General features: G+C 60.7%; 55 protein-coding genes (1 of these 55 running past the window's edge). 32 read left to right on the forward strand and 23 right to left on the reverse strand.

The features are described 5' to 3' along the window. Positions 1–65: 65 nt before the first annotated feature. Positions 66–641 (reverse strand): GDP-mannose pyrophosphatase NudK, encoded by a 576-nt coding sequence (nudK, locus tag HMPREF3138_RS02610; protein WP_038873628.1) that lies wholly within the window; start codon positions 639–641, stop codon positions 66–68. Between the two features lie 385 nt (positions 642–1,026). Between nudK and narQ the strand changes: the two genes are divergently transcribed. Both narQ and HMPREF3138_RS02620 read left to right on the forward strand, forming a co-directional pair. Beyond that, positions 1,027–2,703: a nitrate/nitrite two-component system sensor histidine kinase NarQ gene (narQ, locus tag HMPREF3138_RS02615; protein WP_038873631.1), complete on the forward strand. Its 1,677-nt coding sequence runs from the start codon at positions 1,027–1,029 to the stop codon at positions 2,701–2,703. 161 nt (positions 2,704–2,864) lie between these two features. Continuing rightward, a complete protein-coding gene (locus tag HMPREF3138_RS02620) occupies positions 2,865–3,497 on the forward strand; it encodes a response regulator (RefSeq protein ID WP_038873634.1) in 633 nt (210 codons plus the stop codon). Positions 3,498–3,529: 32 nt separating this feature from the next. Here HMPREF3138_RS02620 and HMPREF3138_RS02625 read toward each other — a convergent pair whose 3' ends face one another. Then, the gene (locus HMPREF3138_RS02625) at positions 3,530–3,808 is read right to left on the reverse strand and encodes a winged helix-turn-helix domain-containing protein (RefSeq protein ID WP_004941750.1); all 279 of its coding nucleotides are present in this window, start codon (positions 3,806–3,808) and stop codon (positions 3,530–3,532) included. A 293-nt stretch (positions 3,809–4,101) separates the two neighbouring features. Here HMPREF3138_RS02625 and acrD point away from each other — a divergent pair, with 293 nt between their 5' ends. Beyond that, positions 4,102–7,239, forward strand: coding sequence for a multidrug efflux RND transporter permease AcrD (gene acrD, locus HMPREF3138_RS02630; RefSeq protein ID WP_038873638.1), 3,138 nt, complete (start codon positions 4,102–4,104; stop codon positions 7,237–7,239). Between the two features lie 127 nt (positions 7,240–7,366). Here acrD and ypfM read toward each other — a convergent pair whose 3' ends face one another. Beyond that, positions 7,367–7,426 (reverse strand): protein YpfM, encoded by a 60-nt coding sequence (gene ypfM, locus HMPREF3138_RS27360; RefSeq protein ID WP_100396732.1) that lies wholly within the window; start codon positions 7,424–7,426, stop codon positions 7,367–7,369. 216 nt (positions 7,427–7,642) lie between these two features. Here ypfM and HMPREF3138_RS02635 point away from each other — a divergent pair, with 216 nt between their 5' ends. Next, the gene (locus tag HMPREF3138_RS02635) at positions 7,643–8,122 is read left to right on the forward strand and encodes a tetratricopeptide repeat protein (protein WP_038873642.1); all 480 of its coding nucleotides are present in this window, start codon (positions 7,643–7,645) and stop codon (positions 8,120–8,122) included. A gap of 57 nt (positions 8,123–8,179) precedes the next feature. Continuing rightward, complete coding sequence (locus HMPREF3138_RS02640; protein WP_223294946.1) at positions 8,180–8,563, forward strand: GNAT family N-acetyltransferase; 384 nt, start codon at positions 8,180–8,182, stop codon at positions 8,561–8,563. A gap of 7 nt (positions 8,564–8,570) precedes the next feature. Here the strand turns inward: HMPREF3138_RS02640 and HMPREF3138_RS02645 are convergent, their stop codons facing one another. Then, complete coding sequence (locus HMPREF3138_RS02645) at positions 8,571–8,996, reverse strand: GNAT family N-acetyltransferase (protein ID WP_038873645.1); 426 nt, start codon at positions 8,994–8,996, stop codon at positions 8,571–8,573. Between the two features lie 81 nt (positions 8,997–9,077). After that, positions 9,078–9,254 (reverse strand): hypothetical protein, encoded by a 177-nt coding sequence (locus tag HMPREF3138_RS26625; RefSeq protein ID WP_154292206.1) that lies wholly within the window; start codon positions 9,252–9,254, stop codon positions 9,078–9,080. 270 nt (positions 9,255–9,524) lie between these two features. Here HMPREF3138_RS26625 and HMPREF3138_RS02650 point away from each other — a divergent pair, with 270 nt between their 5' ends. From HMPREF3138_RS02650 to HMPREF3138_RS02670, 5 genes are all read left to right on the forward strand, one after another. Next, positions 9,525–10,076: a helix-turn-helix transcriptional regulator gene (locus HMPREF3138_RS02650; RefSeq protein ID WP_038873648.1), complete on the forward strand. Its 552-nt coding sequence runs from the start codon at positions 9,525–9,527 to the stop codon at positions 10,074–10,076. Positions 10,077–10,331: 255 nt separating this feature from the next. Then, positions 10,332–10,718 (forward strand): ArsC family reductase, encoded by a 387-nt coding sequence (locus HMPREF3138_RS02655; RefSeq protein ID WP_038873652.1) that lies wholly within the window; start codon positions 10,332–10,334, stop codon positions 10,716–10,718. Continuing rightward, positions 10,715–11,842 (forward strand): succinyl-diaminopimelate desuccinylase, encoded by a 1,128-nt coding sequence (gene dapE / locus HMPREF3138_RS02660; protein WP_038873655.1) that lies wholly within the window; start codon positions 10,715–10,717, stop codon positions 11,840–11,842. The genes HMPREF3138_RS02655 and dapE overlap by 4 nt, the downstream gene beginning before the upstream one ends. Continuing rightward, positions 11,839–12,513, forward strand: coding sequence for a M15 family metallopeptidase (locus HMPREF3138_RS02665; RefSeq protein ID WP_038873658.1), 675 nt, complete (start codon positions 11,839–11,841; stop codon positions 12,511–12,513). Before dapE ends, HMPREF3138_RS02665 begins: the two co-directional genes overlap by 4 nt. A gap of 2 nt (positions 12,514–12,515) precedes the next feature. Continuing rightward, entirely contained in the window at positions 12,516–12,701 is a 186-nt protein-coding gene (locus HMPREF3138_RS02670; protein ID WP_004941720.1) for a YpfN family protein, read from the forward strand. Positions 12,702–12,731: 30 nt separating this feature from the next. Here the strand turns inward: HMPREF3138_RS02670 and ypfH are convergent, their stop codons facing one another. The 6 genes from ypfH to dapA form a co-directional block, all read right to left on the reverse strand. Beyond that, the gene (gene ypfH / locus HMPREF3138_RS02675; RefSeq protein WP_038873661.1) at positions 12,732–13,421 is read right to left on the reverse strand and encodes an esterase; all 690 of its coding nucleotides are present in this window, start codon (positions 13,419–13,421) and stop codon (positions 12,732–12,734) included. Between the two features lie 120 nt (positions 13,422–13,541). Then, entirely contained in the window at positions 13,542–15,554 is a 2,013-nt protein-coding gene (locus HMPREF3138_RS02680; protein WP_038873664.1) for a tRNA(Met) cytidine acetyltransferase TmcA, read from the reverse strand. Positions 15,555–15,610: 56 nt separating this feature from the next. After that, positions 15,611–16,480: a KPN_02809 family neutral zinc metallopeptidase gene (locus HMPREF3138_RS02685; RefSeq protein WP_038873666.1), complete on the reverse strand. Its 870-nt coding sequence runs from the start codon at positions 16,478–16,480 to the stop codon at positions 15,611–15,613. Positions 16,481–16,689: 209 nt separating this feature from the next. Beyond that, a complete protein-coding gene (gene purC, locus HMPREF3138_RS02690; protein WP_038873669.1) occupies positions 16,690–17,403 on the reverse strand; it encodes a phosphoribosylaminoimidazolesuccinocarboxamide synthase in 714 nt (237 codons plus the stop codon). A 170-nt stretch (positions 17,404–17,573) separates the two neighbouring features. After that, positions 17,574–18,626: an outer membrane protein assembly factor BamC gene (bamC, locus tag HMPREF3138_RS02695; RefSeq protein WP_019453890.1), complete on the reverse strand. Its 1,053-nt coding sequence runs from the start codon at positions 18,624–18,626 to the stop codon at positions 17,574–17,576. A gap of 16 nt (positions 18,627–18,642) precedes the next feature. Then, positions 18,643–19,524, reverse strand: coding sequence for a 4-hydroxy-tetrahydrodipicolinate synthase (gene dapA / locus HMPREF3138_RS02700; protein WP_004941701.1), 882 nt, complete (start codon positions 19,522–19,524; stop codon positions 18,643–18,645). 110 nt (positions 19,525–19,634) lie between these two features. Between dapA and HMPREF3138_RS02705 the strand changes: the two genes are divergently transcribed. Both HMPREF3138_RS02705 and bcp read left to right on the forward strand, forming a co-directional pair. Next, positions 19,635–20,240, forward strand: coding sequence for a glycine cleavage system transcriptional repressor (locus HMPREF3138_RS02705; protein WP_371326901.1), 606 nt, complete (start codon positions 19,635–19,637; stop codon positions 20,238–20,240). 2 nt (positions 20,241–20,242) lie between these two features. Continuing rightward, positions 20,243–20,707, forward strand: a complete 465-nt coding sequence (gene bcp, locus HMPREF3138_RS02710) for a thioredoxin-dependent thiol peroxidase (RefSeq protein ID WP_038873672.1) — start codon at positions 20,243–20,245, stop codon at positions 20,705–20,707. 44 nt (positions 20,708–20,751) lie between these two features. Here bcp and HMPREF3138_RS02715 read toward each other — a convergent pair whose 3' ends face one another. After that, positions 20,752–21,828, reverse strand: coding sequence for an AI-2E family transporter (locus HMPREF3138_RS02715; protein WP_070558779.1), 1,077 nt, complete (start codon positions 21,826–21,828; stop codon positions 20,752–20,754). Between the two features lie 854 nt (positions 21,829–22,682). Here HMPREF3138_RS02715 and HMPREF3138_RS02720 point away from each other — a divergent pair. Beyond that, a complete protein-coding gene (locus HMPREF3138_RS02720) occupies positions 22,683–22,898 on the forward strand; it encodes a hypothetical protein (RefSeq protein WP_038873678.1) in 216 nt (71 codons plus the stop codon). A 6-nt stretch (positions 22,899–22,904) separates the two neighbouring features. On the opposite strand, the gene HMPREF3138_RS02725 is transcribed toward HMPREF3138_RS02720, so the two are convergent. Further along, positions 22,905–23,597, reverse strand: a complete 693-nt coding sequence (locus HMPREF3138_RS02725) for a B3/B4 domain-containing protein (protein WP_038873680.1) — start codon at positions 23,595–23,597, stop codon at positions 22,905–22,907. 43 nt (positions 23,598–23,640) lie between these two features. On the opposite strand from HMPREF3138_RS02725, the gene HMPREF3138_RS02730 reads away from it, so the two are divergent. The 3 genes from HMPREF3138_RS02730 to HMPREF3138_RS02740 all read left to right on the forward strand — a co-directional run bounded on the left by HMPREF3138_RS02730 (position 23,641) and on the right by HMPREF3138_RS02740 (position 25,281). Next, positions 23,641–24,243 (forward strand): XRE family transcriptional regulator, encoded by a 603-nt coding sequence (locus HMPREF3138_RS02730; protein ID WP_038873684.1) that lies wholly within the window; start codon positions 23,641–23,643, stop codon positions 24,241–24,243. A 43-nt stretch (positions 24,244–24,286) separates the two neighbouring features. Beyond that, positions 24,287–24,739 carry a GNAT family N-acetyltransferase gene (locus tag HMPREF3138_RS02735; RefSeq protein WP_038873686.1) on the forward strand — a complete coding sequence of 151 codons (453 nt, stop codon included), beginning with the start codon at positions 24,287–24,289 and terminating at the stop codon, positions 24,737–24,739. Positions 24,740–24,852: 113 nt separating this feature from the next. Then, a complete protein-coding gene (locus HMPREF3138_RS02740; RefSeq protein ID WP_038873689.1) occupies positions 24,853–25,281 on the forward strand; it encodes a TOBE domain-containing protein in 429 nt (142 codons plus the stop codon). Positions 25,282–25,317: 36 nt separating this feature from the next. Here the strand turns inward: HMPREF3138_RS02740 and HMPREF3138_RS02745 are convergent, their stop codons facing one another. After that, positions 25,318–25,935 carry a LysE family translocator gene (locus HMPREF3138_RS02745; RefSeq protein ID WP_004941674.1) on the reverse strand — a complete coding sequence of 206 codons (618 nt, stop codon included), beginning with the start codon at positions 25,933–25,935 and terminating at the stop codon, positions 25,318–25,320. Between the two features lie 194 nt (positions 25,936–26,129). Between HMPREF3138_RS02745 and HMPREF3138_RS02750 the strand changes: the two genes are divergently transcribed. Continuing rightward, on the forward strand, positions 26,130–26,591 hold the full coding sequence (locus HMPREF3138_RS02750; RefSeq protein WP_033635506.1) for an Lrp/AsnC family transcriptional regulator: 462 nt from the start codon (positions 26,130–26,132) through the stop codon (positions 26,589–26,591). Positions 26,592–26,625: 34 nt separating this feature from the next. Here the strand turns inward: HMPREF3138_RS02750 and HMPREF3138_RS02755 are convergent, their stop codons facing one another. Both HMPREF3138_RS02755 and HMPREF3138_RS02760 read right to left on the reverse strand, forming a co-directional pair. Then, positions 26,626–27,834 carry an NAD(P)/FAD-dependent oxidoreductase gene (locus HMPREF3138_RS02755; RefSeq protein ID WP_038873695.1) on the reverse strand — a complete coding sequence of 403 codons (1,209 nt, stop codon included), beginning with the start codon at positions 27,832–27,834 and terminating at the stop codon, positions 26,626–26,628. A 160-nt stretch (positions 27,835–27,994) separates the two neighbouring features. Next, on the reverse strand, positions 27,995–28,534 hold the full coding sequence (locus HMPREF3138_RS02760; protein ID WP_038873797.1) for an RrF2 family transcriptional regulator: 540 nt from the start codon (positions 28,532–28,534) through the stop codon (positions 27,995–27,997). A gap of 340 nt (positions 28,535–28,874) precedes the next feature. Here HMPREF3138_RS02760 and HMPREF3138_RS02765 point away from each other — a divergent pair, with 340 nt between their 5' ends. Then, complete coding sequence (locus HMPREF3138_RS02765) at positions 28,875–30,344, forward strand: beta-barrel assembly-enhancing protease (RefSeq protein WP_038873698.1); 1,470 nt, start codon at positions 28,875–28,877, stop codon at positions 30,342–30,344. 20 nt (positions 30,345–30,364) lie between these two features. Then, a complete protein-coding gene (gene arsC, locus HMPREF3138_RS02770; protein WP_033648817.1) occupies positions 30,365–30,718 on the forward strand; it encodes an arsenate reductase (glutaredoxin) in 354 nt (117 codons plus the stop codon). A gap of 48 nt (positions 30,719–30,766) precedes the next feature. On the opposite strand, the gene hda is transcribed toward arsC, so the two are convergent. Further along, positions 30,767–31,468 carry a DnaA inactivator Hda gene (gene hda / locus HMPREF3138_RS02775; protein WP_025159568.1) on the reverse strand — a complete coding sequence of 234 codons (702 nt, stop codon included), beginning with the start codon at positions 31,466–31,468 and terminating at the stop codon, positions 30,767–30,769. 272 nt (positions 31,469–31,740) lie between these two features. Here hda and HMPREF3138_RS02780 point away from each other — a divergent pair, with 272 nt between their 5' ends. Further along, positions 31,741–32,256 (forward strand): hypothetical protein, encoded by a 516-nt coding sequence (locus HMPREF3138_RS02780; RefSeq protein WP_038873702.1) that lies wholly within the window; start codon positions 31,741–31,743, stop codon positions 32,254–32,256. A 33-nt stretch (positions 32,257–32,289) separates the two neighbouring features. Beyond that, a complete protein-coding gene (locus HMPREF3138_RS02785; RefSeq protein WP_016926728.1) occupies positions 32,290–32,538 on the forward strand; it encodes a GlsB/YeaQ/YmgE family stress response membrane protein in 249 nt (82 codons plus the stop codon). Between the two features lie 47 nt (positions 32,539–32,585). On the opposite strand, the gene uraA is transcribed toward HMPREF3138_RS02785, so the two are convergent. Both uraA and upp read right to left on the reverse strand, forming a co-directional pair. After that, complete coding sequence (uraA, locus tag HMPREF3138_RS02790; protein ID WP_021504398.1) at positions 32,586–33,875, reverse strand: uracil permease; 1,290 nt, start codon at positions 33,873–33,875, stop codon at positions 32,586–32,588. Between the two features lie 207 nt (positions 33,876–34,082). After that, a complete protein-coding gene (gene upp, locus HMPREF3138_RS02795) occupies positions 34,083–34,709 on the reverse strand; it encodes a uracil phosphoribosyltransferase (protein WP_038873707.1) in 627 nt (208 codons plus the stop codon). 255 nt (positions 34,710–34,964) lie between these two features. On the opposite strand from upp, the gene purM reads away from it, so the two are divergent. The 4 genes from purM to HMPREF3138_RS02815 all read left to right on the forward strand — a co-directional run bounded on the left by purM (position 34,965) and on the right by HMPREF3138_RS02815 (position 37,730). Continuing rightward, entirely contained in the window at positions 34,965–36,002 is a 1,038-nt protein-coding gene (gene purM / locus HMPREF3138_RS02800) for a phosphoribosylformylglycinamidine cyclo-ligase (protein ID WP_025303843.1), read from the forward strand. Then, positions 36,002–36,640, forward strand: coding sequence for a phosphoribosylglycinamide formyltransferase (gene purN, locus HMPREF3138_RS02805; protein WP_038873710.1), 639 nt, complete (start codon positions 36,002–36,004; stop codon positions 36,638–36,640). Before purM ends, purN begins: the two co-directional genes overlap by 1 nt. A gap of 113 nt (positions 36,641–36,753) precedes the next feature. Further along, positions 36,754–37,305, forward strand: a complete 552-nt coding sequence (gene speG / locus HMPREF3138_RS02810) for a spermidine N1-acetyltransferase (RefSeq protein WP_004941631.1) — start codon at positions 36,754–36,756, stop codon at positions 37,303–37,305. A 203-nt stretch (positions 37,306–37,508) separates the two neighbouring features. Then, entirely contained in the window at positions 37,509–37,730 is a 222-nt protein-coding gene (locus HMPREF3138_RS02815; RefSeq protein ID WP_033644041.1) for a hypothetical protein, read from the forward strand. A gap of 280 nt (positions 37,731–38,010) precedes the next feature. Here HMPREF3138_RS02815 and pstB read toward each other — a convergent pair whose 3' ends face one another. The 3 genes from pstB to HMPREF3138_RS02830 are packed head-to-tail and all read right to left on the reverse strand — an operon-like array spanning position 38,011 to position 42,669. Next, positions 38,011–38,823 carry a phosphate ABC transporter ATP-binding protein PstB gene (pstB, locus tag HMPREF3138_RS02820; protein WP_004941613.1) on the reverse strand — a complete coding sequence of 271 codons (813 nt, stop codon included), beginning with the start codon at positions 38,821–38,823 and terminating at the stop codon, positions 38,011–38,013. Positions 38,824–38,851: 28 nt separating this feature from the next. After that, entirely contained in the window at positions 38,852–40,501 is a 1,650-nt protein-coding gene (pstA, locus tag HMPREF3138_RS02825; RefSeq protein ID WP_038873714.1) for a phosphate ABC transporter permease PstA, read from the reverse strand. Then, positions 40,498–42,669, reverse strand: a complete 2,172-nt coding sequence (locus HMPREF3138_RS02830; protein WP_038873717.1) for an ABC transporter permease subunit — start codon at positions 42,667–42,669, stop codon at positions 40,498–40,500. Before HMPREF3138_RS02830 ends, pstA begins: the two co-directional genes overlap by 4 nt. A 396-nt stretch (positions 42,670–43,065) precedes the next feature. Between HMPREF3138_RS02830 and ppk1 the strand changes: the two genes are divergently transcribed. The 6 genes from ppk1 (at position 43,066) to HMPREF3138_RS02860 (ending at position 52,650) form a co-directional block, all read left to right on the forward strand. Continuing rightward, positions 43,066–45,129 carry a polyphosphate kinase 1 gene (ppk1, locus tag HMPREF3138_RS02835; RefSeq protein WP_038873720.1) on the forward strand — a complete coding sequence of 688 codons (2,064 nt, stop codon included), beginning with the start codon at positions 43,066–43,068 and terminating at the stop codon, positions 45,127–45,129. Positions 45,130–45,139: 10 nt separating this feature from the next. Then, positions 45,140–46,690: an exopolyphosphatase gene (gene ppx / locus HMPREF3138_RS02840; RefSeq protein WP_038873722.1), complete on the forward strand. Its 1,551-nt coding sequence runs from the start codon at positions 45,140–45,142 to the stop codon at positions 46,688–46,690. 182 nt (positions 46,691–46,872) lie between these two features. Next, positions 46,873–47,055: a YfgG family protein gene (locus HMPREF3138_RS02845; protein ID WP_004941600.1), complete on the forward strand. Its 183-nt coding sequence runs from the start codon at positions 46,873–46,875 to the stop codon at positions 47,053–47,055. A 103-nt stretch (positions 47,056–47,158) separates the two neighbouring features. Continuing rightward, positions 47,159–48,592: a magnesium transporter gene (gene mgtE, locus HMPREF3138_RS02850; protein WP_015378729.1), complete on the forward strand. Its 1,434-nt coding sequence runs from the start codon at positions 47,159–47,161 to the stop codon at positions 48,590–48,592. A gap of 186 nt (positions 48,593–48,778) precedes the next feature. Continuing rightward, complete coding sequence (locus HMPREF3138_RS02855) at positions 48,779–52,105, forward strand: diguanylate cyclase (protein WP_038873724.1); 3,327 nt, start codon at positions 48,779–48,781, stop codon at positions 52,103–52,105. 191 nt (positions 52,106–52,296) lie between these two features. Beyond that, positions 52,297–52,650, forward strand: a complete 354-nt coding sequence (locus tag HMPREF3138_RS02860; RefSeq protein ID WP_038873726.1) for a DNA-binding protein — start codon at positions 52,297–52,299, stop codon at positions 52,648–52,650. Between the two features lie 12 nt (positions 52,651–52,662). Here the strand turns inward: HMPREF3138_RS02860 and alkA are convergent, their stop codons facing one another. Continuing rightward, on the reverse strand, positions 52,663–54,153 hold the full coding sequence (alkA, locus tag HMPREF3138_RS02865) for a DNA-3-methyladenine glycosylase 2 (protein ID WP_038873729.1): 1,491 nt from the start codon (positions 54,151–54,153) through the stop codon (positions 52,663–52,665). A 164-nt stretch (positions 54,154–54,317) separates the two neighbouring features. On the opposite strand from alkA, the gene yegD reads away from it, so the two are divergent. After that, a protein-coding gene (gene yegD / locus HMPREF3138_RS02870) for a molecular chaperone (RefSeq protein WP_038873731.1) crosses the window boundary here: on the forward strand, positions 54,318–55,601 show its 5' portion. It continues 69 nt past the right edge of the window; only the first 1,284 of its 1,353 coding nucleotides appear in the window; its start codon is at positions 54,318–54,320; its stop codon lies beyond the right edge, outside the window.

The following is a 55,601-nucleotide window of genomic DNA, read 5'->3' on the forward strand; positions in this document are numbered from 1 at the left end:
GAGGCTGGATAAAAAATGCCACTCAGGCTTAACTGAGCCGCCTTGGTCATCATGACCGGCTTTTTTTATTCCATCACCCGATGAATCTGCAAATATTGCAGCAGCATGATGGTCTTGCCGTCTTTAATGCGGCCGTCGGCGATCATCGCCACCGCTTCGCTGAACGGCAGTTCGATCACTTCGATATCTTCATCTTCAATGCCGCCGCCGGCCGCGCGCCGCTCATCGTCATGGTATTCGGCGATAAAGAAGTGCACGATCTCGGTCACGCCGCCCGGCGACATGTAGGCTTCGAAGATTTTCTTGACCTCGCTCACCTGGAAGCCGGTTTCCTCCACCGCTTCGCGGCGCGCGCACTGCTCCGGCGAATCGGCGTCCAGCAGGCCGGCGCAGGCCTCGAGCAGCATGCCGCTTTCGTTGCCGTTGACATAGGTCGGCATGCGGAACTGGTTGGTCAGCACCACCGTGCCCTTGGCGCGGTTGTACAGCAAAATGGTGGCGCCGTTGCCGCGATCGTAGACCTCGCGCATCTGTTGCACCGAACCGCCGTTTTTGCGTTTCAGATCGAACGTGTACTTGTGCAGCACATACCAGTTGTCCGACAGCAGCTCTTTCTTCACATTCTCAATTTTCGACGACATGCCCTTTTCCCTTGAGTAGTAACCTGAAGATCATACCGCGATTAGGCCGCGCCGCGGCAGACGATTTGCAACAAAAATCACACCGCGCCCGTCGGACAAGCCGGGACTTAACATTGCTTAAAATAATGAAAAATAAGTCGCGCTCAGGCGCATGACATTGCATAAAACCCAGTGCGATTCGCCCCCCAAAGACAAATCGCCGGAGGAAATCAGCCCGCCGCTGAACATCGACGAGCGTTTCGCTATTCATTTGATTACACAACCACAATTGTTCCCGTTTTGTTGACAACTTGATACAAATCGCGGTGCATTTTAGTTGCAAAAGTTATAGTTTTGCTTTCGAATGAAACTGGCGACGCGCCCTACCTGAGAGAAGGATCCTTGATTGCTTGTTAAACGTTCCGTGACCGGCAGCCTGGCCAAAGCGCTGTTCGGCATCGTGATACTGTCGGTGCTCGCCACCGGGTTGGCGTTGACCACCGTCGCCGGCAGCCAGAGCGACGCCGAAGCGATCAATATCGCCGGTTCGCTGCGCATGCAAAGCTACCGGCTGGCCTTCGATCTCGACCAGCAGAGCCCGGAGCTGGAGCTGCACCTGCAGCAGTACCGGCAATCTTTACAGGCGCCGGCGCTGCAAAAGCTGGCGCGGTTTTACGTACCGGCCGAGGTGCGGAATCACTATCTGGCGCTGCAACGGGCATGGCAAACAATGGAGCGCCAGATCCGCGGCGGGCAGGCGGCCGCCTACCGGGCGGAGGTCGCCGGCTACGTCAACCGCGTCGATCATTTCGTTTCTGCCCTGCAGCGCTATTCCGAGCTGAAACTCACCCTGGTGGCCGCCGTCAGCGTGATCGGTTACGCCGCCATCATCGGCCTGGTGCTGTTCTGCATTCGCTTTATGCGCCGCCAGGTGGTCACGCCGCTGCAGCATCTGGTCGACGCCAGCCAGCGCGTGCAGCAGCGCGACTTCAGCCACCCGCAGCTGGACGTGGCGCTGCCGAACGAGCTCGGCGTGCTGTCGCAAACCTTCAGCGCCATGTCGGACGAGCTGGCCCGGCTCTATCAGTCGCTGGAGCTGAAAGTACAGGAAAAGACCCGGCGCCTGCAGCAGGCCAACGAAACGCTGGAGGTGCTGTATCGCTGTTCGCAGGCGCTGAGCGTGCGCCAGATCGATCAGCAGGCGTTCGAGAATGTGCTGCGCATCGTGCGCCAAAGCGAACGGCTGCGCTGCATCCGGCTGAACGTGGCGGACGACCACGGCCAGTGGCAACTGAATGAAGGGGAACCGGCGCCGACGCAAGCCTGGAACACGCTGCCGATCACCCAGAGCGACAAACCGCTTGGCGAGCTGCGTTGGCAGCCCGAGGCGCACCCGCCGCATCCTCATCTGATGCAGAGCCTGGCCAATATGCTGGGCCGCGGCGTCTACTTCAACCGGGCGCAAAAGCAGCACCAATATTTGCTGTTGATGGAAGAGCGCGCGACCATCGCCCGCGAGCTGCACGATTCGCTGGCGCAGACGCTGTCGTTCCTGCGCATTCAGCTTACGCTGCTCAGGCGCGCCGCCGATACGCCGGCGGCAAAGGCGATTATCGACGATTTCGATCGCACGCTGGCCGATGCCTATCGCCAACTGAGAGAATTACTGGCCACCTTCCGTCTCAATATTCAGGAGGCGGACCTGAACGCCGCGCTGGAGCAGCTGTTGCAGCCATTAAAAGCGCTAACCCCCGCGCGGATTCAGTTACACTGTCGGCTGTCTTCGCAGGCGCTCAACGCCCAGCAGCAGGTGCACGCACTGCAGATCGTGCGCGAGGCGGTGCTCAATGCCGTCAAGCACGCCGGGGCGAACGAGATTACGGTGTGTTGCGAGGTCAACGCCGCAGGCGACAACGTTTTCAGCATTATCGACGACGGTTGCGGCATCGCCAGTCTGGAGGAACCGGAAGGGCATTATGGTTTGACCATCATGAGCGAACGCGCGGCGCGATTGGGAGGAACGCTGCACATTCAGCACAGAAGCGGCGGCGGCACGGCGGTTTGCCTGACATTCTCGCCCTGACCTTGCGGCTGTTCATTCTGCGTTACGGTTGCCGCCGGGCGGAAGGCCGTCCGGGGAGGTTTACGGCGCTGATTGCCGCTATTTTTGAAGAGACAGTCCCACTGTGAAGCACGCCGCAGGGCGCGTTTGAGTGGCTTTACTTGCTACAGGGAGCATATTTCATGGTGATGAAGCAATACCGAGTCATGATCGTTGACGATCATCCGTTGATGCGGCGCGGCATCAAACAACTGCTGGGACTGGATGCGCGATTTAGCGTGGTGGCGGAGGCCGGCAACGGCAGCGAGGCGGTGGCGCTGGCACTGCAGCACACGCCGGACGTGATCTTGTTGGATCTGAACATGAAAGGCATGTCCGGGCTGGACACGCTGCGGGCCCTGCGCGACGAAGGCGTGGATGCGCGCATCATCGTGCTGACGGTTTCCGACGCGCGCAGCGATCTGTATGCGCTGATCGACACCGGCGCCGACGGCTACCTGCTGAAGGACAGCGAGCCGGAACAGCTGCTGGAACACATCAGCGCCGCCGCCGAAGGGCAGAACGTGATCAGCGACGCCATGGCCGACTATTTGCTGGCGCGCGGCGAGCAACGCGATCCCTTCGCCGCCTTGACCGAACGCGAGCTGGACGTCTTGCAAGAGGTGGCGCGCGGCCTGTCCAACAAGCAGGTGGCGGCGCAGTTGCATATCTCTGAAGAAACCGTGAAGGTGCACATCCGCAACATACTGCGCAAGCTGGACGTGCGTTCTCGCGTGGCGGCGACGGTGATGTACCTGGAGCACAAAAGTCAATGATCGCCCCGCCCCGGCCAATGCGCCGGGGCAGCTTACTCGATGGCGCTGAGCAGCGCCTGATGATGCTGGTGCACCCAGCTCTTGTTGAACGGCCCCCAGCTTTCCAACTGATAAAAACCGTCGTTGTTACGCACGCCCTGCTGCACGAACTGCAGCTCGACGCCCATGCCGGGCAGCGCCTTCAGCACATCCTGCAACGTGCGGCGCGGCCAGCCGGTCAGCGCCATCAACCGCGGCACATTGGGCCGCTCACTGTGGCTGATCAGCCAGCACAAATAAAGCCGACGGGCAAATACCGGGTTAATTCCCATGCCAAGCTCCTGCTGTAAGGTAAGTCCAGTTTTTACTTTCCGGTTCCCTGCGGCGAAGAGATGCGCAAGGCCTTTGATAGTAATAAAAATGTCTTAATAGCGTACAATTACCGCCGTCAGTGCACCCACGCCGTTTTCCGCTACCGTTATTTACACTATCTCCTTTTTTTCTCCACGCTTTCCTCGGCTATCCCGAGTACAGTGCAATAGCGCCGGGATCCCTCCCTGCCGCTGAAATGCATAATTCTGATGCGTTTTAAAGATAGAACAAGTCATAACGAGGTTCGCGCTGCATGGCCAATTTTTTTATTGATCGCCCGATTTTCGCCTGGGTGCTGGCAATTATTCTTTGCCTGACCGGGGCGTTGGCGATTTCTTCCCTACCGGTAGAACAATACCCGAATTTGGCGCCGCCGAACGTGCGCATCAGCGCAACTTACCCAGGTGCTTCGGCGCAAACGCTGGAAAACACCGTTACCCAAATCATTGAACAGAATATGACCGGCCTCGACAACATGATGTATATGTCGTCGCAGAGCACCAATACCGGCCAGGCCACCGTCACGCTGACGTTCGAAGCCGGCACCGATCCCAACGAGGCGATGCAGCAGGTGCAAAACCAGCTGCAGGCGGCGATCAAACGTCTGCCGCAGGCGGTGCAGAATCAGGGGGTCACGGTGTCGAAATCCGGCGACACCACGCTGATGATGGTGGCGTTCGTCTCCACCGACAACAGCATGGACAAGCAGGACATTGCCGATTACATCGTCTCCAACCTGCAGGATCCGCTCAGCCGTATCAACGGCGTCGGCAGCATGGACGTGTACGGCTCGCAATACGCCATGCGCATCTGGCTCGATCCCAACAAGCTCAACAGCTACCAGCTCACGACCCAGGACGTGGTCAAGGCCATTCAGTCGCAGAACGCCCAAGTGGCGGTCGGCCAGCTGGGCGGCACGCCGTCGGTCGATAAACAGGCGCTGAACGCCACCATCAACGCCCAGTCGCAGCTCCAGACGCCGGAACAGTTCCGCCAGATCACCCTGCGGGTCAATCAGGACGGTTCGCTGGTGACGCTGGGCAACGTCGCCACCGTTGAGTTGGGCGGCGAGAACTACAACTACCTCAGCCGCTACAACGGCATGCAGGCCGCAGGCATGAACATCAAGCTGGCCTCCGGCGCCAACGAACTGCAGACCGATCAGCTGGTGAAAGACAAGATCGCCGAGCTGTCGCAGTACTTCCCACACGGGCTGGAGGCCAAGGTGGCCTATGAAACCACCCCGTTCGTCAAAGCCTCGATCAAGGACGTGGTGAAAACGCTGCTGGAAGCCATCCTGCTGGTGTTCCTGGTGATGTACCTGTTCCTGCAGAACTTCCGCGCCACGCTGATCCCCACCATCGCCGTGCCGGTCGTGCTGATGGGCACCTTCGCCATCCTTTCCGCCTGCGGCTTCAGTATCAATACCCTCACCATGTTCGCCATGGTGCTGGCGATCGGCCTGCTGGTGGACGACGCCATCGTGGTGGTGGAAAACGTCGAACGCGTGATGAGCGAGGAAGGCCTGCCGCCGCGTGAGGCCACGCGCAAATCCATGGGGCAAATCCAGAGCGCGCTGGTCGGCATCGCGCTGGTGCTGTCGGCGGTGTTTGTGCCGATGGCGTTCTTCGGTGGCACCACCGGCGCCATCTATCGCCAGTTCTCCATTACCATCGTCTCCGCCATGGTGCTGTCGGTACTGGTGGCGATGATCCTGACCCCGGCCCTGTGCGCCACGCTGCTCAAACCGATCGCCAAGGGGCACCATCACGGCAAGCGCGGCTTCTTCGGCTGGTTCAACCGCATGTTCAACCGCAACGCCGAACGCTATGAGCGCGGCGTGGGGCGGATCCTGCACGCCAGCGGCCGCTACATGGTGATTTATCTGCTGTTGCTCGGCGGCATGGCGCTGCTGTTCATCAAGCTGCCAACCTCGTTCCTGCCGCAGGAAGACCGCGGTATCTTCACCGTACAGGTGCAGCTGCCGGCGGGCTCCACCCTGCAGCAAACCTCTAAGGTGGTGGAAAAGGTCGAGCAGTATTTCCTGACCGAAGAGAAACAGGATGTGGTGTCGGTGTTCGCCATCATCGGCTCCGGCCCCGGCGGCAACGGCCAGAACGTGGCGCGCCTGTTCGTGCGATTGAAAGACTGGGATCTGCGCACCTCGGGCGCCAACAGTTCGTTCGACATCATCGATCGCGCCACGCTGGCATTCAACAAGATTAACGAAGCGCGGGTGATCGCCAGCAGCCCGCCGGCGATCACCGGCCTCGGCAACTCCTCCGGCTTCGATATGGAGTTGGAAGACCACGCCGGGCTCGGCCACGCCAAGCTGATGGCGGCGCGCGATCAGCTGCTGCAGCTGGCCGGGCAAAACCCGCTGCTGTCGCGCGTGCGCCACAACGGCCTGGACGACAGCCCGCAGCTGCAAATCGATATCGATCAGCGCAAGGCCCAGGCGCTGGGCGTGTCTATCGACGACATCAACAATACCCTCTCCACCGCCTGGGGCTCGACCTACGTCAACGACTTCGTCGACCGCGGCCGGGTGAAAAAAGTCTACGTACAGGCCGCGGCGCCGTTCCGCATGCTGCCGGATGACATTAACAAATGGTATGTACGCAACAGCGCGGGCGGCATGGTGCCGTTCTCGGCCTTCGCCAGCTCGCACTGGGAGTACGGCTCGCCGCGGCTGGAGCGCTATAACGGCAGCTCGGCGCTGGAGATCGTCGGCGAGGCGGCCAACGGCGTCAGCACCGGCACCGCCATGGCGGAAATGGAGAAGCTGGTCAGCCAGCTGCCGACCGGCTTCGGCCTGGAATGGACCGCGATGTCCTATCAGGAACGGCTGTCCGGCTCGCAGGCGCCGGCGCTGTACGCCATCTCGCTGCTGGTGGTGTTCCTGTGCCTGGCGGCGCTGTATGAGAGCTGGTCGATCCCGTTCTCGGTGATGCTGGTGGTGCCGCTGGGGGTGATCGGCGCGGTCGCCGCCACCTGGCTGCGCGGCCTGGAGAACGACGTTTATTTCCAGGTTGGCCTGCTGACCATCATTGGGCTGTCGGCGAAAAACGCCATTCTGATCGTCGAGTTCGCCAATGAGCTGAATCATAAAGGGCAGGATCTGATGTCCGCCACGCTCGATGCGTCACGCATGCGTCTGCGGCCGATCCTGATGACCTCGCTGGCGTTTATCTTCGGCGTGCTGCCGATGACCACCAGCAGCGGCGCCGGTTCCGGCAGCCAGCATGCGGTCGGCACCGGGGTCATGGGCGGCATGATCTCCGCCACCCTGCTGGCCATTTTCTTCGTGCCGCTGTTCTTCGTGCTGGTGCGCCGCCGTTTCCCGGGTAAAGCGCATCCGGCAGGCAATACGACGGCCGCCGGGGACTGATCCGCGGGATATAAAAAAAGCAGCGTCGGGTGAACCGATGCTGCTTTATTTCGAACGATAATCTCGTTCCCAAGGTGTTTCAGTGACGCTCCAATGACTCAACCTTGCCATCTGCTTCAACGCTGTGTCAGTTGCCCAACATCTCATCAATGAAGTCTTTCCAGTTTCCTAATTCACGATCAACCATAATACTTTACAACCTCAATTATTTGACGAAGCGGATTCTACGCCTGTTTTTTGACCATGTGAAGGGAAACGGGAACGATGCCGGGCCCGGAAACCGGGGTTAGCGCACATTTTCGTATTTATCTGATCAATACTCAGTGCAGCTATTCCCTTGTGATATCAATTTCTCCACGATAGCGTGTAAAAGGTATAAAAATACGCCAATGGAGCGCCGATCATGCCCACCTCCTTGTCTCTTTCACAGCTGAAAACGCAGGGCCGCTATCAGGAAGCCACTGCTCTGGCGCTACGGCAGCTGGCGGCAGAGCCGGAAGCGGCGATGCTGCACTTTCAGCTGGCCTGCCTGTATGACGTACAGGGTCTGGAGCAACAGGCCATTCCCTGCTACCTCGCGGCGCTGGCCCGCGATTTGCCGCCCGCCCAGCGCCGCGAAGCCTGGCTGGGCCTCGGCAGCACCTACCGCGCCCTGGGAGAATACCCGGCTTCGCTACGGGCTTTCGACGACGGCCTGACCGAGTTCCCGCAGGCCAACGAGCTGATGCTGTTTCGCGCCATGACGCTGTACAACCTGGGCGAAAATAAACGGGCCGTGGCCGATCTGTTGTTGCTGTTGGCGGACACCTCGTCAGACCCCGACATCCGCGGCTATCAGCGCGCCATTCGGCACTATGCCGCCGATCTCAATCTTATTGGTTAGAGGAAAACGATGGAAATTGTCACCGATTTGAACCGCCGCGCCATCGACTGGTAGCGACTGTGCGAATTGCTGAAGGCAGCCGGACTGGGCAAGCGCGATCCGCACACCCTGCGGCGCGTTTACCAACACAGCCAGTTTTGCTATTGGGGGTTTATCGGCGACAAGCTGATCGCTACCGCGCACGCCATCAGCGATCTGACCTCGGTCGCTTACCTGGCCGACGTGGCGATCGATCCGCGCTTTCAGGGGCAGGGATTGGGGCGCCGGTTGATGGATCGGGTGATGCAAGACCTGGCGCCACTCGGCAAGATTTTCATCTATTCCGTCCCGGAAAAGCTGGCCTTTTATAAAAAGTACGGCTTTCACGATTTGACCACCGGCATGGTGTATGCGGACGGCGCCTCCCTGCAGCGCCTGCAACAGGGAGGCTACGTGCGTTAAACGCGCTTCACAGGGTTTTGCTCATAAAGATGCGGCTAGTCCCCGGCGGCAAGCAAGGCACTTCGCCCATGCGTTGCCAGCCATGCCGTTGATAAAAGTCCGGCGCCTGAAAGCTGATGGTGTACAAGACGGCGGAAAGGCAACCGCGCCGGCGGCCTTCCTGTTCGAAACGGCGCAACAGTTCGCTGCCCAGCCCCGTGCCGCGCAGCGCTTCCGGCAGATAAAAGAGATCGAGAAACAGCAGCCCTAATGATGAACGCCCGGTAATTCCCCCCAGAACGTCCCCACTGTCGGGATCTTTTACCACCACCGCCAGCGGCAGACGATCGCCGTAGCCGATCTGTTGATCATTAAAACGGTCCAACCCTTCCGCGATACAGGACGTTATTTCCGGTGTTACCCGATCGGAAATTTCGATATGACATTCTTTCACGCTAGCTCTCCGTATCAATCACCCACATTTATGCGATGTTTGTAGCTAAAAACATCGCATTTTCTTTGTTTAGATTTATCCTTACATCAATTTCCACGCTAATTTCCACACCGCTTCATAACCGGTTCTATCATCGATTGAAATAAAATCGCCGAACGTAACAAAACTAAGAAATATCTTAATAATTAATTCATTAGCCCCAAAACTCGCCAACAAACGATCGACAAAAACGATCGAAATTAAAAATTTAATAGCCACAAACTATGTTAATTCCTTTTAATAACCACGGTATTAATAGAGGATTTCTATTTTATCGATCTCACATTGCTTAGGCCGTCGGTTAAAAAAAATTTTACTCGTTATAAATCATGCTAGTATATGACTCCCCCGCGAAACTCGCGCCCAGCTACCGCTCATTAGTTTGCGGCGCAAGATAAGTTCAACATGAAATTATTTATATTATTTCTTTTTTTATGTTTTAAGATATCGATCCTCACCGGGAAATAGAAAGTAAAGGACTATAATAAAATGGAAATTGATATTTTCAGCGAGTGTGCCTATACCACCGTCGGCATCCGACAACTCATTAAGCAAACCTGGGCGGAAAAACGCGCACCGGCCGGCTTTAGCCGCAAAAGAGTCTGCTTCATCGATGTCACCATCGCCAATTTTGAAGCGCGTTACCGCGATGAATATGCCAACCCCAACACCTACAAAATAGTCATTATCACCGACTGCCCGCATGAAATGGTGATTGTCGACAGAAAGACCATTATATTATCAAACCTTATATCATTGAGCCGTTTTAGCCACCTGATCGGCGACTTATATAAACGTTACAGCCACTATACCGAGCCGCCGCAACTGTCCCAACGCGAGTCGCTTTTCCTCTCGGAATGGTCGACGGGAAAATCACTGGCTGATATCAGTAGTGCCATGAATATCAGAAATAAAACCGCCAATCATTACAAGTCACGAATAATGAAAAAACTCGGCGCCAGCCGGATAAAACCGCTATTGCACATTACCCGCGTGCGCTGTTTAACCGATCGTTTAAACATAAGAATAAATAAAGAGTAACGCCCTCTTCTTCAGATTCGCATTTGCGGCTGAACGCATTCGCCGGCATCTCTTCGAGAGCACCGCCGGCGAAGGCTGCCGCTCCGCCACGTTGCCTCTCCCTCTCCCAAGCACCCAATCGCACCTCGCCCGCATCGTTGTCTGGATCTCGCCGCCGCTTTACTGGCATTATCTCTGCTATCGCCGGGCGGCGAGAGGGCCAAAGATCGCGCCCGCCGCTCAGTATCGACTCGACGAGACAGGTAGCTTTACGCCATGGCAAACAAACCGCAACAGACAACGCTGACGATGTACGGCATCAAAAACTGCGACACCATCAAAAAAGCCCGCCGCTGGCTGGAAGATCAGGGCGTGGCCTATCATTTTCACGACTACCGCGCCGACGGCCTGACCGAACAGCAGTTGCGCGGTTTCATCGCGCAACTGGGTTGGGAGCCGCTGCTCAATACTCGCGGCACCACCTGGCGCAAGCTGGATGAAGCGCAACGCAACGCCTGCGATAACGCCGACGCCGCCATCGCGCTGATGCTGGCGCAGCCGGCGATCATCAAACGCCCGCTGCTGGACGACGGCAACGGCCACGCCCTGCTCGGTTTCAACGCCGACGCTTACCAGCAATTTATCGCCGAGGTCGCCGTATGACTTGCCCGGTTATCGAACTGGCCCAGCAGCTGATTAAACGCCCTTCCCTCAGCCCAAATGACGAAGGCTGCCAGCAGTTGATGATAGATCGCCTGCAGGCGATCGGCTTCACCGTCGAGGCAATGGACTTCGAAGACACCCAAAACTTCTGGGCCTGGCGCGGCGAAGGGCAAACCCTGGCGTTTGCCGGGCATACCGACGTGGTGCCGACCGGCGATGAGAAGCGTTGGGATAACCCGCCGTTTGAACCGGCGATCCGCGACGGCATGCTGTATGGCCGAGGTGCGGCAGACATGAAAGGCTCGTTGGCCGCGATGGTGGTGGCCGCAGAGCGCTTTGTCGCCGCCAACCCGAATCACCAGGGCCGCCTGGCTTTTCTGATCACCTCAGACGAAGAGGCCAGCGCCACCCACGGCACGGTTAAAGTGGTCGAAACGCTGATGTCGCGCAATGAGCGCCTGGATTACTGCCTGGTCGGCGAGCCGTCCAGCACCGAGCGCGTCGGCGACGTGGTGAAAAACGGCCGACGCGGCTCCATCACCGCTAACCTGCACATTCACGGTGTGCAGGGGCACGTCGCCTATCCGCACCTGGCGGACAACCCGGTGCACCGTGCCATGCCGGCGCTGAATGAACTGGTGGCGATCGAATGGGATCGCGGCAACGAGTTCTTCCCGCCGACCAGCATGCAGATCGCCAACGTGCAGGCCGGTACCGGCAGCAACAACGTGATCCCGGGCGATCTTTACGTGCAGTTCAACTTCCGTTTCAGCACCGAACTCACCGATGCGATGATCAAGCAGCGCGTGGAAGAGCTGCTGGAACGCCACCAGTTGAATTACAGCATCGAGTGGCGGCTGTCCGGCCAGCCGTTCCTCACCTCGCGCGGCGCGCTGGTGGATGCGGTGGTAAACGCCGTCGAGCACTATTCTGAATTGACGCCGCAGCTGCTGACCACCGGCGGCACCTCCGACGGCCGCTTCATCGCGCAGATGGGCGCGCAGGTGGTGGAGCTGGGGCCGGTCAACGCCACCATCCACAAGGTCAACGAATGTGTCAACGCCGCGGATCTGCAGCTGCTGAGCCGCATGTATCAACGCATCATGGAGCAATTGGTCGCATGATCAACGCAGAGATGCTCACCGGCCGCTCAACCGAACACCTGGCGCCGTTGAGCGGGAACCATCGGCTGCAGCCGCAGGCGGTCAACGCCTTCCTGGCGATGCAGCAGGCGGCGCGTGAGGCGGGATTCGATCTCCAGCCCGCCAGCACCTTCCGCGATTTCGACCGGCAGTTAGCGATCTGGAATGGCAAATTCTGTGGTCAGCGGCCAGTATTAGATAAGGACAGCCGCCCGATAGACGTCGCGCCGCTGTCCGCCGCCGAGCGCTGTGAGGCGATCCTGCGCTGGTCGGCCCTGCCGGGTGCCAGCCGCCATCACTGGGGCAGCGATCTCGACGTGTATGACCCGTCGCTGCTGCCGGAAGGGCAAAAGCTTCAGCTGGAGCCGTGGGAATATGAAGAAGGCGGTTACTTTGCGCCGCTCAACCAGTGGCTGACGGCGCATATGGCCGAGTTCGGTTTCTATCGCCCCTTTACCGAAGACAGTGGCGGCGTGGCGGTAGAGCCGTGGCATCTGAGCTACCGGCCGCTGGCGCAAGAAGCCGAGCATTTGCTGAGCCCGGCGCTGTTGCTGGCGGCCTGGCAAGATAAGGAGGTCGCCGGTGCCGAATGGCTCGAACGCCATCTGCCATCGATTTTTTCGCGTTTTATACGCAGTGAAGGAAAGGAGTAGCTATGCAATGGTTAGCTGATTACTGGTGGATTATCCTGCTGGTTCTGGTGGGAATGGTCGTCAGCGGCATTAAGGAACTGCGCCGCGTCGACGTGAAAAGCTATCTGGCCAACAAGCCGGAGATACCGCCGCACCGCGACAACAACGCCCAGTGGGATGACGAAGACGACTGGCCGAAAAAGAAATGACATCAGGGCGCTCATCGGCGCCCTGAATTTTTAGCGAAAGGCGATCAGCTCGCCGCGCTTGCCGGACAATGCCTCGTCCCAGTAGCGCTGCGGCACATAATAATGCAGCCTTTCCAGCGCGGCGTTCATCATGCCCTGGTTGATTGCGTGCCCGACGTTTTCCTCCACGTCCAGCGTAAAATCGGCGCCGCCGGCCCGTAGCGCTTCTGCCGCCGCGTGAGCGTGTTGCACCGCGATCACCGCGTCCTCTTCACCGTGGATCAAATGCACCACGCTGTCGCCGAAAGCCTGCTCAGGCAGCTGGGCGAAACGCCCGCTGAACGCGACCACGCGCCCGGCCAGCCGGTTTTCCGCTTTTAGCGCCTCAAGCGCCATGATCGCCCCCTGCGAGAACCCCACCAGCGCCGTGCCGGCATAGCCTACGCCGCTCAGCCGCTGCCAATGGCGCACCACCGCCACAAACTGCGGCATTACGTCTGCGATGCGGGCCGCGCGATTCTCTTCGGTCACGTCCTGCACCGAAAACCACTGGCGCCCGGCGCCGTTGCCGAACGCTTCGGGGCCACCGATGCTCACCACCTGTGCCTGAGGAAAGTCTTTGGCGAAGTAGCTGCCGATCTCCCCCATCGCCACCGGGTTGTCGCCGACACCGTGAAACAGCAAGATCAGCTGCGCCGCCGGGGTCGCCGGGCTTTGGACAACGAAATGCTCATGTTTCATCGATGACTCCTTAATAGTAACCAAACCTGGTGCGGCGACAGTCGCCACCTCACCGCTGACAGTGACTATACGCCGTTGAGAAATCGGGAAAATCGGGTTTTATTGAGCGAGTTATTCAATTTATTGCAACGACTGCGTCCAGTCGCGCCAGTAGCGGCAGTGCTGCGCATTCAGCTGTTCCAGCGCCTGCGCCGCTTCGTGCCGCCAGTGGCGCAGCAAGGCTTTCTGCCCGCTGACGCCCGCCAGCTCCGCGCAGGCCGCCGGGGATTGCCGCCGTTGCAGATGGCCGCGCAGCGTGGGCAGCGGCAGATTGCTGGCCAACAGCAAACGCTGCAGTGCCCCCAGGCTGGCCTCCAGCGGCCGATGGGCGAAAGCGAACCCGGCCAGCTCGCGCCAATCCTCTTCGCCCAGCGGCGTGTCGCCGTCGTCGCCCGGGATCGCCAGCGCGAGTTCAATACGCTGCCGCAGCCAGGGCCAGTCGCGCGCCAGATGCTTGTGCGCCGCGTGCCGCAGCGCCTCTCCTTGCTCGCTCAGGGGCAAGATAGCCATCGCGGTATAGCAGCCGCTGCTGGCCTCCGGCTTGCTGCCGATGCGCACCAGCTCGAAACCGCAGGATTGCCAAAAGCGCCACAGCGGCTCGGTATAGCCAAAGCTGACCGACAGAAAATCCAGCCCCTGCGCCTGACGGCGTTGCCGCTCGACCAGCTGACGCGCGATACCCTGCCGCCGCAACGCCGGCAGCGTCGCGATGCGGGTAATGCGCCGTGACCGCAGCGTCGGCGCCCACCACTGGCCGCCATGCGCCGCCAACGACTGCGCCACCAGGTTGCCGCGCGGCCGGCGGCGGCCAGCCCACACATCGTGCGCCAACTCGGCGCTCAAGCCGCCTTCGTCCACCAGCCACACGGCGCCGACCACCTCCTGCCCGGCCTGCGCCAGCCCGAAGTGCATGCCGGGCGCATCCATCAGCCTGCGCAAATCCAGCGGCGAAGTGCGGTAATGCGCGCTGCTCAGCAGAGCATAGAAACGCGCCAGCCGCTGCGGATCGGCGCACAGTTCGCGCTGCTCCGCCTGGCTGTAATCGATCGTCTGGCCATCCGCCGGCCAGGCGGGCAGCTCGTTGAACAACAGCGCATTGTCCGTTATCCGCTCCAGCGCATCCCCCTGTGCCCAGCGCATCGGCTGTTGCAGACTCAACGCCTGATAGGAAGGCAGCCCGGCGCAAAACTTCAGCAGAAAACCGCGGCCGGTGCCCTCATAGCCCTGCACCGTGGTGGTCAGCAGCACGCGCGGGAAATAACCGATCAGCTGCTGCAACAGCGGCGCAGGGATCGCCGCCGCTTCATCCACCAGCAGCCACCCCACGGCGCTGACGTCACCCTCCCGGCACTGCGCCAGCAAGGCATCGGGCGCCCAAAACTGCGCGCGCCCCTGCGCCCATTCCCCGGCCACCTCAGTGGCGGCGCGGCTCGGCCCGGTTATCCAGCAGGTCAGCGGCGACTGCGCTACCAGCATGCCGGCCAGCGTCGATTTGCCGCGGCCGCGGGCGGCGGTCAGCACCCACACGCCGGATTCGGCCTGCAGCAGCGCCGTCAAGATCGCCTGCTGTTCCTCGGTCGGCCGTCCATCCGGCGGTTGCCATCCTTCACGCGCCGGCAGCGCGGCCAGCGTCAGGGGCTCATCCTGCCGCCAGATCGTCACTTCTCGGTCGTCGACCAGATGCTGTTGCAGATGGTGGATGAAATGCGGGGTGGTAATTGGCTGCGGGCAATCGCTCCAGCGCAGGCTGTCGCCGTCCGGCTGCTGCGGCCATTGCCGCCAGGGCGGCGTCAGCAACAGCAGCCAGCTGCCGGCACGCAATACGCCGCACAGCGCCGCCAACGCCTCCACGTCCAGCGACTGACCGGCGTCGAACACCGCGTGCAGCCGTTCCTGCCCCAGCAGTTGGCGCACTGCGCCGCTCGCCAACGCCGTCAGGCCGGGCGGCGGTTTTTCCCCCACCCACGGCCAGTCGCCGGGCAACGTCGCCGCCAGCCGCTGCGCCTGTTCGCGGCACCAGTCAGGTTCGCCGCTGAGCACCAGCAGGCGCCGGATGCCCTGCCGCCGCATGAGTTGTTGCGCTGCCTGTAGCATAAGGCTGTATCTCAATTCGAAAAAAATGCCGGAGTCAGGCTCCGGCACGTGAGGTGTTAACGGGATGCGAAGGTGTTGCAGGTATTGGGATCGCCGCTGTCGAAGCCCTGTTTAAACCAGGTGTAGCGCTGCTGCGAAGTGCCGTGGGTGAAGCTGTCCGGCACGACGCGGCCCTGGCTCTGCTGCTGCAACCGATCGTCGCCAATCGCCTGCGTGGCGTTCAGCGCCGCCTGCAGGTCGCCCTCTTCCAGCATCTGCTGCTTCTCGGCGTATTTGCCCCACACGCCGGCGAAGCAGTCCGCCTGCAGCTCCATTTTCACCGACAGACGGTTCACTTCCGCCTGGCTGGCGCCCTGCTGCATCTGGCGCACCTTGGGCTCGATGCCCAGCAGGTTCTGCACGTGGTGGCCGACTTCGTGCGCCACCACATAGGCCTGGGCGAAATCACCGCCGGCGCCCAGCTTGGTTTTCATGTCCTGATAGAAAGACAGATCGATATACACCGTTCTGTCACCCGGGCAGTAGAACGGCCCCATCGCCGCCTGGCCGGTGCCGCAGCTGGTGCGCGTGACGCCGCGATACATCACCAGCTTCGGCGGTTGATAGGTTTTGCCCATGCGCTGGAAAATCTCTTTCCAGTTATCCTCGGTGGAGGCCAGTACCACCGAAGTGAATTTGGCCAGCTCATCGTCTTTCGGACTGATGTTGGCGCTCTGCTGTTGACCCTGCGGTGCGACGTTACCGCCGTTCAATAGCGGCGACAGATCGATGCCGTAATAGCCGGCCACCAGCACCACCACCAAAATGACGATGCCGCCCTTGCCGCGCACCGGCACGCGGAAACCGCCGCCACCGCCGCCCAAACCTGAAGACTGCCCGCGACGATCCTCAACATTGTCACTTTCCCGACGCCCTTGCCAACGCATAAATATACTCCAGATATTTCCCCTGCTCGTTGAAGTTGCGCCGCGATCGTAAGCGCAAAGGCAGCTTCAAGCCTGAGTGGGATAGGTTTTAGTCATCTCGCATCCATCATTATAAATGGTCTGCCGCGGAGGAAATGTAGAAATTTTCTGGAAAAACGCAGAATAGCGGGACGATCCGGCCGGATCGCCCCGAATGGCGGTGCCAATGCTTAGTCGAGCTTCACGCCGATGCGGCGCGCCACTTCTTCATAGGCTTCGATCAGGCCGCCCAGGCTTTGACGGAAACGGTCTTTGTCCATCTTGTCCAGGGTGTTTTTGTCCCACAGGCGGCTGCCATCCGGCGAGAACTCATCGCCCAGCACCACTTCACCGTTGAACAGGCCGAACTCCAGCTTGAAGTCGACCAGGATCAGGCCCGCGTCGTCGAACAGCTGGGTCAACACGTCGTTGGCGCGGTAGCTCAGCTCGCGCATGCGCGCCAGATGCTCTTTGCTCACCCAGCCAAAGGTTTCGCAGTAGGATTCGTTGACCATCGGATCGTGCATGGCGTCGTTTTTCAGGAACAGATCGAACAGCGGCGGATTCAGCTCCAGTCCTTCTTCGATGCCCAGACGCTTCACCAGCGAACCGGCGGCGCGGTTGCGGATCACGCACTCCACCGGCACCATGTCCAGCTTCTTCACCAGCACTTCGTTGTCGGACAGCAGACGCTCCATCTGGGTCGGGATGCCGGCTTCTTCCAGTTTGCTCATGATGAAATGGTTGAACTTGTTGTTCACCATGCCTTTGCGATCGAACTGCTCAATGCGCTGACCATCCAGTGCTGACGTATCGTTGCGGAACTCCAACACCAACAGATCGGGATTCTCGGTGGTGTAAACGGTTTTTGCCTTTCCGCGATACAGCTCAGCTAGCTTTTGCATCTTACTTACTCCAGTGATGTATCCCCGTTGTCTCCCGAGCGCGGCCCGAAATTAGGGGGTATAGAATTGACCTAATGAATTCTTTGGCGTGCCGGACACTATTGTGCCAAACCTGCGACGCAAACGATACCGTATCGACAAAACAAAAAGGGGCCGAAGCCCCTTTTTGATTATTTAACGCTGGTTTTACTGAAGGCAGACTGGAATGCCGCCACCAGTGCGTCGTTTTTCGACTGGGTCAGCGGTTTGCCTTTCGGATCGATGAATTGCAGGCTGGTGCGGTTGTTGAGATCGCCGACCTGCAGTTTGTAATCGCCTTCCGCCAGTTCAGGATCCTTGACGCCCAACGCATCCCAATCGCTGCTGCTCAGGGACTTGTAGGTCACGGCAACGGTGCCCTGCGGACGGCTGCGGTCACCCACTTTCATCCCCAGTTTTTCGAGCGCCGCCGGCAGGCGATCCCACACCACGGTGTACGGGCCGCGCACCACCAGCATCGGCAGGCCGGTGTCATCGGCGCCGCTCTGCACGTCCAGCGCGCCGAAGCGGCTGGCGGTCTGGCTGCTCGCCAGGTTGTCCTGCTTGTCCAGGCCTTCGATCAGGGTGTTGATCATCATGCCATTGTAGCGCTGAATCTCAGACTGGTCGGTCACCTGCTCAGTCTTGCCCTGCTGCTGCAGGCCAACGCTTTTCACCACCAGCGCCTGCTGGTAGCCCTGCTGCTGCACGCTGATCTGATAACGGCCTTCGTACTGGTTGTCTTCGTCCAGACGGTTCCACTTCACCCAGTCGGTGGTCAGGGTCTGACCGGCGTCCTGGCGGGAAGCGATCGCGATGTTCTTCGCCTGCAGCAGGCTGACCACGCGCGACCACAGGTTCTGGTTCTGCGGGCTGTTTTCCAGCAGCAGCGTGCCGCTGTCGCCGGCGTATTGCGCGCGTGAACCGCTCAGCAGCGCCAACGGCTGCACCGGCGGACGAATGTCCAGTTGCTTGCCGACGTTGCCTTGCAGCGTCGTGGCGGGAACGTCATAGTTGCCGCTCTGCACCGGCAGGATCATGCCGGACGGCGCGTTCAGCGCCTTGAGCGGAGCCGCGTCGAGGTAAGCCTCGTCGCCGCTGACCTGGCGCTTGTAGCGCTGATCGCTGCTGCAGGCTGCCAGCATCATCACCAAGGAGATGCCCACTACTTTTGCTACCGTCGACTTTTGCAATGAATAAGCCATCAAATTTCCCTTAGAGTTACAGCAAACCGACGCTTTTCAGCGCGCGCTCCACCACCGGGCGGGCGGCTTCGCTCAACGGCGTCATCGGCAGACGCAGCGTATCGGTTGCCATCAATCCCAACGCCTTACAGGCCCACTTCACCGGAATTGGGTTTGCTTCTACAAATAGATCCTGATGCAACGGCATCAAGCGCTGATTTAAGCGGCGCGCTTCGGCAAATTTGCCCTGCGCCGCCAGCGCGCAAAGTTCCGCCATCTCGCGCGCGGCCACGTTGGCCGTCACGGAAATCACCCCTTTGCCGCCCAGTTGCATGAAGTCCAGCCCGCTGGCGTCGTCGCCGCTCAGCAAAATGAAGTCTTCATCGTCAACCAGCACTTGGATCTGACTAACGCGACTTAAGTTCCCCGTCGCTTCTTTTACAGCAACAATATTCTTGATTTTCGCCAGCCGAGCGATGGTCGGCGGCAGCATGTCGCAGCCGGTGCGCGAAGGCACGTTATACAGGATCTGCGGCAGCTCGGTGCTCTCGGCGATCGCCTTGAAGTGCTGGTACAGCCCTTCCTGCGTCGGCTTATTGTAGTACGGCGTCACCGTCAGGCAGCCCACTACGCCGGTATTGGCGAAGCGGGTGGTGAGCGCGATGGCTTCGGCGGTGGCGTTGGCGCCGGTGCCGGCGATCACCGGGATGCGGCCGTCGGCCAGCTCCAGCGTCTGCAGCACCACGTCAACGTGCTCGTCATGGGCAAGCGTTGCGGACTCGCCGGTGGTCCCTACGGAAACGATCGCCGCGGTGCCACTGGCTACATGATAATCGATCAATTTTTTTAGGCTCGCGCGATCGACAGCACCTTTGTCGTCCATCGGCGTAACCAGTGCAACAATACTTCCCGTAAACATTGGCCGTCCCCTCCACAAACAAGTCACTCATGGTACTTTTGCTGCCTATCCAAAAGCAAGCGCACAACCGCGTTGTAAGCGCTTGGCAGGCGGTTTTTTTTATGTTTACCATGGTAACCCCATTAAGCACGACAGGAAGCGCTATTTTGCCTCAGTCAGACGAACACTATCTCGTGATTACCGCGCTCGGCGCCGACCGCCCCGGAATCGTCAATACCATCACCCGCCACGTCAGCAGTTGCGGATGCAATATCGAAGATAGCCGTCTGGCCATGCTGGGAGAGGAGTTCACGTTCATCATGCTGCTGTCCGGCAGCTGGAACGCCATCACCCTGATCGAATCCCCCCTGCCGCAAAAAGGCGCGGAGCTGGATCTGCTGATCGTGATGAAGCGCACAAACTCGCACGAAAGGCCGCCGATGCCGGCCACGGTGTGGGTGCAGGTGGAAGTGAAGGACTCGCCGCACATCATCGAACGCTTTACCGATCTGTTCGACTCCAGCCAGATGAATATCGCCGAACTGGTCTCACGCACGCAGCCGGCGGACGGCGATCTGCCGCCGCAGCTGTATATCCAAATCACCGCCCACAGCTCCGGCGATCGGGACGCCTCAAATATTGAGCAAGCCTTCCATCGCCTATGTACAGAATTGAACGCGCAAGGCAGTATTAGCGTGGTGAACTATCCACAGCATGACGAGAAAGATGGAGAGTAGTGATGAGCCCATTGAAAGCCGGTGACACAGCGCCGAAATTTAGTTTGCCTGACCAGGACGGTGAGGAAATTAATTTGGCCGACTTCCAGGGACAGCGAGTATTGGTCTATTTCTATCCGAAGGCGATGACGCCGGGCTGCACCGTGCAAGCCTGCGGCCTGCGGGACAACATGGACGAATTGAAAAAGGTCGGCGTCGAAGTGCTGGGCATCAGCACCGACAAACCGGAAAAACTGTCGCGCTTCGCCGAAAAGGAGCTGCTCAACTTCACGCTGTTGTCTGATGAAGATCATCAGGTAGCGCAACAGTTTGGCGTGTGGGGCGAGAAAACCTTCATGGGCAAGACCTACGACGGTATTCACCGCATCAGTTTCCTGATCGATGGCAAAGGCAAGATTGAAAAAGTGTTTGATGATTTCAAAACCACCAATCACCACGACATCGTTCTGAGCTACCTGCAGCAGTAATTCTCACGAAGCGCAGCGGCCTGCTGCGCTTCGTTTCTTCCCTGTCAGTCGGCCTTGTCTTCCACTTCGACCCGCAGTTCATCCGGCCAGGCATGGATCACCGCCTTCACCAGCGTCGCCAGCGGTATGGCGAAAAACACGCCCCAAAAGCCCCACATCCCGCCGAACACGATCACCGACAGGATAATCACCAGCGGATGCAGGTTGACCGCTTCGGAGAACAAAATGGGCACCAGCAGATTGCCGTCCAGCCCCTGCACCACCAGATAGGCGACGATCAGCGTCCAGAAATCGGCGCCGACGCCCCACTGGAACAGCGCCACCACCACCACCGGAATGGTGACCAGCACCGCGCCGATGTAGGGGATCAACACCGAGAAGCCCACCAGCACCGCCAGCAACAGCGAGTAGCGCATGTCCAGCACGGCGAACACCAGGTAGGTCGCCACGCCGACAATCACCATCTCCAGCACCTTGCCGCGAATGTAGTTGGTGATCTGCTGATTCATCTCGTTCCAGCCCTGCCCCGCCAGGCCGCGATTGCGCGGCAGCACGCGGCGCACCGCGTTCAGCAGCTGTTCTTTGTCCTTCAACAGGAAGAACATCATCATCGGCACCAGGATCAGGTAGATAGCCAGCGTCAGCAGGCCGACCAGCGACGCCAGCGAGAATTTCACCACCGACTCGCCCATGCCGGACAGCCGGCTGCGCAGGTTCTCCGCCATCATGTCGATGATGCCGGCATCCACCAGCGCCGGGTAACGCTTCGGCAGCGTCGCGGCATAGTTATAGAACTGATTGAGCATGCCCGGCAGATCGCTCATCAGATTGATGCCCTGCTGCCAGGCGGTTGGCGCAACGACGAACACCAGCAGCATGGCGACGCCCGCGAACACCAGCAGCATGATGCTCGCCGCCCAGGTGCGTGAACAGCCGATGCGCTGCAGGCGCGCGGTCGGCCACTCCAGCAGATAGGCCAGCACGATGGCGACCAGCAACGGGGTCAGAATACCGTGCAAAAAATAGAGAATAAGGAACCCGGCGACCAGGATCACCAGCAGCGCGATAGCCTGCGGATCGGTGAAGCGTCGGCGGTACCACTGTAATAACATCTCCAGCATCAGAGCGGGCTCCTCGAGATTTGGCGGGCGGGCATGGCGATTCCTGTGATGGGTCTGATTAAAGCATAGATGGAACGGGCGCACTCGAGGTGTGCAAAGCACTCAGAGTACTCAAAGTTGGCCATACATCAACAGCGATTTGGCTGATTTTATCGCGCGGGCAGGCAATCGGCGCAAAAATCCGCAGACGCGGCGACAGACTGGGTAAACGGCCCCGGACGGGGCCGCGGAAGATTACAGCGAGGTACCGATAGAAAGGGGCGAACCGACCGCCAGTGCGAACAACAATACACAGCCAATCGCGATCGCCGCCGCCAGATCATTTTTCATAGTCCCGTCCCCTGATACTTAAACCTGGTTATCGTCACGAACTCTGTCGGTTCTACGTTGAGGGCCTTTTCCGATGCACGTCATTAAAAACCCCGCCTAAGCGGGGGAGAAAACGTTCTGGTGCATCAAGTGTTACAAGGAGGTCATGAGGGATTGCTAACCCTAAATGACTATTTCAAGCTAGGATTATTCCCAGAGCATGGCAAGCGATCGCATCGAGGTTATCCGCACTTTGAGATAAACCTCATAAAAAAATCCCGCACGGCAGCGGGATGAAGGGATGATAACGTCATGAATTTTTTATGCGGACAATGAGGCGGTATTGTCGTCATTTGGCGACAATACCGCGCCGACACGGTGGTCACAAGGGAAATTTGGCCACGACCAGGAAATCAGAATTTCGCCAATGCCCGCGATCGTGCGCCAGTCAGCATCAACGAAAAAATGGGATTTTTGTCAGACAGTCGCCGGCCAAAAATCGGTAGCATGGCCGATATAATCCCAAACGCCGTAGGGGAAAAAAGATGAACAGCAAACCGCGTGAATTTGATGAAGCCATCTGTCTGGCGATCGGACGTGGCGTTTGGGAAGTCGTGAAGATAGGAGACGAAATCAGCGTTTTCTCCCTGCTGGAAGCCATCGAGAGCTTTATCGAACGGCAGGCCCTCAGCGAGAGCGAAGTCGCGGCGGCGGACGACGCGCTGGATCTGATCACCGGTTTGGTCCGCCGCCAGTGCTGAGGCCGGTTACGAGGTGCAGCCGATGAGCCGTTGCTCTATCGCAACGCCGGGCATCATTTGCCGTAAACCGGCAATCAATTCGTCGCCCGCCGCATGCAGCGCCGCCAACGGCATTGCCGGCAGGCTCTCCAGGATGAACCACATTCGTTCGGCTTCGGCACTCAACCGGGTTCTGACGCCCTGACGCCAGTTCCAGCGGCGGCAGGTCACGCCGCGATCGTCGCGCCAAACCACCTCCCCCGCCTCCGGCGATTCATGGATCACCGCGCCCTCCTTGACGGTATCGAACAGCTCGCTGCCATCCGCGACGATCAGCCGCGGCTCACCGACATAAGCCGCGATATTCTCGCCCCCCACCGGCACCGCATAACGAATGCTGACGGCGTTGTAGAGATCGACCACCGGATCGATGCTGGGCATCGAGCCATCGCGCAGCGCGCGCTTGCGCAAGGCGTCGGCGGAACAGGGCGTACGCTTGGGCTTGGCGCCAAACTGCATGAAAACATCGCGCCAGGCCGAAAGATGCGCCTCAGCCCAGGGCACGTCCTCCTCGCCGAGGGCGCGACAGGCCTGCGCTAACGCCAGCGCCCCCACGTCCGGCTTGGTGATGGGAGCCGCGGCCACGGTAATGCTTAACGCCCGGAAACCGGGCGCCAGCACAGCGACGGCCGGATCGATTGACGGATCGACTAAAATCATTGAATAATCCTATATTGACCATTTTATTCCATGATATTGACCGATGAGCGAAAAAGTCAACAGACCGACCGAGTTCGGCGCCGACGTGCAAACCGTCAGCGAAGCGGTGTCGCGCCGCATCAAACAGCAGCGAAAAAACCAAAAGCTGTCGCTGGACGAGCTGTCGCGCCGGGCGGGCGTCAGCAAGGGCATGCTGGTGGAGATCGAGAAAGGCAGCGCCAACCCCAGCATCGCCATCCTGTGCAAACTCGCGGCAGCACTGGGCCTGTCGGTGGCGGACATCGTCAACGTGACCCGCGCACCCGCCGCCTACCTGATTGAAAGCCAAGACATCCCCACGCTGTGGCATGGCGATCGCGGCGGCTCGGCCCGCTTGCTGGCTGGCACCCGCGGCCCGAACATGATAGAACTGTGGCGCTGGGAAATGGCACCGGGGGAAGCCTATGCATCGGGCGGCCATCCGGCGGGCACCTTCGAACTGCTGCACGTTGAACAAGGCGTCTTGAGCCTTACCGTCGAACAAACCGAGCTTAGGATTACGCCAGGCTGTTCGGCGGTCGCCAGAACGGACGGCCCTCACCGTTACGCCAACGAGGGCGAAGACACGCTGATTTTCACCATGACGGTCGCCGAACTGCACGCCTGAACGGCGGCCCAGACCTTAACGCTTGCACAGGAGAAGAACCCTCATGACAATCCCTGCCCCACGGGAGTGGCGGCGTGCTGACTATCTCGTCAGCACCGAGCCCGCCCTGCTGGATCTTGACGCCATTCATGCGTTTCTGACCCGTTCGTCATGGGCGGAGGGCATTGATAAAGAGACCGTTCGCCAGTCCCTCTCCCACAGCCTGTGCTTCGGCTTGTATCACGGCACCAGACAAATCGGTTTCGCCCGGCTGGTCACCGATTACGCCACCTTCGGCTATCTGTGCGACGTTTACGTGCTGGAGACGCATCAAAAAGGCGGGTTGGGCCTGTGGCTGGCGGAATGCTGCCAGGCTCATCCGCTGATGGCGACGCTGCGGCGAATCATGCTGGTCACCAGCACCGCCCCCTGGCTCTATGAAAAAGTGGGCTATACCCCCATCAACTGCCCCGATTTTGTTTGGCAGATCGCCCGCCCGGACATCTACCGACGTTAATTTTTCAGCAAGGCCGCCCCAGTTCACACTCTTCCCCGCGACATTGGCAATCGCGGCGGTTAGGGCCCATGCTGGCGACAAATTTTACCGTTTACCCCTTTCAAGGAGAATCTATGCCCGTTTCAGCCCGTAACCAGTTAGCCGGTACCGTGTCCGCCGTCGCCAAAGGCGCCGTCAATGACGAAGTGGAGATCACCCTGCAGGGCGGTGAAAAACTGGTGGCCATCGTCACGGTACAAAGCCAACAGTCGCTGGGGTTAACCATCGGTAAAGAGGCTGTCGCGCTGATTAAAGCGCCGTGGGTGATCCTGGCGACGGAGGATTGCGGTTTGCGTTTTTCCGCCCGCAACCAGTTTGCCGGGGAAGTGATTGCGGTTGAGCACGGCGCGGTCAACAGCACCGTACACCTCAAAGCGGATGCCGGTTTTGTGCTGACGTCGGTGATCACCAATGAAAGCCTGCAGGAGATGGCGCTGAAGAACGGTTCGCGCGCCATCGCCCTGATCAAAGCCTCATCGGTGCTGCTCGCCGTCAAAGCCTGATACCGCCAGGCCCGCACCAGCGGGCCTTTCAAGGCGCTATTTCAGCGCCTGCTCGGCCAGCAGCCCGAGGGCGATGACGATCATCGCCGCGCCGGAGATGCGCCCCACCACCTTTGCGGCCTGCGGGCGCGTGCGCAGCACCGACTGCGAACCGAATCCCACCAGCAGGTACACCAGGCCGCAGCTGATCAAATGCACCACGCCCAACGCCAACATCTGCATCGGCACCGACCATTCGGCCCGGGCGTCGGTAAACTGTGGCAGCAGCGCCAGAAACAGCAGAAATACCTTGGGGTTCAGCCCGCTGACGCACACGCCCTTGCCGGCCCAGCGCAGCCAGGAATCGGAACGCTGATCTTCACCGGCGCCGGGCACCGGCGGGTGCAGCAGCATGTTGAAACCGATCCACAACAGATAAGCCGCCCCCAGCAAGGTAAGCGCCGTCAGCGCCAGCGGGTTGCCGACCAGCAGCGCGCCGACGCCCGCCACGACGATCGCAATCATCAGCAGGTGGCCGAACAGCAAGCCGGCGACGGCGGGCACCACTACCCGCCCGCGAATGCCCGCCGAGATCACATAGGCCCAATCCATACCCGGCGTGATCACCAACAAAATCGACACCGCCCAAAAAGCGGCGAACAGCGCGAGCGTCATGCCGGCGCCCTCTCAAACGCGCCGCGCCATCCCGAACAAAGAACCATTGCGCTTTCCTCTTGGAAGAAGAACGGCCTCCGCCTGCCGCGGTGGCCGTCAAAACCGTTCAACAGATGGCAAGAATATCCTCAAGGCGTTAAAATGTGCTTTCAATTACTTGCCTGAATCCGGCATAAGCGGGGAAATTTTTCCAAATGGATAAGATTGATCGCAAGATTCTTGCTGAACTGCAGGCCGACGGGCGTTTGTCGGTGACCGAGCTGGCCGAGCGGATCGGGTTGAGCGTCTCTCCCTGCCACCGCCGGGTGCGGGCGTTAGAGGAGTCCGGGGTGATCAGGGGTTACCGCGCCCAGCTCGATCCCGGCAGCCTGGGCTATAACTTTTCCGCCCTGGTGTTCGTCACCATGCGCGAAGGCGATCGCCGCGCCGTTGAAACCTTCGAAAACGCCATGATGGACATTCCACAGGTGGTGCAGGCGCAGCGGCTGTTCGGCGATCCGGACTATCTGCTGCACGTGATCGCCCGCGATCTGCCCGCTTTCCAACAGCTTTACGACGAGAAACTCTCCGCTCTGCCGGGCGTGCAGCGCCTGAGCTCCACGCTGGTGATGAAAACCGTGGTGCCGGAGCGCTCGTTCCTGCCGCTGGGAAAATGACGACGGGAGCGTTGCCGCTCCCGTTTTGACTTCCTTAAGGCACAATCACGAAATCCGGATTGGCGACGGCAAACAGCGCCTCGCGATCCGCCGCCGGTGGATAAATCCACTGCGTGTTGATCTCCTGCTTCATCTTTTTGCCTTCCTGACGGGTAAAGCGCACCTGGCGCTCCCAGCCTTCGGTATACAGCGCGCCCCAGGGCCCCAGATCCAGGCAGGTCACATACTTCGGCTGGCTGTACGGGTGCGTCGGCAACCCCGCCAGCTCCGCCGCCGCATTGTGGCCGGCCACGCGGCCAAGGCTCATCGCATGCTGGCAGGTCATCAGGTTGTGGTTGCCGAGATCGTCGGTCGCCGCCTTCACCGTATCGCCGGTCACGAAAATGCCCGCCGCCGCCGGCGCGCGCAGGAAGGCGTCGCCGATCACCCGGCCGCTACCGTCGCGCTCGCCGGGGATCTGCTCGGTCAGCGGATGCGCCCGCACGCCCGCCGCCAGGATCACCGTGTTGGCGGCGATACGCTCACCGTTCGACAGCATCACCCCCTCAGCGTCGATAGCCGAGACGCGTAGGCCGGCTCGCGCTTCCACGCCGCACTCCGCCAGCGCCTGGCGAATCACCGCCCCCGGCTCCGCGCCCATTCCGGCGCCCACTTCCGGGGCGCTATCGACGATCACCACGCGCACGGTCTCGTCTTTGCCCAGCGCATCCCGCAGCCGCTGCGGCATCTCCGCCGCGCTCTCCAGCCCGGTCAGCCCCGCGCCCACCACCACGGCGGTGTTGCGCGCCGGCGTCGACGGTTTGGCTGCCAGCGCTTTGATATGGGCATCCAAACGCTGCGCGCTTTCCAGCGTATCGACGTTGAAACCGTATTCGGCAAAGCCTGGCACCGCAGGCACGGAAAGCCGACTGCCGGTGGCCCACACCAGGCGGTCGTAGGCCAATTCAAGGGATCCCCCCGTCGCCTGCGCCACCGTGAGCGTCTTGGCGTCGGCATCGATGCGCTCTACCGCCCCGGCCAGGTGGCACACGCCGACGGCGGCGAGCTGCGCGGAAATGTCCGGATTCATGTTTTCCAACACCGCTTCATACAGGCGCGGCCGGATGGTGACCGTTGGCGTCGGCGAAACCATGAGCACCTCGATATCGTCATGCTTACCGGCGAGGGTAATGGCGCGCATGGCGGACACGGCGGCCCAAAAACCGGCAAAACCGGAACCGGCAATCACTATTTTCTGCATCATGGGATGACTCCTTCATAAAGGGTTAACCGGGCGATAAGGCTGCCCGCAGTTTTTTCGGATGAACGATGCCGTTCCGCTCCCGTAACAGGGTGCAGAAAGCCCGCCCGCCCCTTCCGAAGAGGCGGGAAAAAGTCTGTTTGGCTTTAAGGAAAGGCGGTGGTTAGGTTTTGGCCCGCGCCGTTTTGCCGCTGCGCGCGGTGCGTTCCGTCATGCGTTCATCGAGCCAGAGGTTGACCTCACCGAAGAAGCCCTGCGGCGCCTTGCGGCCAAAGCGGGCCGCGACGGCGCCGAGGGTCTGTGCCGCCAGCGCATCGCGCATCGCCTTCTCCGCCTGCAGCATCACCGCGTGGATGGCGCATTTACCGGAGACCGCCCAATCCGGCGGAGAATCGTCGAACACTGCGCAGCGCCCGCGTACCTCCTGGCAATCGAACAGCGGCTTGTGCCCTTCGATGGCGTCGATGATCGCCAGAAAACTGATCTCATCCGCCGGGCGCGCCAGCCGGTAGCCGCCGCGCACCCCTTCGCTGGCGACGACGATCCCCGCCTTTTCCAGCTTGGGGAAAATCTTGGCCAGAAAGCTGGGGGAGATGCCCTGCAGCTCGGCGAGTTCGCGGCTGCTGAGCGCGCGCTGGTTATCGCCGACCAGCCACAGCAGGCAGTGGATGCCATATTCAACGCTGGTTGTGATGTACGCCATATGTCCGTTTTCGACCGTCAATGAACCTTCAATAACGCAGACTATATGAGTCTGCGTTTATCTTGTCAATAAAACACGGATCAACCTTGTCCGTGTTTTATTGACAATGCGCGCCGTCGGCGACGCAGAAAGCGCCCTTCAAAATGAAAAATAAAACTTTTTTGCCCGATCCGCGCCCGGCTAACGTTTCCTTGTCGGCTGCGGCTGACTATGATGTGATGGGTGCCGCCGCTGCAGTTTATGAGCCGCCGCACTTTCGCGCGGATTGCGCCGTGAGAATAAAGAACTCTTGTCTGCTGCTGACGTCTTAGAAATGATTATTTAAGGGAAACGCCTGACTATGACCAACCGGTTGACCAAAACCGCGTTAGCGGTGCTGCTGCTCGGCACGCTGAACGCCACCGCCCTGGCGCCAGCACAGGCGGAAAGCCAGGACCAGTTGCCGGATATGGGCACCTCCGCCGGCGGCACCCTGAGCATCGGACAAGAGCTGGCGATGGGCGATTTCTACGTGCGCCAACTGCGCGCCAGCGCCCCGCTGATCAACGATCCGCTGCTGAGCCAGTACATCAACCAGCTGGGCAACCGGCTGGTGGCCAGCGCTTATTCGGTGCGCACACCGTTCCATTTCTATCTGGTGCGCAACGACGAGATCAACGCCTTCGCCTTCTTCGGCGGCAACGTGGTGCTGCATTCCGCGCTGTTTCGCGTCAGCGACAACGAAAGCCAGCTGGCTTCGGTACTGGCGCACGAAATCTCGCACGTCACCCAGCGCCACCTGGCGCGCGCAATGGAAGATCAGCAGCGCAACGCCCCGCTGACCTGGGTGGGCGCACTCGGCTCCATCCTGCTGGCGATGGCCAACCCGACCATGGGCATGGCGGCGCTGAGCGGCACCCTGGCCGGTACCCAGCAGGGCATGATCAGCTTTACCCAGTCGAACGAACAGGAAGCTGACCGCATCGGCATTCAGGTGCTTCAGCGCGCCGGTTTCGATCCGGAAGCGATGCCCGACTTCCTGCAAAAACTCTCCGATCAGTCGCGCTACGCTTCCAAACCGCCGGAAATGCTGCTGACGCACCCGTTGCCAGACAGCCGCCTCTCCGACGCACGCAACCGCGCCAACCAGATGCCGAAACACATCGTACAGTCTTCGCAGGACTACCTGATGGCCAAAGTGCGCGCACTGGGTATGTACAGCTCGGAAGGCTATGGCCTGAACGAAGAGCTGCTCGGCTCACTCAGCAAGGGCAACGTGCGCGAACAGGCGGCCGCCAAATACGGTCGCGCCATCCTGTTCTATGAAGCGAAAAAATACGACGATGCGCGCAACATCATTCAACCGATGCTGGCGCAGGATGCGAAAAACGTCTGGCTGATCGACCTGATGACCGACATCGATCTCGGCCAAAAACGCGCGCCACAGGCCATCGCCCGCCTGCAGGCGGCCAACGCCGCCCAGAACAACAACCCGGTGCTGCAGCTCAACCTGGCCAATGCCTATGTCGAAGGCAACCAGCCGGCGCAGGCCTCGAAGATCCTGAACCGCTATACCTTTGCCCATCCGGACGATCCGAACGGCTGGGATCTGCTGGCGCAGGCCAGCGCCGCCCAGGGGCTGCGCGATGAAGAGCTGTCGGCCCGCGCCGAAAGCCTGGCGCTGACCGGCCGGCTCGATCAGGCCATCGGCCTGCTCAGCAATGCCAGCTCGCTGCAGAAACTCGGCAGCCTGAAACAGGCGCGCTACGATGCGCGCATCGACCAGCTGCGCCAACTGCAACAGCGCTTCCGCCAATACCAGCGCAGCTGATTCAACAAGGAATGAACGCCATGAAAAACGTCACGATTTACCACAATCCGCGCTGCTCCAAGAGCCGCGAAACCCTGGCGCTGCTGGAGCAGCACGGTGTCGATCCCAAGGTGGTGCTGTATCTTGAAACGCCCCCGTCGGCCGATGAGCTGAAAAAGCTGTTGAAAGAATTAGGCTTCACATCCGCGCGCGATCTGATGCGCAAAAAAGAAGATCTGTACAAGGAATTGAAGCTGGCGGACGACAGCCTGAGCGAAGAACAGCTGCTGGCAGCGATGACGGCGAACCCGAAACTGATCGAACGCCCGATCGTGGTGAAAGGCAGCAAGGCGCGTATCGGCCGGCCGCCGGAGCAGGTGCTGGAGATTTTGTAAATTCGAATTCGGGCGCGCACTGTCGCGCCCTTTCTTTTGCGGTCGCCGCTACAGCCCCAGGATCTCTTTAACGAACGGGATGGTCAGCTTGCGCTGGGCGGTGATCGAGGCGCGATCGAGCTGATCGAGGGTCATAAACAGCGTGCGCATCTCGCGATCCAGCCGTTTCAACAGGAAGCGGCCCACGTCTTCCGGCAGCTCGAAGCCGCGCAGTTTGCCGCGCAGCTGCAGCGCCAGCAGTTTTTCTTCGTCCGACAGCGGCTGCAGCTTGTAGATCTGCCCCCAGTCCAGGCGCGAAGCCAGATCCGGTAAGCGCAGGTTCAGCTGACGCGGCGGGCGATCCCCGGTGATGAACAAACGGGTGCGGCCGGTTTCCAGGATGCGGTTGTAGAGGTTGAAGATCGCCATCTCCCACTCTTCGTCGCCGGCGATGCATTCGATATTGTCGATGCAAACCAGCGCCAGCTGCTCCATGCCGTCCAACACTTCAGGCACGAAGTAAGCGCGTTTGTCGAGCGGCACATAGCCCACCGCTTCCCCCTTCTGCGAAAGCTCGGCGCAGGCCGCATGAAGCAGATGGCTGCGCCCGCCGCCTTCACGCGACCAAAAATAGATATAGCTGCCATGTTCCTGACGGACGGCGGATTGGATCGCGGCTAATAGGGATGGGTTCTCGCCCGGATAAAAACTGGCGAAAGTTTCATCATCGGGAAGATAAAGTGGCAGTGAAAGCTGTGCCGGCGTATTCAGAGAAGCACCTCAACCAAAACTGGCAGAAAAACGCGGGCAGTTTAACACAGAAAACGGGCGCTGTTGAACCGGCAGGATCTTATGCCGCAATAGTGAGCAATGCCTTAGCGCCGTTTAATCGATTGCGGCTCCCTCACCGGCAAGAATAATCTGATATCAAACCCTAACTCCATGCCTAAGCAGGTTAAATTTGTAATTTAAGTAAAACCTGACCTAGTATAGGTAGGCAAAACGCAATCACCATCAACAAGGTTTCTGCAAGGATATAGACGATGAAAGTATGGAATAAAGTGCTGTTAGCCTCCTTTATCGGGTTGTTGGTTGCCGGCTGTGATGACTCTTCCAAGGTTGACGCCAACCTGGATAAAGCCAAAGACAGCGCCGAGCAGATGAAAGACGCCGCCCAGAAAAAAGCGGACGATCTGACGGGCAAAGCGAAAGCGACGGCAGATGAAATCAAAAAAGAGGCCGCCACGCAGGCAGACCAGCTGAAGGACAAAGCCTCGGCGATTAAAGATGAAGCCGCCAAGCAGGCCGACGCCATCACCAACGACGCCAAGGCCAAGGCCGCCGCGATCAAGGATGACGCCGGCAAACAAAGCCAGCAGCTGGTGGATCAGGCCAAGGCCATCAAAAACGACGCCATCAACGGCGCTAACGATCTGACCGAGCAGGCCAAGGCGAAGACCGAAGCCATCAAGAACAGCGCCGAAAACAAAACGCAAGAGTTGAAACAAGAGACCGATGCGGCGGTGAACGGCAATACGCAGCCGGCCACCCAGCAGTAAGCCATTCTCAGCCACAAAAGAAAGGAGCAGTAAATGGGGATTATTTCCTGGATTATCTTCGGCCTGATCGCCGGTATTTTGGCTAAGTGGATCATGCCCGGCAAAGACGGCGGCGGCTTTATCCTGACCGTTGTGCTGGGGATCATCGGCGCCGTGGTCGGCGGCTATATCAGCACCTTCTTCGGCTACGGCAAGGTTGACGGCTTCAACTTCGGCAGCTTCGTGGTAGCGGTTATCGGCGCCATCGTGGTGCTGTTCGTGTACCGCAAAATTCGCAGCTAAGCCGCACACCCCAAGTCAAAAGGGCAGCCCCTGGGCTGCCCTTTTCGTTACTTCTGCTCCGCCGGTTCGTCCGGCGCGTCAAGCACCTCTTCTTCCTTGCGGAACAGGCTGATGACCTTGAACAGCAGGCTCAGGCCAATGCCGACGATGGTCGCCAGCGCCATGCCTTTCAGCTCCGCCGCGCCGATATGCACCTTGGCGCCGCTCACGCCGATGATCAGGATCACCGAGGTCAGAATCAGGTTTTGCGCCTTGTTGTAATCCACTTTGGACTCGATCAGCACGCGAATGCCCGAGGCGCCGATCACGCCGTACAGCAGCAGGGAAACGCCGCCCATCACCGGCACCGGCACCGCCTGGATCGCCGCCGCCAGCTTGCCGATGCAGGACAGCAGGATAGCCAGCACCGCCGCGCCGCCGATCACCCAGGTGCTGTAGACCTTGGTGATGGCCATCACGCCGATGTTCTCGCCGTAGGTGGTGTTCGGCGTGGAACCGAAGAAGCCGGAGAACACCGTCGAAATGCCGTTGGCGAACATCGAACGGTGCAGCCCCGGATCGCGGATCAGGTCTTTTTTCACGATGTTGGCGGTCACCACCAAGTGGCCGACGTGCTCGGCGATCACCACCAGCGCCGCCGGCAGAATGGTGAAGATGGCGAACCACTCAAAGCGCGGGGTGTAGAAGGTCGGCAGCGCAAACCAGTGCGCCTCGCGGATCGGGGTCAAATCCACCACGCCCATGAAGAACGACAGCGCATAGCCCACCAGCACGCCGATCAGGATCGGGATAATTGCCAGGAAGCCGCGGAACAGCACCGAGCCGAGCACCGTGACCGCCAGCGTCACCAGCGAAATGGTGATGGTGGTCGAGTCGGCGCTGGTGCCTTCCGCCGGCAGCAGCCCCGCCATGTTGGCCGCCACGCCAGCCAGCTCCAGCCCGATGACGGCGACGATCGCTCCCATCGCCGCCGGCGGGAACATCACGTCCAGCCAGCCGGTGCCGGCCTTTTTCACGATCAGCGCCACCAGGCAGAACAGCACGCCGCACATGATGAAACCGCCCAACGCCACTTCATAACCGAGCGGCAACAGCAGCAGCACCGGCGAGATAAACGCGAAGCTGGAACCGAGGTAGGCCGGGATCTTGCCTTTACAGATGAACAGATACAGCAGCGTGCCGATGCCGTTGAACAACAGCACGGTCGCCGGGTTGATCTTGAACAGGATAGGCACCAGCACGGTGGCGCCGAACATGGCGAACAGGTGCTGGAAGCTGAGCGGAATGGTCTGGAGCAGCGGCGGGCGCTCGCTGACGCCGATGGCGCGACGGGTCATGTGTGCTTTTCCTCTGAGTCATTAATCGTTATGCAAGCTGAATTGTCTATGCTCAATGGATTTCAAGTTACAGCCAGGCGGCCAGGGCAATAATCCCCAGGAGCTTATATCAAATAAGTGACTGAGGTTACTGCCTGCAGCCAACAACGCTGTAGCTTGAAAGACGAAGAGCATAAAAAAGCCGACTCGTTAAGTCGGCTCAAATGTTTACTTAGTACCAAATATCTTGTCGCCCGCATCGCCCAGGCCAGGCACGATATAGCCCTTGTCGTTCAGGCACTGATCGATGGAGGCGGTGTACAGCTCAACGTCCGGATGCGCTTTCTCCAGCGCGGCGATGCCTTCCGGCGCCGCCACCAGGACCAGCACCTTGATGCTGTGGCAGCCGGCTTTCTTCAGCAGATCGATAGTGGCGATCATCGAACCGCCGGTGGCCAGCATCGGGTCGACGACCAGCGCCATGCGCTCTTCGATGTTGGAAACCAGCTTCTGGAAGTACGGCACCGGCTCCAGGGTTTCTTCGTCGCGGTAAACGCCCACCACGCTGATGCGCGCGCTCGGCACGTGCTCCAGCACCCCTTCCATCATGCCCAGGCCTGCGCGCAGGATAGGCACCACGGTAATCTTTTTCCCTTTGATCTGTTCCACTTCAACTGGCCCGCACCAGCCTTCGATGGTGACTTTTTCCGTCTCCAGATCGGCGGTCGCTTCATAGGTCAGTAAACTACCCACTTCTGAGGCCAGCTCACGGAAGCGTTTGGTGCTGATGTCATTTTCGCGCATCAGGCCAAGCTTGTGTTTTACCAGCGGGTGTTTCACCTCAACGATCTTCATCATTTTTCTCCTATTAAGGTGGTTGCGGCCAAAAAAATCGCGGGATTATACCTCCTTTTTTTCGCTGCGCCACCCACAATAGCCCGATCGGGATCAACAAAAGTTTGAATATCAGTATAGATGACGAAAAAGCGGAGCCGGTTCACAAGCCGCTCGCAAACGTTTGCCTGCGCTGTTAGAATTGCCGCGCCTTATTCCGGAATCAACATCGGAAGCACAGTTTTCAAACCGCAAACCGTCGTGGGGAATCGCGCAGTGACCGACAAAACCTCTCTCAGCTATAAAGACGCAGGTGTCGATATCGATGCAGGCAACGCATTGGTAGATCGCATCAAAGGTGTAGTTAAACAGACCCGTCGCCCGGAAGTGATGGGCGGTCTGGGCGGGTTTGGCGCCCTGTGTGCGTTGCCGCAGAAATACCGCGAGCCGGTGCTGGTTTCCGGTACCGACGGCGTGGGCACCAAGCTGCGTCTGGCGATGGATCTGAAACGCCACGACACCATCGGCATCGATCTGGTGGCGATGTGCGTCAACGATCTGGTGGTTCAGGGCGCCGAGCCGCTGTTCTTCCTCGACTACTACGCGACCGGCAAGCTGGATGTGGACACCGCGGCCAGCGTGATCACCGGCATCGCCGAAGGCTGCAAACAGTCCGGCTGTGCGCTGGTGGGCGGCGAAACCGCTGAAATGCCGGGCATGTACCACGGCGAAGATTACGACGTGGCCGGTTTCTGCGTCGGCGTGGTCGAAAAATCCGAGATCATCGACGGCAGTAAAGTGCAGTCCGGCGACGCGCTGATCGCCCTGGGCGCTTCCGGCCCGCACTCCAACGGCTACTCGCTGGTGCGCAAAATCCTGGAAGTGAGCAACACCGATCCGACCGCCACCCAGCTGGAAGGCAAACCGCTGGCCGACCACCTGCTGGCGCCGACCAAGATTTACGTGAAGTCCGTGCTGGAGCTGATCGAGAAGGCGGACGTCCACGCCATCGCTCACCTCACCGGCGGCGGCTTCTGGGAAAACATTCCGCGCGTGCTGCCGGAAGGCATGCAGGCGGTGATCGACGAAGCCAGCTGGCAGTGGCCGGCGGTGTTCACCTGGCTGCAGCAGGCCGGCAACGTCAGCCGTCATGAAATGTACCGCACCTTCAACTGCGGCGTAGGCATGGTCATCGCCCTGCCGGAAGCCGAAGTGGAAGCGGCCATCGCGCTACTGACCGCGGCAGGTGAAAAAGCGTGGAAAATCGGTAAACTGACCGCCTCTTCCGACGAACAACAAGTGGTCATCAACTGATGAAAAAGATCGTGGTGTTGGTCTCCGGCCAGGGGAGCAATCTCCAGGCGCTGATTGACGCCTGCCAGCAGGGCCGCATCGCCGCCGAGATCGTGGCGGTATTCAGCAACAAGGCGCAGGCTTACGGCCTGCAACGTGCAGAGGCGGCGGGCATCGCCGCCCAGGCGCTGGATGCCAAGGCCTACGCCGATCGCGCGGCGTTCGACGCCGCGTTGGCGGACGCCATCGACCAGTACCAGCCCGATCTGGTGGTGCTGGCCGGCTACATGCGTATCCTCAGCCCGCAGTTCGTGCAGCGCTATGCCGGCCGCCTGCTGAACATCCACCCTTCCCTGCTGCCGAAATACCCGGGGCTGCATACCCACCGTCAGGCCATCGACAACGGCGACAGCGAACACGGCACCTCGGTGCACTTCGTGACCGAACAGCTCGACGGCGGCCCGGTGATTTTGCAGGCCAAGGTGCCGATTTTCGCTGACGACGAGGAAGATGACGTGGTTGAACGGGTGCAAACCCAGGAACACACGATCTATCCACTGGTGGTGAGCTGGTTCGTCGACGGCCGCCTGGCAATGCGCGACGGCGCCGCCTGGCTGGACGGCGAACGCCTGCCTGAGCAGGGCCACGCCGCCGACTGAGGCGCGCAGCCTGAACCTTGCCTAAACGGCGCCCACGCGGCGCCGTTTTTTTTCGCCTTCATCCATTCTGTGAAGTTATACTTTGCACAATTTCACGGCACAGAGGAGCCCACATGTCCAGCACTGCCAGCGTCAGGTTACGCCCATTGGAAAGGGACGATCTGTCGTTCGTCCACCAGATGGACAACAACGCCAGCGTCATGCGCTATTGGTTTGAAGAACCCTACGAAGCCTTTGTCGAACTTTCCGATCTCTACGACAAACACATCCACGATCAGAGCGAGCGCCGCTTTATCATCGAGCACGAAGGCGCCAAGGTCGGCCTGGTGGAACTGGTGGAGATCGATCACATCCACCGCCGCGCAGAATTCCAGATCATCATCGATCCCGCCCACCAGGGCAAAGGCTACGCCAGCACCGCCGCCCGCCTGGCGATGGACTACGGCTTCTCGGTGCTGAACCTGTACAAGCTGTACCTGATCGTCGACAAGGAGAACCCGAAGGCGATCCACATCTACAGCAAGCTGGGCTTCAACGTGGAAGGCGAGCTGATTGACGAGTTCTTCGTCAACGGCGAATACCGCACCGTGCTGCGCATGTGCATCTTCCAGCCGCAATATCTGGCGAAGTTCAAAACGCCCAATGATAAGCCGCTGGTGAAGTGACGGTCTGCGAGAAAAAAGAGAAAACCCGCGCTGGCGGGTTTTTTATTGGCGAATAACCGGCTAGTATTCGGTGATGCCATTTTTACCGGAAAATGAGCTGATAAAAAAGCCAAGAGCGTATTTAACCGGAATAGTGGATGAAACAGTAACGCACCGCAATAACAAGAAACTTTCCTCTGAATTTCTACGAAGGAGTAACGTAAATGGCTAAAGTTTCAAACCTGCTGCTTTTTATCGGCCTGGCGATGCTCGCCATCGCCGCCGGTCTAAATACCTATAGCGGCTACGCGCCTGCAGATCCCAACAGCACCCCGCTGTTTTCCCCGCTCTGGTGGACGCGCTGGTTCCCGCTCTATGCCTCGGGGGCTGCGTTGCTGTTGGTGGGGTTGGTATTGCGGGTTACGGCTAAAGGCCGCGCGCATTAAGGATTACCATTTCAGCACCGCCGAGCCCGCCACAGCCATTATCGACATTAGCAATTATATTGATCATCACCGACAACATAATTGTGGTTGATAATAAATTGCAGAGAATGGATTGAATTCCACATGATGAAAAATGAATAAAACAAACTCGCCGGCAATCAGACTTATGCCATGCATTAATTCATGCCGGCTTAATGCGCGGGTAAAATAAAACAGCAGACGCAGGCCGACTGCAACGGCCATTGCCGGCGACGGAGCGAAAACCTCCGTCGCTCTCCCCTCAACCATACCGCCCGGTAATATAATCCTCGGTGCGGCGCTGGCGCGGCGAGGTGAAGATGGCGTCGGTGTCGTTGTACTCCACCAGCCGCCCCTGGTGGATAAAGGCGGTGTAGTCGGAGACGCGCGCCGCCTGCTGCATGTTGTGCGTCACCAGCACCACGCTGTAACGCTGTTTCAGCGCGGAAATCAGCTCTTCGATGGTCAGCGTTGAGATCGGATCCAGCGCCGAGGTCGGCTCGTCGAGCAGCAATACCTCCGGCTCGATGGCGATGGCGCGCGCGATCACCAGGCGCTGCTGCTGGCCGCTGGACAAGCGGAACGCATTTTCGCGCAGCCGGTCCTTCACCTCATGCCACAGCGCGGCGGCGCGCAGCGAACGCTCCACCGCTTCATCCAGCAAGCGCCGGTCGCGCACGCCCTGCAGCCGCAGGCCGTACACCACGTTTTCATAGATCGATTTCGGGAATGGGTTCGGCCGCTGGAACACCATGCCCACCCGCCGCCGCAGTGCCGCCACGTCGATCTGCGCACCGGAGATCGCCGCGCCGTTCAGCTGCAGCTCGCCCTCGATGCGGCAGTTGTCCACCAGATCGTTCATGCGGTTGAAACAGCGCAGCAGCGTCGATTTACCGCAGCCCGAAGGGCCGATCAGGGCCGTCACCCGGTGTTTCGGGATACGCAGCGAAATATCGTGCAGCACCTGTTTGTCGCCATAAAACAGGTTCAGGCCGTTGACCGCCAGCGCGGTCTGTTCATCGTCGAGATGCTGGACATCCAGCCGGGGCAAACTGCCTGGCGTCATCAAACCCATTACGCACTCCCCAAAAATAGCGTCATTGTTACTGCGACCATGCTCGGTACCGCTCCCTCAACGAATGGCGGATACCCATCGCCGCCAGATTCAAACTCACCACGATCGTCACCAGCAGGAAGGCGGTGGCGAACACCAGCGGCCGCGCCGCCTCTACGCTCGGGCTTTGGAATGCCATATCGTAGATCTGGAAGCTCAGATGCATAAACTTCCGCTCCAGGTGCAGATACGGGAAAATCTCGTCCACCGGCAGCACCGGCACCGATTTCACTACCCCCACCAGCATCAGCGGCGCGGTCTCCCCGGCGGCGCGCGCCACCGCCAGAATCAGGCCGGTCATCATCGCCGGCGCCGCCATCGGCAGCACGATGCGCCACAGCGTCTCGGCCCGGCTGGCGCCCAGCGCCATCGAGCCCTGCCGCAGCGAGGTGGGAATGCGCGACAGCCCTTCCTCGGTGGCGACGATCACCACCGGCAGCGTCAGCAGCGCCAGCGTCAGCGCCGCCCACAGCACGCCGGGCGTACCAAAGGTCGGGTTGGGCAAGGATTCAGGATAGAACAGCTGATCGAGCGTGCCGCCTATCATATAAACGAAAAAGCCGAGGCCGAAGACGCCATAGACGATCGAGGGCACGCCGGCCAGGTTGACCACCGCGATGCGGATCACCCGCGTCAGCAGATTGTTGCCGGCATACTCGTGCAGATACACCGCCGCGATCACGCCAAACGGCATCACCACGATCGACATCAGGATCACCATCAACACCGTGCCGAAAATGGCCGGGAACACCCCGCCTTCGGTATTCGCCTCACGCGGGCTGTCGGTGAGGAACTTCTTCACCTGCTCGCCCCAATGCGCCAGCTTCTCGGTGGTGTTCATGGCGTTCGGGTACCAAGCATCGCGCACCTGGCTGAGCGGAATGGTCAACGTCTGGCCGTGCATGTCGCGCAGCAGCAGCGCATCGCGCTGGCGATCGCGGTTCAGCCCCGCCAGGCGTTCGGACAGCAGCTGGTATTGCCGCTGTAACTCCAGCCGCTCGGCCTTGATGGCGTCCTGCGCGCGGGCGTCCAGCTTATCGTCGCGCTGCAGGCGCTTTTCCCGCAGCCGCAGCGCGTCAAACTGTTGATTGATGCGCGCCATATCGCGGAATTGAATGTCGTGCGCCTGGCGCGAGAGCGCGGCGATTTGCGGCAGCCGCTGCTGCAACGCCTGCCCCAGATTGCGGCCGGTCAGCGGTTGCCCATCCTCCAGCAGCCCCGCCAGATAGCCGTAGGCGGTACCGTGGCTGTCGCGCTCCAGCACCAGCAGGCCGCGCGGCGTGCTTTGGCTGCGGATGTCACTGGCCAGCAGCGTGCGGAAATCCTGCCCCTCGCGCTCGCGGTTGCCGACCTTGATCAGATAGCGTTCGACGCTTTGCGCCTCGCCCGGCGGCGTCACGCCCGCTTCCGCCAGCTGGCGGCGCGAAATGCTTTGCTGCTGGTACAGCTCGCCGATCACCGTCACCGGCCCGGCGCCGTTCTGATTCAGCTCGAACTGATAAACCGGGCTCGGCCAGAAATAGCGCATCCCTTGTCCGGCCAGCAGCAACAAAATGCCGATCAGCGCCAACAGGCTGACGGCCACCGAACCGGCGGTCAGCCATATCCACGGCGACCCGCTCTTCACCCAGTTCTTCATGGCGCCTCCTGATTTGGCGTGTAACGCTTGCGCAGCCGCAGGCGCACCGCCTCCGCCAGCGTGTTGAACACGAAGGTGAAGACAAACAGCACCAGCGCGGTCAGGAACAGCACGCGGTAATGGCTGCTGCCGGAGACCGCCTCCGGCATCTCGATGGCGATATTGGCCGCCAGCGCCCGCAGCCCCTGGAACAGGCTGCCGTCGATAATTGGCGTATTGCCGGTGGCCATCAGCACGATCATGGTTTCCCCCACCGCGCGGCCAAAGCCGATCATCAGCGCGGAGAAAATACCGGCGCTGGCGGAAGGCAGCACCACCTTGATCACCGTCTGCCATTGGGTGGCGCCCAGCGCCAAAGAGCCCTGGCTCAGGGTGGCCGGCACGCTGAACAGCGCGTCCTCCGCCAGCGAGAAGATGATCGGCACCAGCGCGAAGCCCATCGCCACGCCCACCACCAGCGCATTGCGCTGGTCGTAATTATCCCCCAGCCAGAAATGCAGCGGCTCACCGAACAGCGCCACCTCCAGCCGCGGCCCCAGGCTGAGCGCCAGCCACACCGTCAACGCCAGCAGCGGCAACAGCAACAGCAGATCGACGCCCGGCCGGCAACGCGGCATAAAGCGATGGGTCAACGCGCCGCACAGCAGCACCGCCGCCGCCAGCAGCAGCGGCAACGCCAGCACCGCCAACAGATACTGCTCGATGATCGGCGCCAGCCAAATGCCGGCCACCAGCCCGATCACCACCGTCGGCAGCGCGCCCATCACTTCGATAGCCGGTTTGATCACCCGCCGCAGCCCCGGCGTCATAAAGTAAGCGGTATAGATGGCGCCGGCCAGCGCCAGGGGAATGGCGAACAGCATCGCGTAAGCCGCCGCCTTGAAGGTGCCGAAGATCACCGGCATCAAACTGAATTTGGGTTGGTAACTGTCTTCGCCGGAGGTGGACTGCCAAACATAGGCCGGCTGTGGGTAGTTCTCATACCACACCTTGCCCCACAGCGAACGCCAGGTGACGTCCGGATACGGGTTGTCGAGCGCATAGCGCTGCCAGCCCTGCGCGCTCTCCAGCAACAGGCCATCGCCGCGCGGCGCGAACGCCATCTGCCGCACCTCAGCGCCCAAACGGGTATTCAGCAGCGGCTGCGGTTGAATGGTGGAGAACAGCGAGAAGCCGCCATCGGGCCGCAGGGTGGCGAACACCCGGCGATAGGGCTCAGCCACCGTCAGCTCCTGCCCGTCGGCGCCATGGTCGAAATGCTGCACCGGCGTCAGGCGCCAGCGCTGCTCTTTTTCTACTTCGAACCACTCGCGCAGATTGCCGTCGGCGCCCTTGATCAGCAGCGCGCTGCCGCCGGGCAGCGCCGTCATCTGATACGGGGCATGTTCGCCAAGGGTACGCGTTTCACGCAGCTGCAGCTGCGCGCCATCGATCTGATAACGCGCCAGCCGGTTGCCGGTCAGCAGGTAAAGCTGGCGGCCATCCGGCGTCAGCACCAGTTGCTCAGCATCGTGTTCCAGCGGCCGCTCGCTGAACTGCGGCGGCCGGTCAGGGCTGAAACGGCCGAACACCAGCCGCCGATCGTCAGTCACCCCAGCCAGCAGATACTGCCCGCGATGCGCATCCGCCAGCGACAGCAGTTTCAGCGGCTTGCGCTGCGGATCCAGCGCCAACGGCTGCTGCCCGAGCGGGAACAGCCACTGCGGCCGGCCGTTTTCCGCCGTCGCAAAATCCGCGCGCGCCACCACCAACCGGCCGTCGGCCTGCGCCAGCGCGAACAGATCGCGCTCTCCGGCGGCCTGGGCAAGCAGCGCCGGTTTGGCCAGCAGCGTCTGCTGCGCCAGCGGCGCCTGGGGCTGGCCGTTCGGTGCCGGCGTAAGGCGATAAAATTGCCCCGCGCCCTGCGCGTCGATGCGGTAACCGACGCGCTGCTGCACGTCCATGCCCAGCGCCAGCGCCGGGGCCGACGCCGCGATCGGCAGCGGCTGCGCCTGGCCGAGCGAGGCCGGTTTGAACAGCGGCAGCACGGCAAACAGCAAATAGACGAAGATCAGCATCAACGTCATCAGCACCATCAGCCCGCTGGCGGTTACTGCCGCCTGCACGCCGCGGTCGATGCGCCCACGCATGCGATCTCGGGGATGTTGATTGGCCGTCGTCTGTGTCATGTGTCTCGCTGTCGCTGATGTAATCGGGCTTGCGCCGTAAGATAACCGGGCATCTTATGTCAGTTTTATGACGTTTGCATGACAAAGTTACCCGCCATAACCCAGGTTTTTTACACTGCAAACAGACAATATGGCGTTGATATATTGCTGAAAAATGAACGCAAACACGCTTAATATCACCAAGAATAAGCCTGCTAACCTTCATTTCATGCTGCTCATTCCACCCCCCTGCGCCCTGCATCGGCGAAAATTTATTGCCGCCAAGAAACGCCGCGCGCCAACGCAATGGATATGTTGGACTTTCCTGTCAATCTCTCGCAATAATGATGAAGGACACTAGAGCGGCATCCGGGCGCTGCGTCCCGGATCCTATTCTAAATTTGAACTGGAGTGGCAATGGGTCAGGAAAAGCTCTACATCGAAAAAGAACTAAGCTGGTTATCCTTTAATGAACGCGTGTTGCAGGAAGCCGCAGATAAGAGCAATCCCCTGATTGAACGTATGCGTTTTCTGGGCATTTACTCCAATAACCTCGACGAGTTCTATAAAGTCCGCTTCGCCGATCTCAAACGGCGCATCCTGATCAGCGAAGAGCAAGGCTCCGCCGGCGCCTCGCGCCACCTGCTGAAAAAGATCCAGGCCAAGGTGCTGAAAACCGATCAGGAGTTCGACAGCCTGTACAACGATCTGCTGCTGGAAATGGCGCGCAATCAGATCTTCCTGATCAACGAACGCCAGGTGTCCGAGAACCAGCAAATCTGGCTGCGGCAATATTTCAAACAGCATCTGCGCCAGCACATCACGCCGATCCTGATCAACCACGACACCAACCTGGTGCAGTTTCTGAAAGACGATTACACCTACCTGGCAGTGGAGATCATTCGCGGCGCGCGCATCGACTATGCGCTGCTGGAGATCCCGTCCGATAAGGTGCCGCGCTTCGTCAATCTGCCGCCGGAAGCGCCGCGCCGCCGTAAGCCGATGATCCTGCTGGACAACATTCTGCGCTACTGCCTGGACGATATCTTCAAGGGCTTCTTCGACTACGACGCGCTCAACGCCTACTCGATGAAAATGACCCGCGACGCGGAGTACGATCTGGTCACCGAAATGGAATCCAGCCTGCTGGAACTGATGTCCTCCAGCCTGAAACAGCGCCTGACCGCCGAGCCGGTGCGCTTCGTGTATCAGCGCGACATGCCGAACGAAATGGTGGAGCTGCTGCGCGGCAAGCTGGGCATCTCCAACTACGATTCGGTGATCGCCGGCGGCCGCTACCACAACTTCAAAGATTTCATCAGTTTCCCGAACGTCGGCAAGGCCAACCTGGTCAACAAGCCGCTGCCGCGCCTGCGCCACATCTGGTTCGACGGTTTCCGCAACGGCTTCGACGCCATTCGCGAAAAAGACGTGCTGCTCTACTACCCGTACCACACCTTCGAGCACGTGCTGGAACTGCTGCGCCAGGCGTCGTTCGATCCGAGCGTGTTGGCTATCAAGATCAACATCTATCGGGTGGCGAAAGATTCGCGCATCATCGAATCGATGATCCACGCCGCGCACAACGGCAAGAAGGTCACGGTGGTGGTCGAGCTGCAGGCGCGCTTCGACGAAGAGGCCAACATTCACTGGGCGAAGCGCCTGACCGAAGCCGGCGTGCACGTGATCTTCTCCGCGCCGGGCCTGAAAATCCACGCCAAGCTGTTCCTGATTTCGCGCCGTGAAGGCGATGACATTGTGCGCTATGCTCATATCGGTACCGGCAACTTTAACGAAAAAACCGCGCGCATCTACACCGACTATTCGCTGTTGACCGCCGACTCACGCATCACCAACGAGGTGCGCCGGGTATTCAACTTTATCGAGAACCCCTACCGGCCGGTCACCTTCGACAACCTGATGGTGTCGCCGCAGAACTCGCGCCTGAAGCTGTATGAGCTGATCGACAACGAAATCGCCAACGCCCAGGCCGGGGAACAGGCCGGCATTATGTTGAAAATAAATAATCTGGTGGATAAAGGGCTGGTAGATCGGTTATATACCGCGTCCGGCGCCGGCGTGAAGATCCGCCTGCTGGTGCGGGGCATGTGTTCCCTGATTCCCAACCTGCCGGGGATCAGCGACAATATTCAGGTGATCAGCATCGTCGATCGCTTTTTGGAACACGATCGGGTTTACGTTTTCGACAATAAAGGTGACAAACGGGTGTATCTGTCCTCCGCCGACTGGATGACCCGCAACATAGATTACCGTATCGAAGTGGCGGTATCGCTGCTGGATCCGGCGCTGAAACAGCGCGTTCTGGACATTCTGGAGATCCTGTTCAGCGATACGGTCAAGGCCCGTTATGTGGATAAAGAACTGAGCAACCAGTACGTGCCGCGCGGCAACCGCCGCAAAGTGCGTGCCCAGGTAGCTATTTACGAGTATTTAAAAGCTCTGGAACAACCAGGACAGTAGGCCAGCAACTATGCCGCTAAAAAACACTGCAACGAACAAACCGCAGGAAATCGCCGCCATCGACCTCGGGTCGAACAGTTTCCACATGGTGATCGCCCGCGTCGTCAACGGCGCCTTACAGGTATTGGGCCGTTTAAAACAGCGGGTGCATCTCGCCGACGGATTGGACAGCAACAACGTACTCAGTGAAGAGGCGATAGAGCGCGGCCTGGCCTGCCTGGCCCTGTTTGCCGAACGGCTGCAGGGCTTCCCGGCGGATAACGTCACCATCGTCGGGACGCACACCCTGCGTCAGGCGGTGAACGCCGAAGTGTTCCTCAAGCGCGCCGCCAAAGTGATCCCCTACCCGATCGAAATCATCGCCGGTCAGGAAGAAGCGCGCCTGATCTTCATGGGCGTGGAGCACACTCAGCCGGAGAAAGGCCGCAAGCTGGTGATCGACATCGGCGGCGGATCCACCGAGCTGGTGATCGGCGAAGACTTCGAGCCGCTGCTGGCGGAAAGCCGCCGCATGGGCTGCGTCAGCTTCGCCCAGCTGTTCTTCCCGGGCGGCGAGATCAGCAAAAACAACTTCCGCCGCGCGCGGCTGGCGGCGGCGCAGAAGCTGGAAACGCTGGCCTGGCAGTACCGCATTCAGGGCTGGCAGTACGCGCTGGGCGCCTCGGGCACCATCAAGGCCGCCCACGAAGTGCTGGTGGCGATGGGGGAAAAAGACGGTCTCATCACCCTGGATCGCCTGGAAATGCTCGCCGAGCAGGTGCTGCAGTTCAAAAGCTTCGGCTCGCTGAGCCTGCCGGGGCTGTCGGAAGATCGCCAATCGGTGTTCGTGCCGGGGCTGGCTATCCTGTGCGGCGTGTTCGATGCGCTGGCGATCCGCGATCTGCGCCTGTCCGACGGCGCGCTGCGCGAAGGCGTGCTGTATGAAATGGAAGGCCGTTTCCGCCACCAGGACATCCGCAGCCGCACCGCCAAAAGCCTGGCCGATCACTACAACATCGATCGCGAGCAGGCCAAACGGGTGCTGGAAACCACCGAGCTGCTCTACTCGCAGTGGATGGCGCAGAACACCAAGCTGGCGCATCCGCAGCTGGAAGCGCTGCTGAAATGGGCCGCCATGCTGCACGAAGTGGGGCTGAGCATCAACCACAGCGGCATGCACCGCCATTCGGCCTACATTCTGCAAAACTCCAACCTGCCTGGCTTCAACCAGGAACAGCAGCTGCTGCTGGCGGCGCTGGTGCGTTTCCACCGCAAGGCGATCAAGCTGGAAGAGCTGCCGCGCCTCAACCTGTTCAAGAAGAAACACTACCTGCCGCTGATCCAGCTGCTGCGTCTGAGCACCCTGCTCAACAACCAGCGTCAGTCGACCACCACGCCGGAAACGCTGCGCCTGACCACCGACGACAACCACTGGACGCTGCGCTTCCCGGCCGGCTACCTGGCGCAGAACAACCTGGTGCAGCTCGATTTCGAACGCGAGCAGGCCTACTGGAACGACGTCGTCGGCTGGAAGCTGCTGATCGACGAAGAAGGCTCGCAAGACGAACAGCGCTCCGCCTGATCCCCCCGCCCCCTGCCTGTCAGGGGGTTTTTCTTTCCGCCCTCGCCCCGTCAACCTAAACGAAACCCTAATGCGCCGTCCCGCACGCCGGAAAAAAATGGACAACTTTTGTCATCAGCGCCTAAAATCCGGTTACAAATTCTCGAGCGAATCACACAGGACACCGGCATACCGGGTGATATATGCGCAAGAAAACCACCGGACAGATGACGAAGATAGTGTTGTTTATCAGCTTTATCATTTTAGTCGGCAGACTGCTGTACGCCGCCGTGGTGGCGGTGCCTCATCATCAGGAAAAAAAGCAGGCCGCTGCGCAAAACGCCGCCGAAGTCAGCGCGCCGCAACAGGACGCCTCCTCTGAATAACCGCCGCGCCCCGTCCGTTTCATAAAAATGACTCCGGCACTCGCTATGCTCTATCTTTTAATGAGCCTGCGTCAGGAACGCCGAGCGCCCGTTAAGGAACACCATGTCAGCCGCAACCCATAACGTCAAAAAAGTCGCTGAACACCGCCAGCGCATTCTCACTCTGCTGTTGAACAATAAGGAATTGGTCGACGGTATTCTCGGCCGGCCAGGGGATGAGCACGCCCTCAGCCAAAGCGAACTGCTGAACCAGACGGCGGAAATCACCGGCCTGTTGGACGACATGCACGCCGCCGACCTGGCGGACCTGCTGGAAGCGCTGCCGCAGGATGAACGTATGGCGCTGTGGCGGCTGGTGGGCAACAGCAAGCGCGGCCAGACGCTGGTGGAGGTCGCCGAGCCGGTCTGGGACAGCCTGATCGAGGAAATGAGCGACAAAGACCTGCTCAAAGCGATCAAAACGCTGGACGTCGACGAACAGGCCTACCTGGCGCAATACCTGCCGCGTAACCTGATGGGCCGGTTGCTGACCTCGCTGGAGCCGGAGCAGCGCGCCCAGGTGCGCGAGATGAGCCAGTACGCCAAAGACAGCGTCGGCTGGATGATGGATTTCGAACTGGTGACGGTGCGGCCGGACGTCACGCTCGGCGCGGTGCACCGCTTTTTGCGCATGCGCAAAACCATTCCCGACGCCACCGATAAACTGTTCGTCACCGACCGCAAAAACACCCTGCTGGGCGAGCTGCCGCTGACCGCGGTGCTGCTGAACGATCCGGAGATCCCGGTGCGCGAAGTGATGGACAGCGATCCCGCCACCTTTCAGCCCGAAGACAAGGCCGATGAAGCGGCCGGCGCGTTCGAACGTTACGACCTGATCAGCGCCCCGGTGGTTGACGCCAAGGGCAAACTGATGGGCCGCCTGACCATCGAAGAGATCGTCGACGCCGTCAACGAAGAGAGCGACACCAACCTGCGCCGCATGGGCGGTTTAAGCCCGGAAGAAGACGTGTTCGCCCCGGTCAGCAAGGCGGTCAAGACCCGCTGGGCCTGGCTGGCGATCAATCTCTGCACCGCGTTCGTCGCCTCGCGCGTGATCGGCCTGTTCGAACACACCATTTCCCAGCTGGTGGCACTGGCGGCGCTGATGCCGATCGTCGCCGGCATCGGCGGCAACACCGGCAACCAGACCATCACCATGATCGTGCGCGCGCTGGCGCTGCACCAGATCGAAGTCGGCAACATCTCACGCCTGATGCTCAGAGAGCTGGGAGTAGCCATCATCAACGGCGTGGTGTGGGGCGGCATCATGGGCGTGATCACCTGGCTGCTGTACGGCGACGCGGCGATGGGCGGCGTGATGACGCTGGCGATGCTGCTCAACCTGCTGCTGGCTGCGCTGATGGGCGTGGTGATCCCGATGACCATGCTCAAACTGGGCCGCGATCCGGCGGTCGGCTCGAGCGTGCTCATCACCGCGCTGACCGACACCGGCGGCTTTTTCATCTTCCTCGGCCTCGCCACCCTGTTCCTGCTGTAATACGCCAAAAGCCGGCCCCGCGCCGGCTTTTTCGTCATTCTGTCGCCGGGCTTGCGTGTAACGCAGTAAAGTCGGCCTTCCCGGTAGGTTTTCCTCTCGCGCTGTACTACCCTTTGCCAATAAATCGTCTTAATTCATCCACGTCATGAATCCAATCACTGACAGAGGCCATCGGTAAGGATGTCTATGGAGATCAGCGCGCCGAACACGTTCGGCACCCGCAAAGGCGTCATGCTGACGCATTCCCTGTTAGTGGCGTTGGCGACGTTTCTGCTCGCCTTGCTGAGCCTGTCGCTGTCCAGCGAAGCCCGCCACTTCACGCCGCTGTGGTTCCCGACCGCCGCCGCGATCGCCGTGCTGTACCGCCACGCCCCGCGCCACTGGGGCCTGCCGCTGCTGGCCAGCGGCCTCGGCATCGTGCTCGCCAGCTTCTTGCTGTTCGGCATCAGCATCATTCCCGTCAAGCTGGCCGCCATCAACCTGCTGGAAGCGGCGGTTTGCGCCCTGCTGCTGCGCCGCACGCTGCCGGCGAACGATCCGCTGAGCGATCTGGGCTGCTGGCTGCGCTTTGTGGTGTGCGCGGTGATCTTCACCCCGCTGTTCAGCGCGCTGCTGGCCGCCGGGCTCTCGCCCACGCCGGATCAAACGTTCTGGCAATCGTTCGGCATCTGGTTCATCTCCGAAGCAATAGGGGTGCTGTCGCTGGCGCCGCTTGGCCTCACCTATCACCGCCGCACCTTGGCGGCGCTGAACCCCTACCCGCTGCTGCTCACGCTGATGGGCTCCCTGGCCTTCAGCTACCTGGCGCTGACCTATCTGCCGTTCCCGTTCACCTTCGTCATCCTGCCGCTGCTGTGGGCCGCCATCGCGCTGCCGCGCTTCGAAGCCTTCGCCGTCTGTTTCTGCACCCTGCTGCTGATCACGGTGCTGATCTCGCTGGGCGTGCTGCACCTGCAGGCCTCTGCACACGTCTTCGGTGAGCTTGGCCTGTACTTGCCGATGCTGCTGATCCTGATCCCGGCACACGCGATGGCGATGGTGATGCACACCTTTCGGGTGGAGAAACAACACATCGTCGAGAGCGAAAGCCGCTTTCGCAGCGCGCTGGAGTATTCCGCCATCGGCATGGCGCTGGTGTCGCCGGAGGGCAAATGGCTGCAGGTTAACCAGGCGCTGTGCAAGCTGCTCGGCTATCCGCCCGAAAGACTCTATCGCCTGACCTTTCAAGAGATCACCCACCCGGACGACCTCAACGCCGATCTCAGCCAGTTGCACGATCTGCTCGACGGCCACATCAGCAGCTACACCATGGAGAAACGCTATATCCGCAGCGACGGCCAGACCGTTTGGGCGCTGTTGGCCGTCTCGCTGGTGCGCGACGCCGAAGGGCAACCGCTGTACTTCATCTCTCAGGTCGAGGACATCAGCGGCCTCAAACGCAGCGAGGCAGAGAACAACCGGCTGGTGGAGCGCATTACGCTGGCCAACCAAGTGGGCGGCGTCGGCATTTGGGAATGGGTGATGAGCCAGGAACACTTCACCTGGGATCAGCGCATGTTCGAACTCTACGATCTCAATCCCGACCAAACGCCGACGCTGGCGCTGTGGCGCACCCTGCTGGTGCCGGAAGATCGCGAGCGCACCGATCGCGAGCTGGCCGCGCTGCTGGCCAATCCCAAGCCTTTCGTCATGGAATTTCGCATTACCACGCGCGGCGGCAAGCTGCGCCATATTCGCGGCCAGGGCAACGTGATCCTCGACGACCAGGGCCGGCCGCTGCGCATGATCGGCACCAATATCGACATGACCGAGCTCAAGATCCTCGCCGAGGCGCTGCACGAAGAAAAAGAGCGCCTGCACATCACCCTCGACGCCATCGGCGAAGGGGTGATCTCCACCGACAGCCACCTGCGCATCACCTTTATGAACCCAGTGGCCGAGCAGATGTGCGGCTGGCCGCTCGACCTGGCGATCGGTATGCCCATCGCCGGCGTGGTGCGCCTGACCAACGGCAAAGACGGCCCGGAAATCGAAAACCTCACGCAATACCCGCGGCAAGGGCCGGCGGATTACGCGCTGGTGCTGCACAGCCGCGACGGACGTTATTTCGACGTGCAACAGTCGGTCTCACCGCTGAAAACGCTCGATGGCGAAACCATGGGCGCGGTGATGGTGCTGCAGGACGTCACCGCCTCGCGCGAACTGATGAAAAAGCTCAGCTACAGCGCCTCGCACGACGCGCTGACCGGCCTGCCGAACCGCACCCGCTTCGAGAAGCAGCTGAAGGCGGCGATCGCCGCCGGCGGGGAACCGTCGTCGTCGCATTCGCTGGTGTTCCTCGATCTGGATCGGTTCAAAGCGGTAAACGACACCGCCGGCCACGCGGCGGGTGATGCCTTGCTGCGAGACATCGCCCAGCTGATGCGGCACCAGCTGCGCAACAGCGACTGCCTGGCTCGGCTGGGCGGTGACGAGTTCGGTTTGATCCTGTTCGACTGCCGGCTGGAGCAGGCGAAATCGCTGATGCAGCAGGTAGTCAACCAAATCAGCCAGCATCCGTTCTACTGGGAAGGGAAAATTTATCGCGTCGGCGCCAGCGCCGGCATCACGCGCATCGGCGGCGACGCCAAAAGCAGCGAACTGCTGGCCCAGGCCGACATCGCCTGCTACACCGCCAAGCACCACGGCCGCGGCCAGGTTTATCTGTACGAAACGCGGCAAAAACAGCTGCTGGAACGGCAGCATGAATTGCTGAACCCACAGGAGGTACAGACGATCATCAGCGAGGGGCAGCTGCGGCTGCTGACCCACGCGGTCGCGCCGCCGGCGACGCCGCTGTCGGCCGCGTTCCATCAAGTGAAGCTGCAGGTTATGGCGCCGGACGGCAGGCCGCTGCCGCACGAGGCGTTCATCGCCGCGGCGCAGCTGTACGGCCTGATGCCGGACATCGACCGCTGGGCGGTGACGCAGCTGTTGGTATCGTACGCCGACGACATCAAGCGCAAGGGGCTGTCGCTCGCGTTGCCGCTGGCTACCGACAGCCTGCTGAACACCGACTTCCAGCGCGACCTGACGGAAACGGTGCGCGCCTCTTCGCTGCCGCCGCGGGCACTGCTGTTCAGCGTCGATGAAGCCGTGGTGCTGGAGCACACCGCGCAGTGCCGAGCGTGTCTGCGCGAACTGCAGCAGCTGGGCTGCCGACTGATCGTCAACGGCTTTGGGCATAACATCAATGCCTTCGATGAGTTGGGCGATCAGAAGATAGACATCATTCGCATCGATGAACGCTTCATCACCAACGTGCACTGCAACCAGATGGATGAACTGATGGTCTCGATGCTCAACGGCGCGGCGCACCGGATCAAGGCGCAAACGCTCGCCGGGCCGGCCCACCAGCCGGTGACGCTGCAGGCGCTGCGCGATGTCGGCGTCGATCTGGCAGAAGGCGACCAAGTGGCGCTGGAGCAGCCGTTGGCGGTTCTGCTCAGCGACGGCTACTTCGGCATCCGCTAAGCCTTCCCTCGCCGGCGCCGTCTCACGGGCGGCGCCGCACCTCTCGTCTTTCACATTATGTTAACCAATACAAGATTAGTGATATAAATAACACCTGAAGCTTAAACGATTAAGTAAGATGAAGCTCCCATGCGGACATCGACGTATCCGTTGATTTTCCTCGACATGTGATAGCTCAGGGATAAGGGACTATGGAAAAGAAATGGTTTTCCGCCAGGGAACTGATGGGAAAAGCGGGGTTGCCCTCGACCCCGCAAGGGGTCAATCTGATGGCCCGACGCGAAGGCTGGGTCAGCCGCCGCCGCAGCGGCGTACAAGGTAAAGCGCTGGAATACCATATCGACAGCCTGCCGTTCGGCGCGAGCAGCCTGTCGGCCTTGCGCGAGGCCGACCATCCGGACTACGACATCAAACGCCAGGATCCGGTTCGGGTCTGGATCGAATATTACTACCATCTGACGCCGGCCGAGCGGGAAAAGCTGCTGGCGTTCCTGATGCGCGAAGGCATGAGCCGCCTGCTGCAGCTGATCGACGCCCCGCGCTAGCCCGAATGCGCCTCACTCCTCCCCTTCCGGCGCCCAACCGTCGTTGTGCCACAGGTGCAACGTGGCGTAAGAGCGCCACGGGCGCCAACGTTCGGCATAGCGTTCGATCTGGCGCGGCGTCATGCCAGGGAAACGCTGTTTGATCAGGTAATCGCCGGCCAGGAACACGTCCGGCCACGACCAGGCGCGCATCGCGATATAGCTGGCGGTCCAGCTGCCGATGCCCGGCAGCGCGGTCAGCGCCTTGATGCCCTGTTCAATATCCAGCACGTTATCGAGCTGCAGCCGCCCTTCGCCCAGCGCGCGGGCGATCTCGATCAGCGCCGCCGCGCGCTTCAGCTGCACCCCGAGCGGGCGCAGGGCTTCGGGCTGCAGCTGCGCCACCCGTTCGGCGGCAGGAAAAACGTGGGTGATGCCCTCGTGCGGCGCCGCCAGCGCTTCGCCCCAACGTTCGGCCATCCGTCCGGCGAAGGTTGCCGCCATTTTCACGCTGACCAATTGCCCCAGCACCGCACGCGCCGCCTGTTCGAAGCTGTTTACGCAGCCCGGCAGGCGCAGCCCCGGCGCATCGGCCGCCAGCGAACCCAGCGCCTCATTGATGCGATCCGGCGCGGCGTCCAAATCGAACAGCAAGCGTACGCGGCGCAGCACCTCGGTCGTCACCAAACTGAGCGCCGGCGCGATCTCTACCCTGACCCGGTTGCGCGCTTCTTCCGGCTGCACGCTGAGCCAGCCGCAATACTCCGTACCGCCCTGGCTGACTGAGATCGAACGCAGATAGCGGCGGCCCTCGACCCGCTCTACGCCCTGCACGGCGCGCGCCTGCAAGAAGTTCAGCATGCGATCCCAGTCATAGGGCGGCCGATAGCCCAGGTGGAACACCAGGCCGCTGGCGGCGGCCCGTTCACCGCGCGCGCCGCCGATGCGCAGCGCCGACGGAATCAGGCGATAGCGCGCCTTGAACAGCTCGTTGAAACGCCGCAGGCTGCCGAAACCGGCGGCGAATGCCACTTCGCTGAGCGGCAGATCGGTATCCGCCAACAGACGTTTGGCCTGCAGCAGCCGGTGCGACTGCGCGTAATCGATCGGCGAAGCGCCAAACTGTTCAGCGAAGATACGCCGCAGGTGGCGATCGGAAATGCCGAGCCGCGCCGCCAGCGCTTCGCAGCTGTGTTCGGACAGATAGCCCTGCTCGATGAGCTGCACCGCCACCTGCGCATAGCGGTTGCCCAGATCGATCAGCGCCAGACCGGGCGCCAGTTCCGGCCGGCATTTGAGACAGGGGCGAAAGCCCGCCAGCTCGGCCGCCGCCGCGCTCGGATAGAAGGTGCAGTTTTCCAGCTTCGGCGTGCGGGCGCTGCACACCGGGCGGCAATAAATGCCGGTGGAAGAGACGCCGACGAAAAAGCGGCCGTCGAATTTGCGGTCACGCGCGCGCAGCGCGTCGTACAACGCTTGCTGTTGGGTATTCATGGCAACGCTCGGGTTCGGTTTTTTCTGCATTATGGGGCTCGGCTGGCGCGCTGACGTGCGGAATTCGGACATTAAGTTAAGCATGCCGATGCCGCGCCCGCTAAATTTTTCGACACTCGCGCATCAGCGCATTGCCCACCGGCCCCGTCTCGGGTAAAGTCGCCCCCCTTCATTGGCATGGGGACAAAAAAGAGATGTTTATTGGATTCGACTATGGGACAGCCAACTGTTCCGTCGCGGTGATGCGCGACCACGGCCCCGAGCTGCTGACGCTGGAAAACAACGAGCCGTATCTGCCTTCAATGCTGTGCGCGCCGACCCGCGAAGCGGTGAGCGAGTGCCTGCACCGCCACTGGCAGGTGCCGACCGGCAGCGAAGAAAACCAGCAGCTGCTGCGCCGCGCCATCAGTTACAACCGCGAAGAGGACATTCCGGTCGGCGGCGACAGCGTGCTGTTCGGCCTGCAGGCGCTGGCGCACTACATGGAAGATCCGGAAGAGGTGTACTTCGTGCGCTCGCCGAAGTCCTTCCTCGGCGCCAACGGCCTGAAGCCGCAGCAGATCGCCCTGTTCGAAGACCTGGTTTGCGCCATGATGTTCCACATCAAACGCCAGGCGGAAAACGTGCTGCAGGCCGGTATCGATCAGGCGGTGATCGGCCGACCGATCAACTTCCAGGGCATCGGCGGCGAAGAGGCCAACCGGCAGGCGCAGGGCATTTTGCAGCGCGCCGCCGAACGCGCCGGTTTCAAAGAGATTGAATTCCAGTTCGAGCCGGTGGCCGCAGGGCTGGACTTCGAGGCGACGCTGAGCGAAGAGCAAACCGTGCTGGTGGTGGACATCGGCGGCGGCACCACCGACTGCTCGGTGCTGCTGATGGGCCCGCAGTGGCGCGAGCGCGCCGATCGTCAGCAGAGCCTGCTGGGCCACAGCGGATGCCGGGTCGGCGGTAACGATCTGGACATCATGTTGGCCTTCAAACAGCTGATGCCGCTGTTCGGCCTGGGCGGCGAAACCGGGAAAGGCATCGCCCTGCCGGCGCTGCCTTACTGGAACGCGGTGGCGACCAACGACGTACCGGCGCAAAACGACTTCTACAGCGCCGCCAACGGCCGCGTGCTGCGCGATCTGATCCTCGACGCGGCGGAGCCGGAAAAGGTCAAACGCCTGCTGAAAGTGTACCAGCAGCGCCTGAGCTATCGGCTGGTGCGCGCGGCCGAAGAGAGTAAGATAGCCCTGTCCGGCCAAACCGCCATCAGCGCGCCGCTCAGCTTCGTGCAGGCCGATCTGGCGGAAAGCATCAGCCAGGATCAGCTCGCCGACGCCATCTCGCAGCCGTTGATGCGCATCCAGGAGCAGGTCAGCGCCGCGTTGGCCAGCAGCCAGACCGCGCCGCAGGTGATCTACCTGACCGGCGGCAGCGCACGTTCGCCGCTGCTGCGCGCCGCGCTGCAACAGCAGCTGCCTGGCATTCCGATC

Origin of the sequence: Serratia sp. HMSC15F11, assembly GCF_001808215.1 — a bacterium.
GTDB lineage: Bacteria > Pseudomonadota > Gammaproteobacteria > Enterobacterales > Enterobacteriaceae > Serratia > Serratia nevei.

Bases quoted from the DNA above. Each gene is read 5' to 3' on its own strand.
- ppk1 (WP_038873720.1), top strand. From the start codon at position 43,066: ATGGGTCAGGAAAAGCTCTACATCGAAAAAGAACTAAGCTGGTTATCC.
- HMPREF3138_RS02685 (WP_038873666.1), bottom strand. From the start codon at position 16,480: ATGCGTTGGCAAGGGCGTCGGGAAAGTGACAATGTTGAGGATCGTCGC.
- bcp (WP_038873672.1), top strand. From the start codon at position 20,243: ATGAGCCCATTGAAAGCCGGTGACACAGCGCCGAAATTTAGTTTGCCT.
- purC (WP_038873669.1), bottom strand. From the start codon at position 17,403: ATGCAAAAGCTAGCTGAGCTGTATCGCGGAAAGGCAAAAACCGTTTAC.
- HMPREF3138_RS02785 (WP_016926728.1), top strand. From the start codon at position 32,290: ATGGGGATTATTTCCTGGATTATCTTCGGCCTGATCGCCGGTATTTTG.
- HMPREF3138_RS02745 (WP_004941674.1), bottom strand. From the start codon at position 25,935: ATGACGCTCGCGCTGTTCGCCGCTTTTTGGGCGGTGTCGATTTTGTTG.
- HMPREF3138_RS02740 (WP_038873689.1), top strand. From the start codon at position 24,853: ATGCCCGTTTCAGCCCGTAACCAGTTAGCCGGTACCGTGTCCGCCGTC.
- HMPREF3138_RS02780 (WP_038873702.1), top strand. From the start codon at position 31,741: ATGAAAGTATGGAATAAAGTGCTGTTAGCCTCCTTTATCGGGTTGTTG.
- pstB (WP_004941613.1), bottom strand. From the start codon at position 38,823: ATGGGTTTGATGACGCCAGGCAGTTTGCCCCGGCTGGATGTCCAGCAT.
- HMPREF3138_RS02620 (WP_038873634.1), top strand. From the start codon at position 2,865: ATGGTGATGAAGCAATACCGAGTCATGATCGTTGACGATCATCCGTTG.
- HMPREF3138_RS02830 (WP_038873717.1), bottom strand. From the start codon at position 42,669: ATGACACAGACGACGGCCAATCAACATCCCCGAGATCGCATGCGTGGG.
- HMPREF3138_RS02855 (WP_038873724.1), top strand. From the start codon at position 48,779: ATGGAGATCAGCGCGCCGAACACGTTCGGCACCCGCAAAGGCGTCATG.
- ppx (WP_038873722.1), top strand. From the start codon at position 45,140: ATGCCGCTAAAAAACACTGCAACGAACAAACCGCAGGAAATCGCCGCC.
- alkA (WP_038873729.1), bottom strand. From the start codon at position 54,153: ATGCAGAAAAAACCGAACCCGAGCGTTGCCATGAATACCCAACAGCAA.
- pstA (WP_038873714.1), bottom strand. From the start codon at position 40,501: ATGAAGAACTGGGTGAAGAGCGGGTCGCCGTGGATATGGCTGACCGCC.
- HMPREF3138_RS02765 (WP_038873698.1), top strand. From the start codon at position 28,875: ATGACCAACCGGTTGACCAAAACCGCGTTAGCGGTGCTGCTGCTCGGC.
- HMPREF3138_RS02625 (WP_004941750.1), bottom strand. From the start codon at position 3,808: ATGGGAATTAACCCGGTATTTGCCCGTCGGCTTTATTTGTGCTGGCTG.
- HMPREF3138_RS02730 (WP_038873684.1), top strand. From the start codon at position 23,641: ATGAGCGAAAAAGTCAACAGACCGACCGAGTTCGGCGCCGACGTGCAA.
- HMPREF3138_RS02725 (WP_038873680.1), bottom strand. From the start codon at position 23,597: ATGATTTTAGTCGATCCGTCAATCGATCCGGCCGTCGCTGTGCTGGCG.
- upp (WP_038873707.1), bottom strand. From the start codon at position 34,709: ATGAAGATCGTTGAGGTGAAACACCCGCTGGTAAAACACAAGCTTGGC.
- HMPREF3138_RS02760 (WP_038873797.1), bottom strand. From the start codon at position 28,534: ATGGCGTACATCACAACCAGCGTTGAATATGGCATCCACTGCCTGCTG.
- acrD (WP_038873638.1), top strand. From the start codon at position 4,102: ATGGCCAATTTTTTTATTGATCGCCCGATTTTCGCCTGGGTGCTGGCA.
- mgtE (WP_015378729.1), top strand. From the start codon at position 47,159: ATGTCAGCCGCAACCCATAACGTCAAAAAAGTCGCTGAACACCGCCAG.
- HMPREF3138_RS02705 (WP_371326901.1), top strand. From the start codon at position 19,635: ATGGTAACCCCATTAAGCACGACAGGAAGCGCTATTTTGCCTCAGTCA.
- HMPREF3138_RS02735 (WP_038873686.1), top strand. From the start codon at position 24,287: ATGACAATCCCTGCCCCACGGGAGTGGCGGCGTGCTGACTATCTCGTC.
- HMPREF3138_RS02845 (WP_004941600.1), top strand. From the start codon at position 46,873: ATGCGCAAGAAAACCACCGGACAGATGACGAAGATAGTGTTGTTTATC.
- HMPREF3138_RS02680 (WP_038873664.1), bottom strand. From the start codon at position 15,554: ATGCTACAGGCAGCGCAACAACTCATGCGGCGGCAGGGCATCCGGCGC.
- nudK (WP_038873628.1), bottom strand. From the start codon at position 641: ATGTCGTCGAAAATTGAGAATGTGAAGAAAGAGCTGCTGTCGGACAAC.
- HMPREF3138_RS02635 (WP_038873642.1), top strand. From the start codon at position 7,643: ATGCCCACCTCCTTGTCTCTTTCACAGCTGAAAACGCAGGGCCGCTAT.
- HMPREF3138_RS02755 (WP_038873695.1), bottom strand. From the start codon at position 27,834: ATGATGCAGAAAATAGTGATTGCCGGTTCCGGTTTTGCCGGTTTTTGG.
- bamC (WP_019453890.1), bottom strand. From the start codon at position 18,626: ATGGCTTATTCATTGCAAAAGTCGACGGTAGCAAAAGTAGTGGGCATC.
- HMPREF3138_RS02815 (WP_033644041.1), top strand. From the start codon at position 37,509: ATGGCTAAAGTTTCAAACCTGCTGCTTTTTATCGGCCTGGCGATGCTC.
- HMPREF3138_RS02720 (WP_038873678.1), top strand. From the start codon at position 22,683: ATGAACAGCAAACCGCGTGAATTTGATGAAGCCATCTGTCTGGCGATC.
- arsC (WP_033648817.1), top strand. From the start codon at position 30,365: ATGAAAAACGTCACGATTTACCACAATCCGCGCTGCTCCAAGAGCCGC.
- purN (WP_038873710.1), top strand. From the start codon at position 36,002: ATGAAAAAGATCGTGGTGTTGGTCTCCGGCCAGGGGAGCAATCTCCAG.
- HMPREF3138_RS02665 (WP_038873658.1), top strand. From the start codon at position 11,839: ATGATCAACGCAGAGATGCTCACCGGCCGCTCAACCGAACACCTGGCG.
- speG (WP_004941631.1), top strand. From the start codon at position 36,754: ATGTCCAGCACTGCCAGCGTCAGGTTACGCCCATTGGAAAGGGACGAT.
- HMPREF3138_RS02650 (WP_038873648.1), top strand. From the start codon at position 9,525: ATGGAAATTGATATTTTCAGCGAGTGTGCCTATACCACCGTCGGCATC.
- uraA (WP_021504398.1), bottom strand. From the start codon at position 33,875: ATGACCCGTCGCGCCATCGGCGTCAGCGAGCGCCCGCCGCTGCTCCAG.
- dapA (WP_004941701.1), bottom strand. From the start codon at position 19,524: ATGTTTACGGGAAGTATTGTTGCACTGGTTACGCCGATGGACGACAAA.
- HMPREF3138_RS02655 (WP_038873652.1), top strand. From the start codon at position 10,332: ATGGCAAACAAACCGCAACAGACAACGCTGACGATGTACGGCATCAAA.
- dapE (WP_038873655.1), top strand. From the start codon at position 10,715: ATGACTTGCCCGGTTATCGAACTGGCCCAGCAGCTGATTAAACGCCCT.
- HMPREF3138_RS02750 (WP_033635506.1), top strand. From the start codon at position 26,130: ATGGATAAGATTGATCGCAAGATTCTTGCTGAACTGCAGGCCGACGGG.
- HMPREF3138_RS02715 (WP_070558779.1), bottom strand. From the start codon at position 21,828: ATGCTGGAGATGTTATTACAGTGGTACCGCCGACGCTTCACCGATCCG.
- ypfH (WP_038873661.1), bottom strand. From the start codon at position 13,421: ATGAAACATGAGCATTTCGTTGTCCAAAGCCCGGCGACCCCGGCGGCG.
- HMPREF3138_RS02860 (WP_038873726.1), top strand. From the start codon at position 52,297: ATGGAAAAGAAATGGTTTTCCGCCAGGGAACTGATGGGAAAAGCGGGG.
- HMPREF3138_RS02670 (WP_004941720.1), top strand. From the start codon at position 12,516: ATGCAATGGTTAGCTGATTACTGGTGGATTATCCTGCTGGTTCTGGTG.